The sequence below is a fragment of the Lactiplantibacillus argentoratensis genome, assembly GCF_037290055.1.
In the GTDB taxonomy this organism is placed as follows: Bacteria; Bacillota; Bacilli; order Lactobacillales; family Lactobacillaceae; genus Lactiplantibacillus; species Lactiplantibacillus plantarum.
This window is the reverse complement of the sequence record NZ_CP147647.1, coordinates 1,960,497-2,018,167: the sequence shown is the minus strand read 5'-3', so window position 1 is coordinate 2,018,167 and position 57,671 is coordinate 1,960,497. Positions and strand designations below refer to the sequence as shown.

Sequence of the window (57,671 nt, the reverse complement as noted above, 5' to 3'; positions counted from 1 at the left end):
GCTATCTGTGTAGCTGGCGGATTTATAAGGGGTGATGTGCTCCTCTCTGCCGCCGGCATTGTCTATTAGTTAAAGTCCGGGGTCGGAACCGGGCTTTTTGTGTACATAAATTTAGGAGTGGTATCAATGTCACGAATGATTCATAGCAAATACGGGTACGAGCCGCCTGAATGGGTGCAAGCCGATTCCCGGCTAGATAGGTGGTACAAGGATAAGAAGCGTCGTGCTAAACAGCATGGCGCTTTTCGTTTGGATAAAAATAAGGAGGTGCAACATGCGGGGAATGAGACGACAACGAGGTATTAATTATTTAAAGCCAATCAATTATAAAGATGTTGGATATTATGATGGAGGCCGAGTTAGTACCATTGTTACGGACAGAAACGTCAAGGCTTTACCTGAAACGTGGCTATTGGTTAAGGACATCTTACTCAAGCGTTAGACGCTGAAAATATCAATTAGACGGAGGTGTGGTGGTATGTAATGAAACGAAAGTTAACGCCAAAACAGCAAAAGTTTGCCGACGAGTATATCAAGTCTGGCAATGCTGCTGATGCGGCTCGTAAAGCGGGTTACAGCAAGCAAACAGCTCGCACAGTTGGACAGCAAAACTTGACAAAACTTGACATCAAAAAATACATCGATGAGCGAATGGCCGAGATAGCCTCAAAGCGCATTATGGACGCCAGAGAGGCCGTCGAATTGCTTACCCGGATAGCTAGAGGCGAGGAGAAAGAAACGGTTATATCGAGCACTCCGGAAGGCGTATACGAGAGCCAGAAGGAGGCAGACTTGAAGACCCGGATAAGTGCTGTCAAGGAGATACTTAAGCGATATCCAGGCGATGATAAGCTAGTCAAAGCTCAAATCCGTAAAGCTAACGCGGATGCTCGCATTGTTGAGCATAAGGCTAATGAGCTTGAAGGCGTTGGTCATGTCAATCCATTGCTTAAGGCTTTAACGAAGGGTGCAGCGCAACTGGTGCCTAAGGAGGAAGAAAACGATGCAAACACCATTGAGTAATATTAATTATGGTAAGAAGCAAGCGACGTTCATCTTTTCTCCATTTGACCACCTATTTGATGTGAATGAGGGCTCGATTCGTGCCGGTAAGACAGCGGCGGATGATGCTCGGCTTGCAATGTTCTATTTGGCAACACCGGACGAGAACCATTTAGTCAGTGCCTACAACCAAGAGTTAGCCTATAACCTGTTTATTGAAGGTGATGGCATGGGACTAGCCTATATATTCGATGGCGCTAGCCATTTAAGGCGCGATCGTGGTGGCGACCATTTAGCTTTAGACCTGCCTAGTGGGAAAAAGAAGATTTATTTCAAAGGTGGGGCCAAGTCAAACAGTGCTAACGCTATTCGTGGGATGTCATTGGGTTCAGTCGCGTATTCTGAAATCAACTTGTTAAACCGCGAGTTCCTTGACGAGACCTTTCGACGAACGGCCGCAGCTAAGTATCGCTATCATCTTGCTGACCTTAACCCGCCAGCACCACAAGACCCGATTATTAAGTTCTTTGATGAACGTGATGCGCATTGGCTACATTGGCGTATGTCTGATAACCCAGTGATGACAACCAAGCGTTTGACTGAGATGGAGGCACAGCTTAAGAAGAATTCATATCTGTATAAGCGCGACTGGTTAGGATTAAGAGTTATGCCACAAGGGATTATCTATGACCAGTTTGACCAAGACAGTATGACTAACCATACCTTAATTGGGCAGCCAGTAGAAATGTACTTTACTGGTGATGCTGGTCAAGATGATGCCACAACAATGAGTTGCAATATTGTTACCCGCGTCCGTCAACCTGATGGGCGTTTTAAGTTTGTTCTAAATCGCGTTGCTAATTATTATCACAGTGGCACGGAGACGGGACAAACAAAGGCGATGAGCACATATGCAACAGAATTGAGAAGATTCATTATGTGGTGCGTTAGCACATATCAGCTGCACTACTCGATGGTACTAGTGGATCCTGCTTCATTAGCATTGCGGCAAGAGCTAATCAAAGTTGGTATCGAGGCTGGTAAGGCAGATAACAATGGCCATGATCACGTTGGTAATTCTAAAGGAATTGAAGTCGGCATTCAGCGGCAGCAATCACTGATTGCCGATGGTCAGTTTGTCTTAGTTGATACGCCGGATAGTGGACTAGCCAATCAGAGCTATGATTCCTATCACTTCGTTAAGGAACTTGGTATGTATGTTCGTGATGAGGCGACTGGTAAGCCTGTCGATGCAAATAACCATGCAATGGATGAGTGCCGGTATGCGGCTAACTACTTTACGAAGAAATACAAGGGAGGTTACTAACCTTGTTTAATAGAATACACGATTGGATAAAGGGGGTGTTGGTCAAAATGGGATTAGCTAGTGAATTGCAGAGTGTACCTGACCATAAGAAAGTAATGGCGGATGATGATCAGTATGGATTGATTGCTAAGTGGTTTGATATTTACCAGTCAACACCTGAATGGTTGAAAATCCATAAGCGGCTTCCTGACGGCTCTTATTTAGATCGTCAGAAGATGTCATTAAACATGGGACAAGTTGCTGCTAAAAAGATGGCAAGCCTAGTATTCAATCAAAAGGCTGTCATCACCGTTAGTCCTAAGGATGCGAAGAGCCCTAATGATCCTACATCGCCTGAGGACTATCAAACGGTTGAGAATCAATTCGTACAGCAAACCTTGAAGGACAATCATTTTTATAACAACTTTGAACGTTACTTAGAATATATGTTCGCAACTGGTGGCATTGTAATTCGGCTATATACCGATCGTGGTAGAGTTAAGATTCGATTCGCTACCGCAGATGCGTTCTACCCGATTTCTTCGGATGCAAATGGTGTGAGTGAGGCTGTCATTGCCTCCAAGTTCATGAGTGACAGTCATTACTATACGTTACTGGAATGGCATGAAGAAACAGATACTGACTACGTTGTGACTAATGAAATTTACAAGAGCACAACTAACAGTACTGATGATTTGGGTGTGAAAATCAATGACTGGAGCGACCTACCAAATGCGTTCAAAAATATGTCACCCAAACCAACTAAGTATCCCAAAGAATTATACTCGCAACCTACATTTATCTATCTGAAACCCAACCTAGCCAACAACTTGCACATTGACAGTCCACTTGGTATTCCGATTTATGCGAATGCAGTGGATACGTTACGCCAACTAGATGAAGCCTATGACCTGCTATTCCAAGAATTTGTTAAAGGCAAACGACGCATCGTTGCACCAGCAAATCAATTGAGGCGTGAAGTTGACCCGGAAACCGGTAAGGAACGGTATTTTGTCGATTGGACTGAAGATGTCTACATGGCATACAACACGACAATGGGTGGCGGTGATGGCGAGTCAGCTAAACCAACTGATATTACCTTAGGGTTGCGAAATGAAGCAATCGTATCTGGAATCAATGATCTATTGCATTTCTACTCCTCACAAATTGGATTTAGTGCGGATATGTTCACATTTGACAGCAAACAGGGTGTTATCACAGCAACGGCGGTAATTAGTGAGAATAGTGATACGTATCAATCAAAAAACAGCCATGAAACGTTGATTGGAGAAGCGATTGAACATATGTGCCAGATTATTGTGGAGCTGGCTAAAAATGATCCAGGTGTACAATATTCAGGCCAAACGGATATTGATATTTCAGTTAACTTTGATGATTCGATTGCCAAAGACCGGAATGATAATCTGGACTATTACATGAAAGCTAATGGCAATCACCCCGTCATGACACAGCTAGAAGCAATCAAGCGGGCTAATGGAATTACTGATGTTGAAGCTCAACAGGTTCTTGACCAAATCAATGCAGAAACAGCGAATGCTGAAGGTGCAATTGAAGATGTTGTCGGTGGTAATGGTAAAGATGGTGAGGGTGATGCTTAAACCATGGGATTTATCAGACTATTCGGATGAAGATGCTAACAACTATGCTAGTGTTGAAGATTTGATTTGGTCTTACATTGTCAACCTAATAGGAAATGAAGCATCTAAACATGATGATACGGATAACGAATGGATAAACGAGCTACTTAACCATGCGGACGATGTACGGAAATACGCTGCTAAAATAACTGTCTCGCCTACACAGCATGTGTCTAAGCAATTGCACACAAGACTTAGTACAATTAGTCAAGATAATGTCAAACAAGCTGAAAAGTGGCTTAAAAAGGTTACTGGAAAGCAAGTGGATTCGATCAAGGATTCGCAACAGTTTAAGCAAGTTGTTGATGACCAGTTAACAGAGACGGATAATTATCTGAACCTTGCTAGACGTAATATGAGCGCTAATGCGTATCAGATGTTTAGGGGAATTGTTGGTGATGCAAAGCGGTCAATTGATAGTGGTACAACTGCCATCAAATCAATAGCTAAAGCTAGTGAGCAATGGGCAGAACAAGGTGTACCCGCACTCGTTGATAAGGCTGGTCGAAAATGGTCACCAGATGTCTATGTGCGGACAGTGGTTAACTCAAGTATTAATAGTGCTACGAATGATACAGAGTTACTTAGGTATCGTCAGTATGGCTCGTTAGTTAAAGTTAGTTCACATATTGGTTGTCGGCCAAGCCACTTGCAGTATCAAGACCATGTCTACTCATTGGATGGTGATACGGACAAGTATCCAGATTTTGAATCAACAACGGGATACGGTACGATTACTGGCATTGGGGGCATTAATTGCCGACATTATACGATTCCATATATTGAAGGCCACGGTTCAATGCCAGTGCCGCAGCAGTCAGATGATGACAATGCTGCTAGGTATCAATTAGAACAGACTCAGCGACGACTTGAACGTGAGGTACGAAAAGCTAAGCGTAAATTGATAGCAGCTAAAAAGCTTGGTGATCAAAGTGATATTACGGATGCACAAGAATTAGTGAGACGTCGTCAGTCAGTTACTCGTCAGTTTGTTAACAAGCATGGGCTAGTACGTCAATACGATCGAGAAAAACAGTAGTGCCCTTAGCATGGCGTTAAAAGGCTTATTTTTTATACCTAAATTTAGAGAGGAGCAATAAAGATGGCAGAAGATAATCCAGTTCCAACACCTGAACCAGTGCCGGTTACTGATCCAGTACCGACTCCTACGCCAATTGATACTAAACAGGTAGCCACAGAAGCGCGTACCGAATTATTAAAGTCACTTGGGTTCGATAACGAAGATGACTTGAAAGGTGTCGTCGAACAGCATAATAAAGATGTGGCGGCTAATCAGAGTGCATTGGAGGCTAAATCCGGTGAGTTAGACAAGGCTACCAGTAAGCTTGCAAAAGAAACCAGTCGTGCTGACACTGCAGAAGCTCAAGTAGCTGCTCTTAAACAAGGAGTTGATGCTGATCATTTAAGTGATGCGCTGGCACTCGCTAAGGCCGATTTGGTGAATAAAGCTAACGGAGTTAAAACAATCGATGAGGCATTAACAGGTGTTTTGGCACGAAACCCATCGTTTAAAGGTGCAGAAGTCGCACAAGGAACAGCCGTTGCTGGTCAAAATCTTAGTGGTGGTCAAGATAACATTGCGGTGCCAGATTTGTCAAAGATTAGCTACGGTGAAGCCGCAAAACTGAAACTTGAGCACCCGGATGTATACAAGCAAGCTGTTACAAAACTAACAAATAATTAGGAGGAAATAACACATGGCAGATGAAACAACTGTATTAGATAACCTGATTGATCCACAAGTTATGACTGCGATGATTAGTGCTAAATTACCTAAGGCAATCCGTTTTAGCGCTATTGCACCTGTTGACACCACACTTGAAGGTCGACCAGGTACTGATGTAACTGTACCTCGATACAAGTATATCGGAGATGCGACGGATGTCGATGAAGGTGGCGCTATTGATTATGCCAGTCTTTCAACAGATACCGACATGTTCACGATTAAGAAAGCAGGTAAAGGTGTCAAGATTACTGACGAAGCCGCTCTATCCGGATACGGAGATCCAGTGGGAGAAGGTCAGCGACAAATTACGATGGCAATCGCATCTAAGATTGACAATGATATCTTGGCTACTGCAATGAAAGCACGGCTTACGCTAAGTACTGGCGTTGATGTTACGTCATTGGATATGGTTGATGCAATTGAAGCTGCATTTAATGATGATACGAGTGAATACGCGGTAGAAGATGATTCACCGACCACCGGCGTCTTGTTTATGAACCCTAAAGATGTCAATAAACTACGTAAGGCTGCTGCTGAGAACTGGACGCGAGCAACTGATTTAGGCGACAACATCTTGATTAATGGCACATTTGGTGAGTTACTCGGATGGCAAATTGTGCGGTCACGTAAGATCAAAGAAGGCTCCGCTGTGGCAGTTAAGCCGGGTGCAATGCGTACCTACATGAAGCGGAATGTTCTCTCTGAAAAGGGTCGCGATATGGATCATAAGATCACTAAGTTTAATGCCGATGAACATTATGGTGTTGCAATCTATGATGACACTAAGTTGTTAGTCATTAATCCATTTGATGTCGAAGGCGGTACTGTTATTAACCAAAACGTAACCAGTACTAAGGATGCTACGGTTAAAAAGTCCAATAAGGGTAAAGCTGTGGCATCTGATACGCCGTCAAAATAATGTCGCCGTCTAATGTCAAAGCAATGCCTACTAATGACGGTGCGAAGATCACAGCAAAGTAGGCAATTAAATTTAGGAGGAATGTAGAATGGCTAAAGTGTTGAAGGCTTATCAAAAGGGCAATGAAACGGCAATTGCGACTGGTGATGCAACCAGTGTGGCAATTACTGGCTTAGCAGCTGGCACAGTTGTCGCTACTGGTGACTATCAGGTTGCCTATGTGGACGGTAGTCAAACGAGTGACAAGTTAGATGTTCCGGGATTTACGGTTCTTGCTGCCAAGCCCGCTGATCCACAAAATGTTAAAGCTGCAGCAACCACTGATGGTGCCAATGTAACTGCTGGTTAGAGGTGATTAGATGCCGATAGTAGATCAAGATTTTTACGCTTACACTTATTTTGGCGAGCAAGTACCAGTAAATATTAATTTTGAACGTTTGGAAATGCGAGCCGAAGAGATGGTCAATCAATACGCAAATTATTATTTCGATTCGCATAATCTTGATGATTTGCCACTTGAGGCTGACCGAATTAACGTGAAGAAGGCTGTCTGCGCTCAGATTGAATGGTTTATTGATTCTGGTGGGGTTGAAGAGCTAGCTAACGCTAAACAATCGGCTAAAGGGATTAGTCATGTAACGATAGGCAAATTTAGTTATGATAAGTCAGCGCCCACAACGCTGCCACGTGGTACGGCACAACGCTCCAATGCGGCAATCAACTACTTACGACCAACCGGCCTATTGTATCGTGGGGTGCATTAAATGGATGATATTATTGATCCAATTCCCATAGAGTTGTTAGATGATGCCATCAAAGTGACACCCTACGACGCTAATAAAGCCAAACAGGATTCATGGACTACCAGCCCAGATAGCAATGGATCTGATGACTACATGATTAGACATGTACGAGTTGAACCCACAACTTCAGTGTCAGTTCAATCTGTTGGTAATAATACTAGTACACAGGTCGTTACTGGCGCTTATACATTAATTATTGATTCGGCTAACTCGGCGCCGCTAAACAAGTTACCTAGCCTGAATGACAAGATTCAGGTACAGAGTACCCAACAATCATTAGTTGTGAAGAGTCTTGACCCCATTTATGATTTTGGCACGCATGTTCATCATTGGGAAGGGGTGCTGCAATGACTAACAAAGTAGACTTGTCACCATTGGTTACACGTTTGAATAATCTTAATGTGCTGACAAACCGACTAGCAGATGTGATTGTGCGTGATTCTGACCAATATGTGCCATTTCTAAATGGTTATTTAGCTGGCCATGTATCGAGAATTCAAACCGGTACTGGCGTTACTATTGTTTGGACAGAGCCGTATGCGGCCTATATGTACGGTGGTAAAGTAATGGTGAAGGCACCGGATACAATGGGTCAGCGGAGAGGCTATCACAAAGTAGTGACGAATCGGCCTTTGAATTATAACCACACTAAGCATGCGTTAGCGCAAAAGGGTTGGGTTGATAAAGCCTATTTGGTTAATGGTCACAATTGGGCAGCGCTCGTGGCACACGGATTGGGGGCGACGTAGTGAGTCAAGTTGACCTTGATCTGGATGTTCGGGTTGCTAATTATATTAGTGCTAACGTTAAGCTGTTTGATACGTTAACACTTGGCAATGACTATGCTCCTGGAATGTCACTGAGTTATACATTGCAACCCGCTGGACCGGCAACGCGATATTATGACGGTCGCCGCCGCCGTAGTTTTGCATTTGCAATCACTGCTAAACATCCACACGGAATTGTTTGTATTAACACTCTCAGTGCCATTATGGACATCATGGAGAATGCAACGCCGATATCAATCAAAAGTGAGAATGGAAGTTTCAAATTCATAAGCGCTAAGATGACAACCTCACCGGAGTTTCTAGCCACTGTTCAGGATGACGATGGTCAAGATGCTCAAAAGTATGGTGTCTATCAAGGCGCTTTTAGTGTACAAGTAATTATTTAATTTAGGAGGAATGCAAAATGGCTGATGCAACAACACCAACAGCTGACCCGAACGACAGAAACGTCCAGGGGTCAATTCAAGAAAACTATTTAGATGAATATTGGGTAGGAAAAACTGCGGCAGATAAGACGATCAACTGGTTATATTTAGGTGATGGGATTACGACTGTAACGCCTAAATATACTGATAAGAAGAAGTCTGCTGCCTACTACAATGGTGGTGGCCAAGAACGACAAACAGTTACTGGTGTAACGTCATCGTATGATATTTCTGGTGATCGTTCAATTGGGAACCCGGCCCAAGATGATATTGCCGACATGAAGCAAAAGACTGGTGGCTTGCGTGAACGGATGTTCCGTAAAGTCCAATGGGTACAAGAAGAAGATGGTTCATTAACACCTAATGCGATTGAATCAGGTATGGGAACATTCTCTGACATTGATGATGGTGGTGGCGCTGCGGACGATAACGGCAGCTTCAAGGTAACGATGACGTACAATGCTACTCCCACAGTAATCAAGGCAAGCAATCCTACTGATATGCAAACTGCATTGAAGGATACACCTTGTCAAAATGCGATTATTTTGGGTGTTAAGGCTAATATGCCAACTGACAACGGTAATCCGTCAAAATAACAGCGCCATCAAATGTTCAATCATTGCCTACTAGCGATGGCGCTATTGTAAAGAGTATGTAGGCAAGTGACGGAGCGATCCGTCATACATAGCATTAAAAATATTAGGAGGTACCAGCATGAGTGATGTAATTAAATTAGAGGTTCCTAGTGACAGCATGACTTTTGAAATTGGTGATAAGAGTTACACGGTGAGCTTTGCGGATAAATCATTTGCTGTTTTTACAGATCAATATAACGACATTAAGATGGCCGAAGTTAAGTTGCAACAAGACTTGCAACACCGCTCTGTTGAGTTAACTGATAAAGAAGCTCAATTGGAAAAAGATATGATTAATGAACCAATGACGGCGTTAGATCATAAGAAACAAGTCCTACAACGACGCTATTTGCGAATGTACGATGATATTCAGAACAAATATAAGATTGAAGCTAAGGAACGCTTTTATCAATTACTTGATGGCATGTTTGGTAAGGCTGCTGGCAAGGAACTATATCATACTTGCAATGATTCTATGGTGGTATTTGCTAAGGTTGTCGCTCAAATCATGATTAACGTAGAACAACATACGGATATTTCCGATTATCGCGACAAGTACTTACAGTCCATTACAGAATTGCGGAAGAATGAACAATGAGTTTTACCGAGATAAACACTAACAGTATCGTATTTCGGAAACATCGGTATCGTTTAGACCTTTCATTTCGCATGGTGTTGCTCTATTTTAAAGCGATTCGGGATGAAGGCCTAACTATACCAGAGCGTGTAGAAGTCAGCTTAAAAGCGCTGGTATTAGACGATACGAGCAAGCTACGTTTTGAGGATAAGGGCCAGTTACTATCTGAAATATTTAATACAAAAATCAATAATGACCGCGATCGGGTTCGAGCTAAGGTGCTCAAGTCTGGTAAGCGGTCTTTTGATTTTGATGAAGACGAATCGTTAATCAAGGCTGGGTTCCAACAACAATACGGTATCGATTTAGACCGAGATAGCCTCAGTTGGGAACGGTTTACCACTATGTTGGATGGTCTTAATGAAGATACGCAATTTAAAAAAGTTATCAGGTTTCGACTGACCAAGGTTAGCGATGATGTGGATGCTGATACGCAAACTTATTTGAAACAAATGAAGCTAATTTATGGTTTAAAGCAAGCTCACACCGATGGCGACGGCAAGCTGACACCAGATGAACTATCTATCGAGCTGGCTAATTTAGATATGCCACACAAAGCGTTACGGATGAAAGAGCTACGGGAGCAAGGGAAAATATAGAAAGGATGTGTGTAGATGGCTGATATTGCTGGTAGTGTCAAGATTAACGTGGACTTAATCGCTAAAGAGGCGCTTGCACAAGTCGAAGTTCTTAAGCGAACATTTAAAGACGTGGATGTTAGCCCGAAAGCAGCTGCCAATTTAAAAGTGTTGAATCAAGGGTTAGAGACAACTGCAGCCAGCTATAGTAAGCTATCAGCCGCTCAAGAACAAGCAGGGCTGCACATATCTTCTCAAGTTTCTAAGTTGAACTCTTATAAAGCACAGTTGCAAGCTAACCGACAAGAGATGACAGCAACAGCTGGTGAAATTGGTCGTCTGTCACGAGCAGAAGGTGATAATTCTGCTGAAGTAGTAGCGGCTAAAAGCAAATATGCTGCCCTTGAACGTGAACAGCAAGCTCTGGTTTTGTCAGCAGGCAAACTGCAAAAGAGTGTTGGTGCGTTAACACCTGAAATGGCTGCCGTAGCCGATAAAGCTATGGCAATGGGTACTAAGATACAAAATGCCGGTGAAAAGATTAGTTCATTGGGAAGTAAAGCCACCATCGGTTTCACGGTACCTATTGTCACAGCACTGGGTGTAGCAACTAAAGCCGCTTCCAATTATCAATATCAATTAGCTGATATCCGTAAGGAAGTTGTTGCACAAGGATACTCTGCTAGCCAAACAAGCTCAATTATGAAGAATCTATCTTCAGACACATTAAAATGGTCCAAAGAATTTGGTGTTGGTACCAAAGAAATCAATGATGGTATGTTTGAATTGGTTTCTAATGGTTACAATGTCAAACAAGCCATGGGAATGATGCCAGAGTTGTTAAAGACTATGACCGCTAATTCCGATCAGTCTGGGGAGTCTATTAAACTGACCGCTTCTATGCTTGAACAATTTGGTCAGAACTTGGGTTCAAACAGTACTGTAATAAAGAATGGTAATAGCTTGATGAATCAGATGACTGAAGCCACCCATAAGTCAGCCATGTCATTAGACGATTTGAAAGAAATTAGTGGTAATGCTGGTGCTGCAATGCACGCCATGGGCGTTAAAACATATGAATTTATGGCAATTGCAGGGCGCTTAAAGTCTGCTGGTATTGACGCTAGCTCTGTTGGTACGGGGCTGTCATCATTGATGACACGAGTTGGAACAGGGACAGGTCAAGCAGCTAAGGATTTAAAGAAATACAATATTCAAGTATTCGATAGCAAAGGCAAAATGAAAGACGTCTTTGATATTCTTGGACAAATGCAGGGTGCTTATCAGAAGATGAATGATAAGCAGCGTCAGTCGTTCATGTATAACGTTGTTGGTCAGGAAAATATGAAGGTCGGTATGACCTTGATGGACGCTAATCTTGATCGGTACAAATCGTTATCTAATGAGATCGAACACAGCAATGGAACCGTTGATAAATACAACAAAACAATGCGTAACACGAGTCAGTTCACCATGGCCCAATTTAAATCTAGTTTAAACGCTTTAGAGATTGAATTTGGGCAGAAATTCCTACCAACCCTCACGCCAATTATTCGTGAGTTAAAGAATATGCTAGACCGTTTTAGCGACTTAGATCCGGCAACGCAGAAGCTAATTCTTAATACAGGCTTAGCAGTTGCGGCTGGTGGCCCATTGATTAGCATGTTTGGAAAATTGACCTCTGGTGTAGGGCTACTAACTAGTGGATCTATGAAACTATTGGTTGGTGCTGGTAAACTATCACCGTTATTTGGCACTTTGGTTAAAGATGGCGGTGCGGCCAGTACTGTCATTGCTAGCCTTAGTGGTGGCGCAGAAACAGGTTCAGCCTCCTTATTAGGTTTAGGTGGGTCAGCATTAGGTACAGTCTCAGGATTAGGTGCGTTGGCTGCGGCTGCTGCCCCGGTTGTGTTAGGTGTAGCAGCTGTGGGGACAGCGACTTACTTTGCGATTAAAGCTGGCAAGGAGCATAGTGACCAGTTGAAGCGCCAACGTGCTTCGATGGACGAATATGGCGCCAATATCAGTCAAAACTCGCAAAAAGCAATTGGCTCATTTAATGAACTACATCAAAAAGCCAAGAATGATATGGCACTATTGGACACCGCGGTAGGTAAGCAGTCTAAACAATTATCTAGCGATGTGGTTACTAAATACAGTAAGATGGCTGATTTGGTTGAACAACAGTTTTCCAAGACTAAAAAGGCTGGGATGGACGCACTATCCGACTTATCTGGAAGCTTTGGAAGTGCCGGCAATAGCTGGGTAACGCAAGTTGAAAAGGGGGTTGATAAGCGGGCTGATGGGCAAACAAGTAAGCTTGAAAAAGCTAAAAAAACGATGGAGAGCATTTTAAAGTCAGTTGACGGTGACTTCTCTAAGTTGTCTGCTACTCAGAAGGCCAGGCTAAATGAGGCTGAAGCTTACATTGACTCGCAAGTCTCCGCGTTTGGTATGGCTTATAAGGACCAGCAAGCATTATATAAAGCCTACGTTCAACAGCATGGCACTATCACGGATGGCATGTATAAGGCGGACGTAAAGTCAGCAGATTCGGCATATTCCAAGACTTACGGCAAGGCAAGTGATAGCTACAAGAAGAGTTTGTCTGAGCTAAAATCGCTAAGAAAAAATGACCAAATTAGCAAGAGCCAATACGACCAAGCACTGGCCATGCTGGACGCTAAGCGTAACAAGCAGCAAACGCAGGCCTCGTTGGAATACATCAAAACTGAAAAGGCAGCTGGCGATGCGTATAACAACAATGGTCGTGAAAGCTTACGCACAAAGCAAACGCTTGATGATGCGTATACTAAAACGATTACCGATGAGAATGGCAAAAAGGAAAAGCTCTATTGGGACGATGTCAGCAACAGCGAAGAATCGGCAGCCAAGTGGATTGCGGACCATAAGAAGGATAATCAGAAGTACATTGATGATCAAGTCAACGCGCATGGCACGATTCAAAAGAATATGGCTAAGTTCCAGAAGTCTCAGGAAAAAGCCTATGAAGCAATGGGGATGGATGCTGACCAAGCTGTTGCTCAAGCCAAAGTTGACGCTGACGATTTACTAGCAACCACTACTAAGTCGGGTGCTGAGAATGCCAAAGCGGCCGCTAAAATTCATAGTGACTATATTAAGGCACTGAACAACGGAAGTTTGGGAAGTGCTACGGCAGTTGCTAAGCAATGGGGCCTGGATCTTTCAGACACGACTAGCAAGATTGATCTTGGAAAGTATGGTAAGAAGACAGCTGCTTCGTTTTGGAACGATATAAAATCTGGATCTAAAACAGGTTATGAAGAAGCAAAAGTCTATTTTAATACTATTTTAGCCGACTTGAAGTCACGAAATATTACATCTGCCAGTGATTTAAGCAAATCCACTATGGATGAACTAAAATCTGGCTTGTCTAGTGGCGTATTAACGCTAAAAGAGTTAAAGCCAGTTTTGGGTGATTCCTTTGTTAGCTTGTTTCCACATGACCTTTCTAAAGTAAGCAGTCAGGAAATGAAGACTCTAAAGCAAGGTCTCAAAGATGGCGTAATTACATTGTCTGACCTAAATGGACAATTCAATGGAAAAATCATGGGGCTGTTTCCTAAAGACTTATCACAGCTGGGTAAAGATGACATTTCAACATTGAAGAAAGGTTTGAAAGATGGCTCAATTACAGACTCCGATTTAAAGGGTAAGTATGGCAAACAATATGCTTCTATTTTTAAGCAAGATTTATCTAAGCTGGGTAAGAGCGATATTCAATCACTCAAATTAGGCTTGGATCTTGGAATTATTACCAAGAGTGATTTAAAGACACGTTATGGCAAAGCACTAAATAAGATGTTTAGTAGCAAGAAGTCTTTGCATGATATTGGTAAAGAAAATATGAGTGCCCTAGCCAACGGATTAGACGCAGGGATACCTGAGGCTGACAGCGTACTAAAAAAATTACAAGGCCAAGTACACAAAGGCACCACCATTGAGCTTAACGGCGAAGGTCACTACACAATGGATACGTTAAACCGAGGCTACAAAGATAAGAAGCTTTCTACTCACGACTATCTCAAAGCGCTTACTGCTATGATTGCAGGTGACACCAACGTCGATATTAGTAAGAGCGGCAAAGACACAATGAATAGTTACAACGATGGACTAACAGCTAACAAAAAGACCGCTATTCAAACTGCTACTGGCACGGCGGACTCGATTCAAGGTGAATTAACTTTAGGGCGGAAGGCAATAGGGGCTGGTAAAAGCTCTATGAAATCATTTAATGACGCCTTAGTTCAATATTCAGCTGACCCGTTGAAGGCCGCTGGAGGTATCGGAGAAGCTGTTGCTAAGAACATTGATATAGGTGGAAACAGTGCTAATGATTTATCGAAAGCTGTGGGTGGCAAACAATCGTACAAAAAAACTCACAATAGACAGCCAGTTACTGGTATCGCCAATCCTTGGGCTGGATACAAAGCCGGCACTAATGGCAAAATCACTAGTCCTGAAACTGCAATAGTTGGTGATGGTTATAAGCCAGAATTGATTGATTACGGTAATGGATCATTAGGACTGTCACCGGCTGTTCCAACTGTGACCCACTTGCCTGTCGGTGCTCAAGTCTTTTCAGGTGAGGATACTGAAAAAGCGGCACCATTCCTTAAAATGATGGGGTTACCGATGTTTGCGACTGGTTCTGGTGGTAACATCGTTGATTGGATTAAGAACCTATTTGGTGATGCTATGAAGTTCATGGAGCACCCGATTAAGAACTGGGAAAAATTAATAGATTCTAGTTTCAACATGAACCTGTTTCCAGGTGGATCACAGAATCAGTTTGGCCCAGATACTAAGGACTGGGAAAAGAAGCAAACCAATTGGCTAAAGAAACTAGCTATTGAGGGTGCTGGTAATCCGGGTGGTGCTGGAGTAACACGGTGGATTCCGTACATCAAACGAGCCGCCGCTGCTATGCACGTATCGATGCCGGAAGATGGTATTAAGAAAATTCTCAATACCATCAATCACGAGTCCGGCGGTAATCCGACAGTATTTCAACATGGCTATGTGGATGTCAATACTGGTGTTGACCCTGCTCAGGGGTTACTTCAATTTATCGGACAAACATTCCGGTATTACGCGGTTAAAGGCCATGGAAACCGTGCTAATGGTTATGACCAACTATTGGCGTTATTTAACGATTCAAACTGGTACAACGATTTGATGTGGAATCGCGGTTGGGCGCCCAGCGGTCATCGTCGTTTTGACAAAGGCGGCGAGTCCTATGAAAAGCAATTAGCGTGGGTATCTGAGCATAACCAACGTGAAATTCACATCCCAGATGATCAGTCGAATTACAGCAAGTATTTAACGGACCAAGCTGTCAAGATGTCATTTGGCCAGCAGGCTTTTGTTGCTACAAGTGCAGAACAAGCCGCTGGGTTAAAGAGTACCATTCCCGTGGACGTTCCTAAGAATGGTGGGCCCGTCGCAGTCAGTGGTGCAACGGCGAACGGAACTGCTGAGGTATTAGGTATGGTCAAGTCATTAGTGGACGCAATTACTAGCAAGACAGTTAACATCACTGCCAAACTAGATAACGGTGTCCTTTTTAACGCCCAATATCCGTTAATCAAGCTGGCTCTAGGCCAAGATGTTGTCATTGATCGAGCGAGAGGAGGTAAATAAATGGAGTTAGATATTCAAGTGATTCAACAGGATGGCAATAGCTACTGGCTATCTGATTTGGGTATTCAAGTAGAAAAGTTTTCACCACCCGCACCAACGTTCACTCGAACTTACACGCCAGTTGGTAAGTACAATGTAGCTTCATCTGAAACACACACGAGTGAACGCAAGATACCACTAGTGTTTGATGTCAAAACAATTGACTCGGTTGACCAAGAACTAATGCGGTTGAAGCTGTTTGATTTATTTCGCGGCTACGAGGATTTTTATGTTGTTAGTAGCGTCATTCCATCGATTCGTTGGCCAGTCCATGCGGATGATGGTTTTAATGTAGACCCTTATGAAGCGTCACCTATTATGACGGAGGATATCACAGTTAACCTAGTTGTTACTGGTGGATTTGGTGAGACGATTAACACCACTGCCAACATGAAGGATAACATACCATTAGGATTTGATATTCCGTTTGCATGTTTACCACCGTATCGTTTCACCAATCAAAGCGACGTCAAGGTGTTTGTTGGTGGCTCAATTCCGCTGTTGGCTGATGGCAAGACAGCCACATTAACCTTCCATGGAGATGTGGCTAGTCAGTTATCAATTACTAACAAAACTACGGGGCAGGTGTTTCAGTTAAACCAAGCATTGAATAAATCCCAAACTCTAATTTTATATGGCATGGTTCCAGTTGTGGATGGCGTGAATGTCTACAGCAAGGGGAATCATGCCTATTTAGATTACGTCAAAGGGATTAATGAATTACTGGTGGCGGGTGCAACGAATTATGATTTGGAGTTTGATACACGCTATTACGTTTAGGAGGTGTGACAGTGTTTTATTTACGTGATGTAACAGGTAACGAACTACCAGTTATCCCAATTTCAGCACAATTGACTGAAACCGTGAATCAAGTGGCGCAGTTGGAATTGACGTTCATTAACACGGGTACTAACGCGTCTGCTGTAGGCATGTTGCAGCCACGCACGCTTTTGCTAGATTCTGATAGTGGTGAAGCTTATCGTATTCAGACCATGAATGGATCTAACATCGGTGGTAGTCGCAATGTTAAAGCAACGTTTCTAGGCGCTGTGCACGATTTAAACGACCATTACGTTGAAAAGAGTATAAAGGGATCCCAGTCGCTCGATAGCTGCATGCAGCTAATTACTGAAGGCACTGGTTTTACTTATACGATTCATGATGATTTCAATCATTATGATTTTTCTGAAGATTTCGGTACTGGATTAGCGTTTGATTTATTCTTAAACACTTTGATGTCGGACTTCAATTTCGAATGGACTAGTACGGGCAAGCACATTGATATTTATAAACAAGTCGGTAAGCGTGATGCTTTCGTTTGGTTAGATGGATTGAATCTTAGCTCGTTGACCGATGAGAGTGATTACACGACGATTGCAACTCATATTAAAGGTACAGGTAAGTTAGACGACAAAGAAAAGCCATTGGCTACTGCTGAGTACACGAGTCCTAACGCAACAACGTGGGGTGTAATTGATGCAGAGCCAATTTCTGATGAGCGGTTCACGAATAGTGATTCCCTATTGGCATATTTGAAATCAAAATTACAAGATGTGCCGTTGATTCAGCGAACTGCGACATTGAATGATTTCAAGACTAACTCGGTACCTGGAATGATTAATAACAGTGAGGTTGGGAATTACGGCTATATTCGGGATCGTAATGGTGTGGATGTTGAAACTCGAATCAGTGAAACCGTGATTGATTTGGTTACTCCAGCGACGACTAGCGTGACCTTTGGCAATATGACTAAAAGCTTTACACAAATCACCGCGGGATTGCAGACTGCTCATAGTGATTCTGGTAAACAGATCGCACAACTAAAGGCCGGACTTGATGCTGTAGATGGCAATGATTTGATTACTGACACGAGTACACTAGCAAGACTTAATGCATTGGGTGGTGCTGTGAGTGGATAAAATGACGGTGCAACAGGCTATTAATATTCTTTCAATGCAGTTTCCAATTAGCTGGGAGAAGATTGCCAATAAACCAGAGTTAGTGACTAGTGATGATTTGGACCAACGACTAAGTTTAATTGGGCAGTTAACCTCACCAGATGGTACTGCATGGGTACCTAGCATTGATAATGATGGGAAGGTCATCTGGCAAAAAGTAAAAAAGGAGGAAGAAGATGGCAATACAACTAGTAACTGACCAGCTGTCAAACGTGTTAGATGATACTCTTAGAAGTCAGCTTGTTGGTAATTTTAAGGTAATTGAAGAGGCTTTGAATGATTTAGATGGTTCCCAGGCTAGGCTGAATTCGGATAAGGATAAGATTATTCAGGATCTAAAAAATATCAAAGATGACAATGAAATTAGAGATGCGAATGTTCAAGCTATCGTCAATATTCTCACTAAGTATGATGTACCGATTCAAATTGTTAACGGCAAAGTAGTAGAGATTGAGGAAGGTGAGTAAATGATTAGTACGATTACATTAGATACGTACAAGCAACAAATTGGTTCAGGTGATGCTTTCAATCTGAGTGATAGTTTCAATGGTCGAGTGGGGGATGAACAAGCCCCATTGGTTGTCCAGTTCAAAGAACGTGGATTAGCACAACAGTTTCAAGATGGGCTAGTTCCGTTTTTGACTGGCTTTGTGGGCAGCCTTGATGATAATAACCAAGTTACCGCTGAGACTGGTGAAGCAGTTAGCTATGTTGGGACAAGCGATGATATTGTTGGCCTGGGTCGAGTGAAGATGAACCTCCCCGGAACCATTTTCCCACAGGAAGGCTATTTCTACGGCTTCTTGGGGTTACAAAATGCTGACGGTAAACGGGTGACAACTTTCAATGTCTGGTTCCACGTATATAACGGGAACCCTGATATGTTTGTCAATAAGGCACCGTTCCGTACAGAGTTACAGAAGCTTCTGGATGCCGTACAGCTGCTGATTAACGACGCTGATGGCGACTTGAGCAAGTGGAAACAAAAGCTAACTGACCTCTTTACGACTTTGAGCGCGCAGGGTGCCGATACAGAGACTTTGCTGACAACGCTACAAGCACAAATCAAGCAGAGTAACCTGTTCACTCAAGGCCAGATGGACGAACTAGTGGGAACACTAAGCGATTTCAAAATGGCTGGTACTACCGTTGCAGATAAGGTCAATGGTGAATTTGAAGATCGTGGTGTTAATGTCAAGTGGTTTGGGGCTGTTGGCGACGGTGTGACTGATGATACCGCGGCTCTGCAGGATGTTTTTAATAAATACGACAAAATTTTTATGCCTGCGGGAAATTATGTAATTACTAAAACTTTAATTATAAAAAAATCCAATCTCACCATTTATGGTCAAGGCGTCACAATTTTGCTTGACGCTGATGATACGGTGGCGGTAAACATGCAGGGGGCTAATATTAAATTATATGATCTTAATTTTAGATTAGTTGAAGGCCGGTTTTCAGGGAAACAATTTTGTCTTGGTATTGCAGATGCATCAAGTAATGTCACACTAGATAATATTAATATTTCTGGCTTCACAAATTGCGTAATTGATACGTATAACTCAAAAAACTTAGTCTTTAATAATTGTGAGTTTTCCAACGCAATGACAACAGCAACTGCTGAAAACCCAGAAATAACAAACGGATATGGAATCGTGCTACAGTGCTCAAAACATGTGCAAATTATAAATTGTGATTTTAATCACATTTATCGCCATTGTGTATACATTTCCTGTAGTGCTGAGCATAATACGGATTATTGCGACGATATTACGATTGATGATTGCCACATTAACCGTGACATTGATGGATTTGTGACAAATTTTGAGCACCCAATTAAATGTATGTCTGGGCGTAATGTCATTGTTACAAATAATTACTTTAAAAATTGTGGATCTGGTTTGATGGTTGCGCTATTTGAAAAGGCTGCAGATGCTAGTCTAATGCAACCCGAAAATGTAATTTTTAGAAATAATGTTTTTGAGAATTTATTAGCTGGCCAAATTAATCATAACGGCATGGTTGAGGAATTAAACGGCTGCGCCACTGACGGACTTTTCATTACAGATAATATTATGCATAATGCCAAGCTTAATGCTTTTATCAAGCTTTCTAAGACTAATAATTTTGTTATTAATAATAATCGTTTATTTGATTCAACGGCAATAGATTTTTTGGACGTTGAAATGCATTTCGCCAAAGGATTTGTGACTGATAATACGTTAATAAATACTGAGCCGGATCAATTTATTAAGTTTTTAAATTATGCTGATGATAATGGCACCGATTATGATTTGTTTGATGAATTTGTTATTACAGGTAATCGTGGCTATTTGCGTAGATCAATCCTTTATTTAAATATTATAAATAAATACAAATCATTACACATCGCAAACAATGATTTTTATTCTGACGCAGGTGATGCAACGGCTATTATGATTAATAGTCCTACTGATATGGCTACTTATATTAATGGCAATGTGATAAAAGGATTTCGCTATGGTTTCGGATTCCCGTTAGCAAGTGAAATGACCCGTATTGTTGAGCATAGTAATACGATTGCCAATTGTAAGATGGGTACCATCGAGTCAATGGGGGCAAATGTATTTATGATCAAACCATTTCGCAATCCATATAAAAATTGGCAGAATTATGTTTATTCGCGATCAGATAACACGATGCCAGACCCTGTCAAGCTTAATTATGGTGACATCTATCTGCCATCGACTAGTAATGCAGATGGTATTGCTAGCATCGTAGTCGATAAAAACGGCAGTAAGGCGTTTGCCAAAATTTCAGCGATTTTATAGGAGGTCAGAAATGAAATTAATATATATTTTTGACGGTGAGACAAAAGAATTTCGCGGGTCTAAATCCGTTGAGGACAGTTATATTACTGCTAAAAATGAAACAGAGCTGGCACCCGAGGACGACTTAATGCCACCTTACAGTTGGAACGGTATTAAGTGGACAGGCACAGTTACAGCACCGCAGTTGACCCCAGATCAACAGCAAATTGCTATTTTACAGCAAATATTGATGGCACAAGCGGCTGATGTTGCCAAATTAAAACAAGGAGTTGATAAATTGTGATGACAATTTACGATCAATGCAAAATTTTTAAAAGCTGGGGCGCGGCTAACGATTATTTTAAAGTATTCGTTGGTGCCGGTTTGACAGCTGATCAGTACAAAGAAATCACTGGTGAGGACTACGTAGCGCCAACCACTAAATAATGGGAGATGATAATAGTGAAACTCAAAAATAAACTAGCATTATCCGGAGCGGCTACTATGGCGGCTCTTTTTTTAGGACTAAATGCCAGCGCCGCTCGCATGGATATGGTCGATGTGTCGAATAATAATGGCTACATGAGTACCGCCGAATACGTTTCGATGCGTAATGAATTTGGCGTTAAGGCCCTTACCGTCAAGATTAGTGAAGGTACAACCTTCAAAGATGGCTATGCTGCTAGCAATATCGCTAATGGTCAAGCAGCTGGCTTATACGTCAACGGCTATCACTTTGCCCATTATAAAACTAAGGCTCAAGCAATTGCCGAAGCTGACTTTGCTGGTCAGGCAGCCAAAGCGGTCAGACTACCAGTTGGCGCGGTACTAGCAACTGACGTCGAATCACAGGAAGCCAACAGCCAATCGAAAGCAACCAATGACCGCAACAATGCCGCCTTCATGAAAGAAATTCAAAAGTTTGGTTATCGACCCGACATTTACACGTCAGGGTCATGGGCTAACAATAAGATGACCATTAAGAGTAAAACCAGCTGGGTTGCTGCTTACCCGTATGTGGTTAGCAGTAAGAACTGGTATTCAAATAACCACGCATGGCAGTGGTCATCAACGGCTAAGTTCCGTATTAGCTATGGTGGCTTCGATGTTAGCCAATTAAATGACAACTACTACACCGCTGGTCAAAAATCAACGGTCAAGCCGACTAATAAGGCTGCAGTAAAGGCCAACAATCGAAAAGCAAACAAACATACTTACCAGCCGTATGCTTCGGCTAAGTGGATCAAGGAAAAGAAGATCTACACACTCAAGACGGCGGTTAAGCTGCGCACTGGCATGTCAACGTCATCAAATGCGATTGCTATTTTGCCAGCTGGAACCACGGTAAAGACCGACCAAGCTATCATTAAAAGTGGCTATCGCTGGGTACGTCAGCCGCGATTTAATGGTTATGGTTATTTAGCAACCGGCCCAGCAAGCAATACGCTGGAATATGTAAAGAGTGGTGCCTTTCATACGTACTACACAGTTAAGTCCGGCGACAGCTGGTGGACAATCGCACAACGCAACGGCCTGAGCATGACTACATTAGCTAGTCAGAACGGAAAGACGATTTACACCACTATCTATCCTGGCCAGCGATTGGTGGTGCGGTAATTGCATACACTATTAGGATTAGGTTGGGATGAATGGGGATCCATTGTTGCCATTGTCACTAGTATTTGTGTATTAGCTAATTGGATTCTCAATAAGACGGTCCGTATCCCACTTAACGATTTAGGCAAGCGGCTTAGCCGTTTTACTGATGAAAGTTTAAAAGTACGACAGCAAAACGCCGACACAATGAACGCTATTGAAAACCGGGTCATTAAGGTAGAAGGTCGGTTAGATGGTCATGACATTGAATTTAAACATCTATATGAAAAGGAAGCCAAAGAAAATGAAAAAAATTAGTTTTAAGAATGCTGACGGAAGCTTGAATGGAAAATTAATTGCTGGGATTATTTCATTATTGATCGTTTTGATTCAACAAGTCTTTGCTGTGTTTGGCGTTAAATTTACTGGTGACTGGACGAGTATTGTGGCCGTTATCAACACCGTGTTAACAATCCTTGGTATGCTGGGCGTTATTACTGACGTTCAAACAGTGACAGCACCAACAGTTAAAAGTGACGAGGAAAGTCAGGTTGAAGCGACCGCTAATGCGGTTGCTGACGAAGCGCAAACACCAACGTCCACAGTCGCTGCAGTGAATAGTTCTGCAGCTTCTGACACTGAAATGGCGTCAGAATCCGCCTCACAAGCAAGCCAAAAGTAGTATAATAATCTTGAACTGTTCTAGTCCCCCATGCTTCGGCGTGGGGATTTTTTGTTAACAAAATATATAAAAAAGAGCCAGTCAAGACTGGCCCAATGTTTAAATAAATAAAATGGGTGTTCTGTTTCTCCTAAGATAATAAAGAACACAGTTATTATACATTAAACCTAATTAATATAACAAGGACTTATTAATATTTTTCTATAGATTACTTTCGGTATTGTGATATAAACCGACAAGTGTTATTATGTCCCTTGTCCTGTTATTAGTATCACAGCTTTCAAATCCCCCCAAGATTGTCGGTTAGTGGTGCCGGAAGTGATGAGGATAATCTTCTGCTTGATGGGTGGAAGATTTTTTTTGTTGCTTGCCTGTATATTTTGTTAGTGAGAGTTTAGATTTAGCATTATTAGCTGTCAATATAGCTAATTAGATAACTACAAGACTTTACAGAATAGCAAGTAATAAGTATAATATTAATTGTCTCTAGTGTAGTTTCTAGATGATAGTTATAACTTGATTAATTCCCCTGCGCTTCGGCGTGGGGAATTTTTTTATGTATTACCCGCCTAGAAATTTTGGTGCACATTTGGTGCACGTCGTGAAACAAAACGTTGCTATGTTGGTGCCTAACCACCGTATACTACTCCGGGTGGGTACGTCAGCCACGATTTAATGGGTTATGGTTGTCTAGCAACAGGCCCAGCCAATAATTCACTGGAATACGTTAAAACGGATGCTTCTCACACGTATTACACGGTCGTTTCAGGTAACTCATGGTGGGTGATCACTCAACGCAACGGTTTAAGCGTCTACACGTTGGCAGCGCAAAACGGTAAGAGTATCTATTCAACGATTTATCCTGGTAACAAGCTACTTATCAAATAAGTGAGCTTTCTAGAAGTGACACGCAATCTGCGTTTTATATTATGATATAATAAAACACAGACTAGTTGGTGTGCTTGCCCACACTAGCCTGTGCTTCCAAGTTTATTCTGCTTTACGCTTTTTTGTTAGCTTTCCGAATAAGTAAGGCAAACTTGGTTAATCCTAATAATACGGTTACCAAATCTTTAGTAGAGATGGTAAGCGTAAGATGCAGAATGATTGAAGATATTACCATTGAAGGATTCCTCCTTCCGGCAAAATAGTGGATTGATTAAGTCCCGTAAAATTTGCCTATCTTTAATTTTACCATAATACTTTGTTAAACTCAGTATTATGAGTAATCAAGAAACGTTATTTGTTGATGAATAAATTGTTGAATTTTTTCTACTAGAAGTGTTAGAATGTTTGTAGATTGAAGATACATTATTGAAGGATTCTTTCAGTGTGGACTGATTACCCACACTAAGTTTCCAATCTGTCATTTGTTATCACTCCTTTCTGCCAGTTGCAGGAAGGTCTTTTTTATTTAACGAGTTAATTATAAAGTAATGGTTTAGAAAATCAGTCAAAACATGTAAAATCGGAAAAATGAAGCAAACAGATGCAATGTTAACACTTTGCCTTTTAGTAAAAAATGTAAAGTCATTTATAAAATCCTGCACTAGCCTTAATTGGCTGGTGTGGGACTTTTTTGTGTTTAAGATAATAAGTTGGTATATAATAGTGGAAAAAGCAAAACATCAAAAAAGGGCCAATATTAAATTAATTTGTGCTCTTCCACGATTTGTAAATTAAAAATCTCTCTTTTTCATAAATGGCTTATAAATGGCATTTATAGCGTGCTACCCTTAATGGTATAACTACCGTGCGGGTGATAAGTCGACGTCGACAGATCAAAATAAAGCGTCAGAATGCGATTATATCAGCATTCTGACGCTTTATTTTACGGTTATGGCAAAGCTGAAGCGTAAATCAGATGTTTCGATGGTTGTTATCGCAACCGCACTTTTTACCACTTATGAAGAGACACTTTGGCTCAAGTTTCCCGTATGTGCGACTGAATTAATTGTTAGTCGTTAACAGTGCCTGAAAGGCCGTTAGCGACATTCCAGGGACGACCCGTTGTCGGGTGAGGTTGTACGGACTTTGCGTGCTGGTGGCGATACCAGGAGCCGTGGATAGGGCGTACTGGTAGCCGGCCTGCTTATCCGCTCGAATGGTCTGCTGGTTAGCACGGCCAGCTGGATAACAGATGACTTGCGTATTTTGCTGTAAATTATGATCGAGCCATTTTTTGGAACTTGATAATTCCGTAAGTTGGACCTGGTAAGTTAAATTATTTAAATCCAGATGGCGAACGGTGTGACTCTGAAAATCGATATTGCCGGACGCTTGCATCCGCTTAGCATCAGCCAACGTTAAGTGATTCTTTTTATGAGTAAAGCCGGTAATGAAATTAATAGTGGCGTGTTGGTGTGTCTGTTTCAAGATTGGCCACGCTGCCGTCATGTTGTCTTTGTAACTATCGTCGAGTGTGATCCAGACGATTTTTTTTTGTGGAATCCGCCGATTCTTGAGCGCATAAACGGCCTCATTGGCGGTCAAGGTTCGGTAGCCGTGTGTCTTTAGATAGGCCATTTCAGTTTGAAACTCCTTGGCGGGAACGCGTAACTGGTTCCCACTAGAAATACTGTGGTACATCAAGATTGGCAAGTGAACGACTTTGACGGAGTGCCAACCTTGATACGGCCGTGCATGTGATTGGCGCTTAGCCGAGCTATGCACGCTTTTAACGCTGGCCTTGGATGATTGACTGCTAGCTTGCTTAGGTGTCGGTGAGGCCGCCTGACAGCCTGCTAGTAGGCCGAGAACGGCGCCAAGACATAGGATATAAATGCTACCCCGGATGTGCATGATAATCCCCCCATGATTAATAACTACTTCCTATTCTAATAGATTAGCACACCAAGCGCGATAATTACTGAAGTATTGTTAAAATAACTTTCTTAATGTTTAAGGAACCCCAAATTTGATTAGTAATCACTTAAAACGATTAAGAAACCTTAGTTAGGGTAGCCATGAGAGCTTTGCTCCGATACGATAAATAAAATAATTAATTAGGGGGGAATAGGGGTTATGAAGAAAAAAGGGATTATCGGGTTGTTGGCAGTTATTATTATGGTTAGTGTAGGCGTATCGTTCGTTGTACCGACGATGACGAAGAATCAGGGCAGTGAGTTCGCCATGGCGGTGGATAATTTGAATCCCTTCGTCAAGGTACAGACGGTCTATGGTCGGACCACTCGGGCCATCAGCCACCCGACTGGTCAGATGGGGGAAGATGTCTATACGTACCGGATGTTGACTAGCGATGCACAGGGAAAACAACGCTGGCTGACGTTTACGGCCGACCATCGACTCAAGCAAGGACACTACTTGAAGATTGAGACGAAGGGACAAAACGTGAACTCATGGGAAGCTGTTGAGACGCATCAAGTGCCCGCAGATATTCAAAAAGTATTAGCTTAAAGCAAAATACAGCGCTGTGTCATCGTTGGATGACACGGCGTTTTTTTTTGTGGTCACGAGGGCGACCTTAATAAATTCTTAAATCCTTTTGAGTGCTAAACTGCGATGAGTGCGTTACAATATTTTACGTGAGACTTGTAAAGATGGTTGACAAAAGGACCGTTTTTAGTTAGATTAATATACTGCATTATTATGTAATAATGAATGAAGGGGAGCGTGCAAATGCTTAAAATAGCAAAGGGTCGGATTTCGTATCCCGCGGTGATTGGTGCGGTCTTATTTATGATCGTACAAGTGATTGCGACCTTAAATCTACCTAGTTTGACATCTAATATTGTGAATAACGGGGTGGCTACTGGTGACATCAGTTATATCTGGAAAATCGGGTTTGAAATGATTGGATTTTCATTGTTATCGGTCGTCGCTGCGTTTGGCAACGTCTTTTTAGCGGCGCGGTCATCACAACAATTAGGGAAGAATTTGCGGTCGGATATTTATAAGAAGGTCATCAACTTTTCAAATGATGAATTTGATAAGGTCGAGACGTCTTCACTAATCACACGAACGACCAATGACGTGGTCCAGATTCAAAACGTGGCCATGATGGCGTTACGGATGATGATTATGGCACCAATCATGCTGATTGGTGCAAGCTTTTTGGCATATACCAAGAGTCATGAATTAACATGGATCTTTGTGGTTTCCATTCCGGTATTGCTGATTTTTATCGGCTTGATCATGGCGTTTGCAATTCCGCTGTTCCGGGCGATGCAAACCAAGACCGACCGCATCAACCTTGTTTTCCGTGAAGGATTGACGGGGGTACGGGTTATTCGGGCGTTCCGCCAAGACAAGTTCGAACAAGACCGTTTTGAAGATGCGAACCAAGACTATACAAAAAATGCAATCAAGGTTAACACGATCGTGGCCTTGGCTTACCCGGTCATGACGCTGATCATGAGTGGGACGAACGTGGCGATCGTTTGGTTTGGTGGTCAGTTGATCAGCAGTCAAACGATGCAAGTTGGGAACATGATTGCCTTTATGACTTACGCGATGCAAGTATTAATGAGCTTCATGATGTTGGCCATGGTGTTTGCATTTATTCCACGGGCGGCGGCTTCTGCTTCCCGGATTAAAGAAGTTTTGGACATTGAACCTAAGATTACGAATCCTGATAAGGCTGCTACGTTACCAGCAACCACTGAACATAGCCTAGAATTTGACCACGTCAACTATCGCTATCAAAGTGCGGAACAGTTGGCACTGGCGGATATTAATTTCAAGGCGCATTCTGGACAAACCGTGGCCATCATTGGTGGGACGGGTTCCGGTAAGACGACCCTTGTTAACTTGATTCCTCGCTTTTATGACATTGAAAGTGGTGCCGTCAAGTTAGATGGGCAAGATGTTCGGCAGTTGCAATTAGCTGATTTACATCAAGCCGTTTCGTTCGTTCCACAAACTGCAACTCTGTTTACAGGGACGATTCGTGAAAATATGCAATTCGGTAACGAACACGCGACCGATGATGAAATCTGGCATGCGTTAGAAATTGCTCGTTCAACTGACTTCGTTAAAGAAGAAGGCGGCCTGGATGCACACGTTGAACAAGGTGGGGGTAACTTCTCTGGTGGTCAACGGCAACGATTAGCGATTGCTCGTGCACTTGTCAAACACGCTTCCGCGTATGTGTTCGACGATTCTTTCTCTGCATTGGATTTCAAGACCGATGCGCAACTGCGGGCTGAATTACGACAAGACAAACAGATTCAACAGAGTGTCGTTGTCATTGTGGCGCAACGAATTGCCACGGTGGCGGATGCTGATCTGATCTTGGTTCTAGATAACGGTAAGTTAGTCGGCAAGGGGACCCACGCTGAACTGAAAGCGAATAATGAAGTTTATCAAGAAATTATGAAGTCACAATTACGAGAGGAGGATCAGTTGTAATGAGCGAAAAGAATACGAGTTCTACTAAGCCTGCACGTCCTGCTGGCGGTCACGGCCCCGGTGGTCATGCTGGACTAGTTGAAAAGCCTAAGAGTTTTTGGAAAACGGCGATTCGATTGATGCGCTACATGTCAGACCGGTGGGTCGGTTTGGCAGTGGTCATGATTTTTGCCATTGCTTCCGTGATTTTCCAGATTCGAACACCTAAGATTTTAGGGAAAGCAACGACCGAGCTTTATAAGGGGATTATGAAGGGGGCCGCGCAACAGAAGGCTGGTATCAGTCAATCCGGTTACCCAATCAACTTTGAAAAAATCGGTCAGATTATTATGATCGTTTTGATCATGTACTTGGCCTCAGCGCTGTTCAACTTTATTCAACAGTATATTATGACGCGGATTTCTCAACGGACCGTTTATAAATTACGGCGGTCATTCAAGGGTAAGATGCAAAAGGTGCCGATTTCATATTATGATACCCATTCGAATGGGGATATTATGAGTCGGGCTGTCAATGATATGGATAACATTGCCAACACGTTGCAGCAAAACTTGACCCAGGCGGTGACAAGTACTGTCACCTTTGTCGGGACCCTATGGATGATGCTGACCATTAGTTGGAAGCTGACCTTGATTGCGCTTGTTACCATTCCACTGAGTGTCGTAGTAGTTGGTGTGATCGCACCTAAATCACAGAAATTCTTCGGAACTCAGCAAAAAAGCTTGGGGTTGTTGAATAACCAAGTCGAAGAAAACTATGCTGGCCACGTGGTCATCAAGAGTTTCAACAAGGAACAAGATGCTATCGATGATTTTGAAGTCCAAAATAACAATTATTATCAATCAGCCTGGAAGGCCCAATTTATTTCGGGGATTATCATGCCACTGATGATGTTCTTAAATAATATTGGCTACGTCTTTGTAGCCATCATTGGTGGGATCGATGTGGCGAACGGGAACGTTTCGTTAGGGAACATTCAAGCGTTCTTGCAATACACGCAACAATTTTCACAACCGATTTCACAAATGGCGAACTTGTTGAACACGATTCAATCAACCGTCGCTTCCGCAGAACGGGTCTTTGAAGTGCTTGATGAAGAAGAAATGAAGCAGACGAAGTCCAACTTACCAGCCGAAACCGATAGCGATAACTTGATTAGTTTGCAACACGTTCAATTTGGCTATACGGATAACGATCTATTAATGAAGGATTATAATCTGGACGTTAAGCGTGGGCAACAAGTGGCCATCGTTGGACCGACTGGTGCGGGTAAGACGACCATCATTAATTTGTTGGAACGTTTTTATGATATCAAAGGTGGTTCAATTAAATTGAAAGGGACCGATACCCGGGACCTGGATCGTGAAGACTTGCGGTCACACTTTGCGATGGTGCTTCAAGATACCTGGCTCTTCACTGGGACGATTTTCGACAACTTGAAGTATGGTCGCGAGGATGCGTCTGATGAAGAAATCTACGCTGCGGCTAAAGCGGCCCATGTGGATAGCTTTGTTCGTAAATTGCCAGATGGTTATCAGACGGTTCTGAATGAAGAAGCTTCAAACATTTCACAAGGACAACGCCAATTATTGACGATTGCCCGGGCGTTTGTCGCTAACCCAGAAATTCTGATTTTGGATGAAGCAACGAGTTCAGTTGATACGCGGACTGAAGTGCATATTCAGCACGCCATGGAACGACTCCTGAAGAACCGGACCAGTTTTGTGGTTGCGCACCGGTTATCAACGATTCAAGGTGCGGACAACATTATTGTGATGAACCATGGGTCAGTGGTTGAAACTGGGACGCATGAACAGTTGATGGCTCAAAATGGGTTCTATGCGGATCTGTATAACAGTCAATTTACTGGCAATATTAGTCTCGACTAAAGGAGGGGTGTCAATTGTTCCGGAAAACAGCAATGGTTGCCGTTACTGCGGGTGCGCTAACATTATTATTAGCCGGTTGCGGTAAGACAACGTTATCAACGACTAAAACCACGTACAAGCCGAACGGGTTAGTAGCAGCCGTTAAAGGTAAGTCCAACGTTAAGAAGGTTCATTACCAGCTTGACGGTGGTCAAACGAAGACGGCGACGGTGCATAATCATACGTTTGTGATTCAAGTTCCGACCAAGACGACCCGCCAAACGGTGAAGATTAAGGCCGGTTCAGATACTACGACGGTGCACGTAAAGGGTGCTAAGAAATTAGTGGGCTATCAAAAGATGGCGACGACTTATAACCAGGCGCTGATTGCTTCTAAACTCAGCAAGTCTGATCAACAGGCGGCTAAGAAGTTGCAAACTGAGGGTGCGGCCCTTAAAAAGCAACAAGCAACGATCCAAGCCAAAGTCAAGCAAGCCCAGGCCCAGATCAAAGCTGGCGGTACGGCGGCGGCCACGGGTGCTAAGACACTCCAAGCCCAACAAACTGCTGCGGCACAGCTCAAGACCAAAGCAGCTAGTTTGCAAACGACTCAAAAGCAGGTCGAAGCAGCCATGGCCACGGCTAAGAAGCAGGTCAAATCGCAATTGTTACCGACGAAGACGCCCAGTGATGGTATCACGAACGTGTTAACAACTAAGGATTATAAGATCCGGCTAAATGTTCAGAAGGGTGACGTCTTGGGGGCAGCGATGATTGTGCCAACCAAGGCCTTTAAGAACAAGACCCGCCAAAATAACTTTGGTACGGCGTTTGCTTTAATGACGACAACGACGGGTGCCAATGCCAAGAAGGTCATGAAAGCGTTCCAGAAGGAAACCAAGGATAATAGTGGTAGTACGACAACAATCGATCCGATTAACTCGAAAGGGGTTCGCTTCACAATCGGTGTCTCCACCTCTGACTTGTATATTTTTATGACTAAGTAGTGCAGTACGGTGCACGTCTATCAGCGTAAGCGAAAAATCACCATCCCTCGAATAATCCAGGGATGGTGATTTTTTTATGGGCAGATTTTAGGCTTGATTCCCAAATTGCCCATTAAATTTACTCAAATGACAACTCCAAGAAGTATAAGTGTTTAGCCGGTAAATGAGCCGAAGAGACCCATACTTCATGGTAGTTCGGGACTTTTTTCTCCGTATAATCAAAGAAGAAATCAAGTAAGTTGCCGTTCTTAGCGACAAAGTCATCCTGAAACCGATTGACTAAAAGCTTGTTGTCGGGAAAATAGATTTCGGGGTTAGCGACCTTGATATGGTCGGGGACACCCATCCGGACGACATTCGTGTATTCCGGTTGGGTAAACTGTATTTCAGTCGGGTGATGGGTGATATAGAACATGACATTATAGATTGAATCTGAATTACTAGCCACGACAAACCAGTCCTTTGCTAAATTTACACTCATTATACCAAAAAAACATTAAAACGTTGGAAATGTTTAACGGCCCCTTGACAAACTTCTAATTAACCATTAATCTTTTAATTAAATTCAAATTAATTAATTTGAAAAATTACATATGAAGGAAGTCGAAGCATATGGCAGACGTACAATTAGACTGGAACAACTTGGGGTTTGAATATCGGAATCTTCCCTACCGTTATCGTGCGTATTGGAAAGATGGCGCTTGGTATAAAAAAGAATTAACGGGAGATGCAACTTTACATATCAGTGAAGGCTCAACGGCATTACACTATGGTCAACAAGATTTTGAAGGCTTAAAAGCTTACCGCACTAAGGACGGTAGTGTTCAATTATTCCGGCCAGATCGTAATGCAGCCCGAATGCAGACCAGTTGCGAACGGTTATTAATGCCACAAGTGCCAACGGATATGTTTGTGGATGCCGTTAAGCAAGTTGTTAAGGCTAATCAAGATTACGTGCCACCGTATGGTACTGGCGCAACCTTATATTTACGCCCATTGATGATTGGGGTTGGCGGTAACATCGGTGTCCATCCGGCCCAGGAATACATCTTCACCGTCTTTGCAATGCCGGTTGGTAGCTATTTTAAAGGCGGGATGACGCCAACCAACTTTACGACGTCTGAATATGATCGTGCGGCCCATAAGGGAACCGGGGCTTATAAAGTCGGTGGGAATTATGCGGCTAGTTTATTCCCAGGCCAAGAGGCGCATGCTAACGGTTTCTCCGACTGTGTTTATCTTGATCCGGTTGAACATCGCAAGATTGAAGAAGTTGGGTCAGCGAACTTCTTCGGGATTACGAAGGATGGCACTTTTGTGACACCGAAATCACCATCAATTTTGCCTTCTGTGACGAAGTATTCATTACTTTACTTAGCAGAACATAAATTTGGAATGAAGACCGAACAAGGTGACGTCTACATTGATGATCTAGACCGGTTTGCTGAAGCTGGGGCTTGTGGGACGGCTGCTGTGATTTCACCAATCGGTGGCTTGGAACATCAAGGCAAGTTACACGTATTTTACAGTGAAACGGAAGTTGGCCCGGTAACGAAGAAATTATATGACGAATTAACTGGGATTCAATTTGGCGACCGGGAAGCGCCTGAAGGTTGGGTTCAGAAGGTTGAATTAGACTAAGCACGGCGTTGATCGTGTGAATTAGAAGACGGCTTTAGTAAGGCTCGTGATGCGAGCAGGACTAAAGTCGTTTTTATGTGCGCACTCAAGTGCCACGTGGTATTGTGAATGGTAAGGATACGCCTTGACCAGTAGGTGTTAAGATGGAAGCAACCGTTCTTCAGCTAAGGGGACGTTACGGTTAGTTTAAGATTGCTAATTGTGATGTAAGAGCTGCTGAAAAAACGCTAAAATTAAGGGGAGTTGGGTAACATGATAAAGTGGAGTAATCAACATTGGCAGACAATTGAATGGATCAGTACGGCGATTTTGGTGGGGTGTACGTTATTGTATAATCACCAGTTTGTGCCGAATCAATGGCTCCTCGTCATTGGCGGGGTTGCCTTGATCAGCTACTGGTTGGTCACGTTACCGCGGTTGTTCAAAAGTCAGCACTGATTGGATTGTACGATCAGTCATATTCAACGGTTATAAACTGAAAGTCGGTTCATTATCAGGTATGGCTACCATTCAGTTAGTCTTGGTTCATTGACGGAACTGGTCATTTATCAACGTCGCCATGATTAGAGTGAAACCCAGTTAGCCGGGGGGTTCGTGTCGTTTTACCCGGACGCTTGGCTGATAGCGACCTTGCAGTTGATTTGACCACTGGCATCCCCAACTTGAATCATGATCCTAATAAGAGAGAATGAATAAATTAATGGCAACTTTCAACAGAACTGAAGCACTAATTAACCAAATGGTCCAAGACCGGGTGATTCCAGGGGCGAGTTATGCCTTGATCGATGGGGCTGAATGCCATATCGAACAAGTGGGAGTCGCTCAAGTTAAACCGGCGATTAAGCCGTTATGGCCGGATGCCATGTATGATCTGGCCTCGGTTACTAAGGTCGTAGGAACGACTACCGTGGCGCTACAGCTGATGCACGATGGCCAGCTTGAAATCGATCGCCCCGTGCATGACTATCTAACGACCTTACGATCGACAACGATTACGAGTCGTAATTTAATGACCCATACAAGTGGTCTGAGTGGCTATATTCCGAATCGAAACGCGTTGTCAGCGGATGCACTATTAGCCGCGATTCAGCGGTTGCCAATTAGTTCACGTAATCGCAACCATCGGGTGGTTTATACGGATTTAGGTTTGATTATCATGGGCCAAGTCATCGAACGCATTCTTGGCGCGGCCATTCAGCCGATTATCACTGCGCGTGTTTTGCAACCACTAGGGCTAGCACACACGAGTTTTCAACCTCAGCCCGCCCAAGCCGTTCCAACCACTTATTCCCTGCAAGCCGGATTGTTGCAGGGTGTCGTTCATGATCCTAAGGCCAGGGTCTTAGGTGAACACTGTGGGTCCGCCGGCCTATTTGCCAGTACGGCGGACCTTGTTCGGTTTTCAAGACTGATGCTCGGTCAAATCGATGTGCCGGAAGTGCTATCACAGACCACGATTGCGAGTTTATATCAAGACTGGACGCCTAATCAACATCTACGCCGGAGCTTTGGCTGGAACCTCTGGCACCGGCCTGATGAGACGATGCCAGTGATTTTTCATACCGGCTATACTGGTACGCTCCTGATGCTCGATCGTCAACGGCAACAGGGACTCGTGTTCTTATCCAATCGGGTACACCCGGTTGCGAATAATTCTGTATTCCTACCCGCACGGCGACGATTGATTGCGGCATGGTTGGCGGATACGGTTACAAATTAGTTAGTTCGGTTTCACAACCGCTTTCATGTATGCTAAAATTTAGATATTAAATTTAACAATGGAGTGAGTAAATCTTATGAGTGAGCCATACTTTTTGAAGCCAGTGTTCCATGAAAAAATTTGGGGCGGTACCAAATTACATGACGATTTTGATTATGATATTCCTAGTGATCATACTGGAGAATGCTGGGCAATTTCGGCCCATCCACATGGGCCAGCGACGGTCGAAAATGGGCCGTATGCTGGTATGACATTGGATCAGGTATGGGCAGAGCACCGCGATGTATTTGGTAATGCCAAGGGGGATGTCTTCCCACTATTGACCAAAATCCTGGATGCTAGTGAAGACTTATCAGTGCAAGTGCATCCGGATGACGCGTACGCAGCTGAACACGAACACGAACTCGGCAAGACTGAATGCTGGTACGTGATTGCGGCTGAGCCAGGTGCAACGATGATTTATGGTCATCATGCCAAGACTCGTGAACAGCTCGCCGAATGGATCAACAATGGTGAGTGGGATAAGTTGTTACGGCGAGTTCCCGTGAAACCCGGCGATTTTCTCTATGTACCATCTGGTACGATTCATGCCGTTGGTAAGGGGATTATGGTATTGGAAACCCAACAGAGTTCTGATACGACTTATCGGCTATATGATTGGGACCGGGTCGATAAGACTACTGGTCAGAAGCGGGAACTACATCTGCAACAATCGATTGATACAACTAACGTGCCGCATCATGACCCTGATCTTGATATCACAACCACGCAAGTTGGGGACGCCACGGTAACTAAGTACGTCCAATCGCCATTCTTTGGTGTTTGGCAATGGCGGTTAACGAACGGTCAAGCAACCTTTAATCGGGGTTCGGCACCTTATACGTTAGTCTCCGTACTGGATGGTCAAGGGAGCATTACCGTTGATGGTCAGGATTATCCATTGAGTAAGGGAATCCACTTCATCTTGCCATTTGATGTTAAACAATGGACGTTGAAGGGTGATTTACAAATTATTGCGTCAGAACCCGGGGCCAAGGCTTAATTAGTTAAACCCCTGATGGGATAAAAAAGATTGATACTGGCTTAGAGCCAATATCAATCTTTTTTTGTATGTTAGCTGATAATATCAGTTTATTAATAATTACTATCTAAAAGTATATAAATATTTATTATAGCTTAAAGGGGTTCACTAATGAGAGGGCTTCCAAAAAGTAAGTCGCGTTGTGATCCGGACTAGTGGATCGTAAACCAAAAGAATCGCTCCTGACCCGCAACTGGGTTAAGAGCGATTCTTTAGTACTGCGGATTAAGGTTTCACGACAACGTTTTTAGTGAGATCTTCATTGAGTTGGTCCAGTGCATCGAAGTTGCCCTCAGGGTACTTACGTTGTAAGGACAGTTTTAAGATTCGTTTGGCGAGGGCTTCGTTGCGGGCGAGGATTGGACCATGGAAGTAAGAACCAAAGGTATTCTTGTAGATGACACCCTCGGATTGGTCCTTCCCGTTATTGCCGTTGCCTTGGAGGACCTTACCAAGGGGCCGCTCACCTTCACCCAGGAAGGTCATCCCGTTATGGTTTTCAAAGCCATAATAGGTCTGATGGGTTTCGGCGTTCTCGATAGTGATATTACCAATAAAGCGATTGTTATCCTGACTGAGCGTGTAATGATCTAAGGCACCGATACCCGCGATCTTTTCACCATGGGCCCCAATGTAGTAATGGCCCAGCATTTGAAAGCCACCACAGATTGCTAATAATGGGCCACCGGCTTCGATATATGCGGTCAAGGCGTCTTTTTTCGTTTGCAGATCCTTGGAAACAATCGTTTGCTCGTAATCTTGACCACCGCCAAAGAGGGCGAAGTCATACTTATCGCCGTCAAACGGGTCGTCCAAGCTGACTAAGTCAACAGTGATGTCGGCATCCACTGCTTTAGCATAGTAGCGCATTGCTAAGATGTTACCGATATCACCGTACGTGTTCATTAAATCGCCGTAGAGGTGTGCGGCGTGTAGCGTATAAGTCATGGTTAAGCCATCCCCCCATCAATAATGCCTTGGCTAGCGAGCTGCTTTCGTAATTGCAACATCGCGGTGTAAGTTGCGACGACGTAGACTTGTTTGGTCGGTAGTTTTTGAATTGCGGTCGTCATGTTGGTCAGGTCAGGAACAATGGTTAACTGATCTTCCGGTACGCCAGCAACTTTTAGTCGGAACGTGATATCACGGTAACGTTCACCGCCACTAATATAGGCGGGAATATTCAATGCCGGTAGTTTTTCAAAGTCACCATCCCAGATCCAACTAGTATCAATACCATCCGCGTAGTTGGCGTTGAGCAGGGCGGCAAATGAGAATGGTCGCTCATCGGTGCTGATTGTTTGCAAGACTTGGTTAAGGCCCACCGGATTCTTGACGAGAATCAGTGTGACGTCCTTTTCGCCAACGTGAAAGGTCTCTTGTCGACCAAAGACTTGTTCATCGTTGTCGCTAAGGGCGTGCGCGATTTTAGCTGGTGTGACGTCCATGAAGCGCCCAACCGCGTAGGCCGCTAGCGCATTATAAATATTATACTGGCCACCGATATTAAGATGCATGGCCTGACCGTTGATTTCAAAGTCTGAGCTAGTCGGTGTCATGGCAGTCAGAGCGTTTAATTTGTATGCCAACTGTGGACGCTCAAAACCGCAGTGGGGACAGTAATACTTGCCCATATTGCTATAAGTTCGACTATGGTAACGTAAAATATGCTGACAACGCGGACAAAGCAGGCCATCCGTATTTGCTGGCGCTTGTTGGTCATGGTCGGGCTGGTAGTCAAATCCGTAATACAGTATCGGATTAGGCAATTGTTTGGCATTGAAGAGTGGCAAATCACCGTTGGCAATAATTGTCGCTTCAGGTGCTAAAGCAACCCCGTCTAAGATTTTTTGATATGTCGTGTAGATTTCACCATATCGATCCATCTGGTCACGGAAAATGTTCGTGAAGACAAAGGCTTTTGGTGTGATGTACTTGGTGACCATGATTACGTTAGCTTCGTCGACTTCTAGAACTGCGAGTGGCTTTTGGTGCGCTTTAGGTGCCCGTAAAAAGGTCGTGACGATACCTTGCTTCATGTTGGATCCGCTTGGATTGGTTAAAATGTCAGGGTACTGTTCACGTAAAACCTTGACCGTCAAGGCGGTCGTTAACGTTTTACCGTTGGTCCCAGTGATGACGATGACGTCGTAGTTTTTAGCGAGATGCTTTAAAATCGTTGGATCGAGCTTCAGCGCTAACTTGCCGGGGAGTGAGCTCCCACCGCCACGGAAGGTGTGTAAAAACCAATATGCGGATTTACCCGTCCAGGTGGCTAATGTACTATTAATTGACATAAGTTATCGGTACCCCTAATTCTTGATTTACCTGGGAAATGATCAGTGTGACCAACTACCGGGTATTAAAATCATAATTACCGGACAAAATGTCCTACTCTCAAGTATTTTATACTGAACGTCCCTAAAAGAAAAGTGATACTCCCGCCATTTAACCGCATATTATCAATTCGTTAATTAGTTTTAATGACAGAATGCTGAAATTCACGGCCAAATCCGCTATAATTGACTAGAAATGTGTAAAAAAGGGGAATGAGTCGCTTGGCACAGTTATTTTTTCGATATGGCGCGATGAACAGTGGTAAAACCATTGAAATTTTGAAAGTTGCACATAACTATGAGGAACAAGATAAGTCGGTCATTATCTTAACGAGTGGCTTAGATAATCGTGATGGTGTGGGCTATGTTGCAAGTCGCATTGGCCTTAAACGTGAAGCAACGCCGGTATTTGATGATACCAATATTTTTGAGATCGTTAAACAAACGAATCCGGATGCTGCGTGCGTTTTAATCGACGAAGCCCAATTTTTGAAAAAGCATCACGTCCTAGAATTGGCTGACATTGTTGATGAGCTAAAGATTCCAGTCATGACGTTTGGTTTAAAGAATGATTTTCGTAACGAATTGTTCGAAGGTAGCAAGTACCTACTGCTATATGCGGACAAGATCGAAGAAATGAAGACAATCTGCTGGTTCTGTCGTAAAAAAGCAATTATGAATTTACGGTTCCACGATGGTCAGCCCGTTTATGAAGGCGAACAAGTTCAAATCGGGGGTAATGAGGCGTACTACCCAGTTTGTCGTCATCATTATTTTTACCCGCCGAAATTAACAAAGTGAGGATTAACTGAGAATGGATAAGTTTTTTGATAAGTTACAAGCCGTTGCCGATCGGTATGAAGAACTCGGTGAATTGTTAAGTGATCCGGAAGTCATTTCGGATTCTCAACGTTTCATGAAGTTATCTAAGGAAATGGGTAATATTCGTGAAACGGTTGAAAAGTATAATCACTACAAAGAAGTGACGAGTCAGATCGAAGAAAATGACGAATTGCTTCATGAAAAGCTCGATGACGAGATGAACGCGATGGTCAAAGATGATTTAAAGAACCTCAACGCGGAAAAGGATCAACTGGAACATGAAATCACGTTATTGATGTTGCCTAAAGACCCGAATGACGACAAGAACATCATCATGGAAATTCACGGTGCTGCTGGTGGTGACGAAGCCAGTCTATTTGCTGCGGACCTGTTCAACATGTACTCGAAGTACGCCGAACGTCAGGGCTGGCAAGTAGAAGTGGCCGACCGGAATGAAACTGAAGTCGGTGGCTTTAAAGAAATCGTTCTGATTATTTCTGGTGACAAGGTCTACTCTAAACTGAAGTATGAGAGTGGCGCACACCGGGTACAACGGGTACCAGTGACTGAATCAGCTGGGCGGGTCCATACCTCAACTGCAACAGTCGGCGTTATGCCGGAAGCACAGGATGTGGACATTGATATTGATCAAAAAGATATTCGGACCGATGTCTTTCGTTCATCTGGTGCCGGTGGTCAACATATCAACAAAACGTCTTCAGCGGTGCGGATGACCCATTTACCAACCGGTATCGTGGTCTCAATGCAAGACCAACGTTCGCAACAACAAAACCGGGCCAAGGCGATGGAAATCTTGCGCGCCCGGGTTTACGACTACTATCAATCACGGGAACAAAACGAATATGATGCTGAACGTAAATCAGCCGTTGGGACGGGGGACCGTTCTGAACGTATTCGGACCTACAACTTCCCACAAAATCGGGTGACGGATCATCGGATTGGGTTAACGCTCAACAAACTTGACCGAGTGATGAACGGCGAGCTAGACGAAGTTATTGATGCCCTCGTTTTAGCTGATGAAGCTGAAAAGATGGAGCGCTTAACTAATGAATAAGCCCACTCAACCCACTTATTTTGAAGCCCAGCAGTGGGCTTCTTTTTGTCTAAAAACGGCCCAGTTGCCGACCGATAGTGCTCGCTTCCTGTTATTGGGCTTGAGCCGGCTCGACCAGACGCAATTACTCATTCATTATCGCGAGCCACTACCCAGTGACGTTTGGCGCGCTTATCAACAGGGAATCGACCGGGTCGTTGCTGGTGAGCCGGTGCAGTACGTGCTTGGCGCCGCACCGTTTTATGGCCTGACCTTACAAGTTAATCCAGCAGTGCTTATTCCTAGAGTCGAAACAGAAGAATTGGTAGACTGGATTTTGACGGATGTCCCAGCGACAGCGCCAGTGCGACTCTTAGACGTTGGTACTGGCTCAGGCGCCATTGCATTGGCAATCAAACACGAACGGCCGGCATGGGAGATTACGGCCAGCGACATTTCAACCGCTGCGTTGCAAGTTGCCAAAGCCAATGCGGACCGCCTTCATTTAGACGTTGCGTTCGTTCACAGTGATCTACTGACGAGTGTTTCAACGCAGCCGTTTGATATTATTGTCAGCAATCCGCCATACATCGCCACCAGCGAAAAAGACGTCATGGACGCCAGCGTCCTCGCCCACGAGCCCCAAACGGCCTTATTTGCTGCCCACGAGGGGCTGGCGCTTTACGAGCAGTTAGCGATGACGGTGGCCGATCATCTGACCTCAACTGGTCGCTTATACTTGGAATTCGGCTACCATCAGGGGTCGGCTTTGCAGCAGCTTTTCGCGCAGTCGATGCCAGACGCGACCGTGACGCTGCGACAAGACATGGCGGGTCACGATCGGATGCTACGAGTTGCAATGGCTCCGACTCGGTAATCGTTGGACTGATTTTTTAAGGGGAATACTGAGATAAGTGCCGATGGCTAGTCCCGGTTCATTCGCGATACGCTCTCTCGACCTTCGGGGTTGGGTGAACGGCGTTAGTGATATGAGTTGACGCACAAGTGGGTGATCTCAAATGTGAGGTTTATTCTAAGTTGGCTACTTTAGACTTGGAGGCAACGTGTGTGCTACTCAAATTCATGATTGGCTGATCAGGCTGTCATGTAAATAATAAAGAAGATTATATAAAAGTAATAATGAATTAATAGTAAAGTAGAGGTTTGAATATTATGGAAACGAAAGTATATACGCCGGCGGAGATTCCAGCCGCGGCGGCGTTGTTGACTGCTGGGCAGTTAGTCGCATTTCCAACGGAGACGGTCTATGGACTGGGTGCCGACGCGACAAATGTGGCTGCCGTTAAGCAAGTGTACCAAGCAAAGGGACGTCCTAGTGACAACCCGTTGATCGTTCACGTTGCCGATGTGGAAACCGTTGAGCGGTTTGCTCAACCATTATCGGAAGCAGCCAAGAAGCTGATCAAGGCATTTTGGCCAGGGCCATTGACGATGATTTTTAAGTTGAAACCGAACGCATTAGCGCCAGAAGTCACTGGTGGGTTGCAGACGGCAGCTTTCCGTAACCCTGATAATGAGGCAACCTTGGCTTTGATTCGTGCAGCGGGAACACCAATCGTTGGACCGTCCGCCAATACGTCTGGAAAGCCTAGTCCGACAACGGCCCAGCACGTGTTACATGATCTTCACGGCAGAATTGCTGGTATTTTGGATGATGGGCCGACTAAAGTCGGAGTGGAGTCGACGGTCCTGGACCTATCGACGGATCAACCTGCGATTCTACGGCCCGGAGCAGTGACACCTGAAGCAATCGAGCGGGTCATTGGTATGCCTGTTCAAACTGAATTGCACCATGTTGGGGCCAAGGAAGTTCCTAAGGCGCCGGGGATGAAATATAAGCACTATGCGCCGAACGCACAGGTTTATATCGTTGATCGTTCGGAAGATTGGCCACAAGCGTTAACATGGGCAGCCCAGCAAGATGTACCTATGGGCGTTATGGCAACGGATGATATTTTAACTAACAATCAGATTCCAGCTAATTGCGAACAATTTTCGCTTGGAAACGATATTCAATCGGCAAGCCGAGAGCTGTTCGCTGGTTTACGACACTTCGATACCGAGACAGAAATCAAAGATATTCTGTGCCAGGCCTTTGAAAATAAAGGGCTTGGGCTTGCTTACATGAACCGATTAAATAAATCTGCCGGTCAGACTCATTTTAGTGTATAATGATTGCAAGTCGGGAAAACCCGAAAGTTGTCACTTGCGAAATGGAGGAGATTTATTCATGAATTACCAGGAACAAGATCCAGAAGTATGGGCTGCGATTAGTAAGGAACAGGCACGGCAACAACACAATATTGAGTTGATTGCTTCTGAGAACATCGTTTCAAAGGGCGTCCGGGCGGCACAGGGGAGTGTGCTGACTAATAAATACTCTGAAGGTTATCCGGGCCACCGTTTTTACGGTGGTAACGAATACGTTGACCAAGTGGAAACCTTAGCCATTGAACGGGCTAAGAAATTATTTGGTGCGGAATATGCTAATGTGCAACCACACTCTGGTTCCCAAGCTAATGCGGCTGCATATATGGCCCTGATCCAACCTGGTGACCGGGTGATGGGGATGTCACTAGATGCTGGGGGACACTTAACACATGGCTCTAGTGTCAACTTCTCTGGTAAACTTTATGATTTTCAAGGTTATGGGCTCGATCCTGAAACCGAGGAATTAAACTACGATGCCATTCTTGCGCAAGCACAAGATTTTCAACCAAAGTTAATCGTTGCAGGGGCTTCTGCTTATAGCCGATTGATCGATTTTAAAAAGTTTCGTGAGATTGCGGACCAAGTTGGGGCGCTATTGATGGTTGATATGGCGCATATCGCCGGTTTAGTGGCGGCCGGGCTACATCCAAACCCAGTGCCATATGCTGACGTGGTTACGACCACGACGCACAAAACGCTACGGGGACCTCGTGGCGGTATGATTTTAGCAAAAGAAAAGTATGGTAAGAAGATCAACTCCGCCGTTTTCCCTGGCAATCAGGGTGGGCCGTTGGATCACGTCATTGCTGGTAAAGCGATTGCTTTGGGCGAAGACTTGCAGCCTGAGTTCAAAGTTTATGCCCAACATATCATTGATAATGCCAAGGCGATGGCGAAGGTCTTCAATGACTCTGACCTGGTTCGGGTTATTTCTGGTGGCACGGACAATCATTTGATGACGATCGATGTCACTAAGTCTGGTTTGAACGGTCGCCAAGTACAAGATCTGTTAGATACGGTTTATATTACGGTCAACAAAGAAGCGATTCCTAACGAGACATTGGGGGCATTCAAGACCTCAGGCATTCGGTTGGGAACACCTGCGATTACGACCCGTGGTTTCGATGAAGCCGATGCAACGAAGGTCGCTGAGTTGATCTTGCAAGCGTTACAAGCGCCGACAGATCAGGCAAACCTCGATGACGTCAAACAACAAGCGATGGCGTTAACAGCTCAACACCCGATTGATGTTGATTAAGTAATTTATATCAGGTCTGGTTTTTTCTCTCTAAATTAGCTACAATAGAAAGAAATCACTAAGGAGTGTGCGTAGCAACATGGGTAAGTTTGAGGTTTTGGATCATCCGCTCATTCAACATAAATTGACGATCATTCGGGAAAAGAACTGTGGTACTAAGGTCTTCCGGGAAATGGTTAACGAAATTTCAACGTTGATGGCGTACGAAGTATCACGCGATATGCCGTTGAAGGACATTGAAATTGAAACACCGATTGCCAAATCAACGCAAAAAACGTTGGCAGGTAAGAAAGTCGCCATTGTACCAATCTTACGGGCTGGCTTAGGCATGGTTGACGGTTTCTTAAACATGATTCCGGCAGCTAAAGTTGGGCACGTTGGGATGTACCGGGATGAAAAGACCTTGAAGCCGGTCGAATATTTCGTTAAATTACCAAGTGACATTTCACAACGGCAATTATTTGTTGTTGATCCAATGTTAGCCACTGGTGGTTCAGCCATCATGGCAATGGATATGTTAAAAAAGCGCGGCGCAAGTAATATTAAGTTTATGTGTTTAGTTGCGGCTCCTGAAGGTGTTAAGGCACTACGGGACGCACATCCAGACATCGATATTTACACGGCAGCACTTGATGACCATTTAAATGAAGATGGCTACATCGTCCCTGGTTTGGGCGATGCGGGCGACCGGTTATTTGGTACGAAGTAAGTTGCATTGATAAAAGGTAGGACTACCAGGCATGCCTGGTAGTCCTACCTTTTTACTTTCCAAAATTATGAACAACTTTAGCCATCAGCCACCCCTGTAAGCCCATCTGTCACGAATCTTGATTAAAACGTGCCAAGTTTAGATTCCTGTTCGTCAGCCGGTGCGCGTCCTATTCCGACCTCCGGGGCTGGGTGACAATTGCTGGAACGTAAGCCGACGTCGATTTGAGCCCGTGCACAACCCGCCCGGTCTCAAATACGAGTCTTATTCTAAGCCGGAAGAAATTCACTTCCGACTAAGAATAATTTGGCTACTGAGCATTGTCACCCAGCCCCTCCAGTCGGTATGCCGCTCGAATGGCAGATGAACGGCCACTTAACTTGGTACAATTTGTCGCTGACTATTTTGATACGGGAACTTTAGACAAAGGGTTAGGATGCATAAGGCACTTTGTCAGGAGTTTCAATCTTATTATTCTAATTCAGACCTGTTGAGCTATCTCAATATCACTTTCAGTCTGACAGTTGATTGACAAAATTACCGTTTATGAAGAACGATGACAAATTCATCAAAGGTTGGGTACATCTCCGTCTGCCATTCGAATACCGTCCCGACTGGAAGGCGTTTCTGACAATGCCCAGTGGTGAAATTTCACTTAGCAAGCGTCTTGTGCTTGGTTAGTGAAAGGCCAGTATTTAAGACGTGGGCTTCGGCTTAAATCTGTGCCCACCACGTTCCGGCAATTGGCAGAAATGCCTGGAAGTCGGCGTAGGACGAACGAATCAAGCAATTTTACGCTAACTCGAACTGTTTCTAGTGGGCCTCAGCTGGCTGGTTCTGAACTTACACAACCAGCACGTTTTAATCAAGATTGATGTGAAATGATAAGTTGCACAACGCGTATATTATAGGTAGTTATTGACATTAACTGTTGGGGTATACTGGACAATCGGGAGTTTTTAGGTGGCGGTTAGGTTGTGTGGTCCGAATATTCGGTGTTATTGGGTAAAAAAGTAACATTATTTCAGGAATGTTGTCACAAATATGATGATGTTTGGGGCTGACATCGTGTTCTTTTCGGGTGTCAATGGTTTGGGTCAAACATTGGTTGACAATTATTTCGGAGACGAGTAGACTAATTGCAATTAAACAGTTCCTTTAAATTAGCTCAGAGAGGCTGAAAAGGATGAACGGACGTGCGCTTTTAAGGAAGCCGTGCGTAATTTCGGACAGCCTAGCCGCTTTGAGTGGTGGGCTGTCTTTTCTTTTGCAATTATTCATAAAAGGGGTGCGTTATGACAAAGAAAGCGGCGTTTCATAATGATGAAGTCGTGCTAGATATTCATGACCGACCAAAGCTTGGTAGTTGGTTAGGCTTGTCCGTGCAACATCTGTTCTCGATGTTTGGTTCTACGGTATTGGTGCCCATCCTGGTGGGATTAAATCCAGGGATTGCGTTGTTCAGTTCGGGTGTCGGGACGCTAATGTATATTTTAATTACGCGGGGGAAGATTCCGGCGTATATGGGCTCGAGTTTTTCATTCATCGTGGTGATGCAGTCTCTGATGAAGACCGCGGGATATCCTGCAATCGCCCAAGGGACGGTCGCAGTGGGTTGTGTGTACCTGCTAGTTAGTTTATTGGTCACGTTAATTGGTTCAGACTGGATCGATAAGGCGCTGCCACCAATTGTTGTGGGGCCAATCGTGATGGTGATTGGGTTGTCGCTCGCAGGAACGGCGGCGAAGGACGCGACGATGAATGGGAGCAGTTATGATATCAAATACTTTGGTGTCGCGATGGCAACGATGCTGCTCACTGTTATTTTTAACATGTACTTGCGTGGCTTTATGAGTTTAGTACCCATCTTACTAGGAATCGTCTGTGGCTATATCATTGCCGTGTTAGCAGGAATCGTTGACTTTTCTGGTGTGGAGAAGGCGCAGTGGTTTGCGATGCCGGCCTTTCAGCTACCCTTTATTAGTTATCATCCGGGTATTTATTGGGGCGCGATTCTGAGTATGGCACCGATCGCCTTTGTGACGATGTCGGAACATATGGGCCATATTATGGTACTCAATAAGTTGACCAAGCGGAATTTCTTCAAGGATCCTGGGTTGAACCATACACTGGCTGGTGACGGGACGGCCTCGATTATTGCCGGCTTTGTCGGTGGCCCACCCGTGACTTCCTATGGTGAAAACATTGGGGTGCTGGCAATTACGCGAGTTCACAGTATTTATGTGCTCGGCGGTGCCGCCTTCTTTGCCATTGTCTTTAGCTTTGTAGGTAAATTATCTGCGTTGATCGAGAGTATTCCATCACCCGTGATTGGTGGGGTCAGTTTTCTACTGTTTGGGGTAATCGCTTCAAGTGGGATGCGAATCCTGATTGATAATAAAGTTGATTTTAATCAGAAGCGGAATTTAATGATTGCATCAGCGATTTTGGTTATTGGAATTGGCAATGCTTATTTGCAACTAGGGAGCTTTCAGTTCAGTGGTCTGGCGGTTGCCACGGTGCTTGGAATTGTGATGAACCTGGTGCTACCGAAGACGGCGGTAAATGAGAAGTAAGTTGTCTTGGCGCGCGTCAAGAATGAAAATAAAGTCGAAATGATGAAAATCCAACGATTTGAAAGCTTAATGAAAGCTTGATATCGTTGGATTTTTATTGATTGACGAAATGTTGAAATTATTTTGAATTTTTTCGACGGTGGTGGTATTATTACCTTTGTATTTTGATTAGGGGTGACCCTGATCTACCATTTCAGGTTACGATAAAATTGACGTTGACTAGCTCAAAGGTTAAGGTTATCGTAGCACCGAAATTAAAGGAAAGAGGTGATATTCAGTGGGTGATCCAGTTCCTACAGTCAAATTCCTTGGACTGACGTTTAATATCGCGAATGACATCTCAGTAGTTGTGACTTGTCTTATTGTGTTCTTGTTTGTCTTTTTACTTTCGCGACATATCGCTATGAAGCCCAAGGGTGGACAAAATGTGCTGGAGTGGCTCATCGAGTTCACGAATGGCATTGTCAAAGGGTCGATCAAGGGGAACGAAGCGTCTAACTTTAGTTTGTACGCATTTACACTGTTTCTCTTTATCTTCATCGCTAACCAACTTGGATTGTTCATTCACGTTCAGGTCGGGCAGTACACGTATCTGAAGAGTCCAACCGCCGATCCGATTGTGACTTTGACGTTATCGTTTATGACCGTCGCACTTGCACATGCTGCAGGTGTTCGGAAAAAAGGTATGGGTGGTTATTTGAAAGAATACACACAACCTTTCGCCGTATTCTCGGTTATCAACGTCTTTGAACAATTTACCGATTTCCTAACTTTAGGTCTTCGGCTGTTCGGGAACATCTTTGCTGGTGAAATGTTACTAACGAAGGTTGCTGATTTGGCAAAGAGCAACGGTTGGTTGAGCTATGTTTACTCATTTCCAATTGAACTCTTATGGCAAGGTTTCTCAGTGTTTATCGGGAGCATTCAAGCGTTCGTGTTCGTAACCTTGACTTCAGTTTATATTTCTCAGAAGGTTAACGACGAGGAATAATTTCTAGTTTTTTAATTTTAAGGAGGATACACAGATTATGGGAGCAATTGCTGCAGGTATTGCTATGTTTGGTGCCGCTTTAGGTGCTGGTATTGGTAACGGTTTGGTTATTTCTAAGATGCTTGAAGGGATGGCCCGTCAACCAGAATTATCTGGTCAATTACGGACTAACATGTTCATCGGTGTTGGGTTGATCGAATCAATGCCTATCATTTCCTTCGTTGTTGCTTTGATGGTTATGAACAAGTAATCATTGGTCAACGAGTTCATTTTAATGAAAATGAAAGAAGGAGGTGTCATTAGATGCTCTCGCATTTAATTATCGGTGCATCCGGTCTCTACCTTGGTGATATGTTGTTTATCGGGATTAGCTTTATTGTTTTGATGGCATTGATCTCTGTTGTTGCTTGGAAGCCCATCACAAAAATGATGGCTGATCGAGCTGACAAGATTGCGAACGACATTGATTCAGCACAAAAGTCACGGCAAGAAGCGAGTGACTTAGCTGATCAACGGCGTGATGCGCTATCACACTCTCGCGCTGAAGCGAGTGAAATTGTCGCTGACGCGAAAAAGAGTGGCGAAAAGCAACGGTCAAGTATCGTTGCCGATGCGCAAAACGAAGCAACGCAGTATAAACAAAATGCGCGTAAGGATATTGAACAGGAGCGTCAAGATGCCTTGAAGAACGTCCAATCAGACGTCGCTGACATTTCGGTTGCGATTGCTACGAAGATTATTAAGAAGCAATTGGATCCGGAAGGCCAACAGGCATTAATTAATTCGTATATTGAAGGGTTGGGAAAGCATGAGTCTTGATAATCTTACAATTGCAAGTCGTTATTCAAAGGCACTCTTTGAACTTGCAGTTGAAAAAGATCAGACCGAAGCATTCCTGGCCGAGTTAAAGCAATTACGGCAAGTCTTTGTCGACAACCCGCAATTGGCAGAGGTCCTCTCAGGATCATTGCTTCCGGTTGATCAAAAACAGACAACGTTGTCAACTTTGACTGACCACGCTTCAGAATACATTAAAAACTTTATTCAAATGTTGTATGATTACGGCCGCATGTCGAACTTAGTTGGCATTGTTGACGCGTTTGAAGCACGTTTCGATGAGAGTCGCAAAATAGTGCATGCCGAAGTAACGTCTGCGGTCAAGTTGTCAGATGAGCAAGCTGATGCAATCGCAAAGGCATTCGCCAAACGCGTTGGTGCCAATCAGGTTGTTTTGTCACGTAAAGTCGATGAAGCAATCATTGGCGGTGTAATTGTGAAGTCAAATAATCAAACGTTTGATGGTAGCGTTGCGTTACAACTAACGAATTTAAGACGAGCACTCATCAACAATTAGTTTACGAAGAGGTGAAACTTTTATGAGCATTAAATCTGAAGAAATCAGTGCTCTAATCAAACAACAATTAGAAAGTTATCAAACTGAGCTCTCAGTTGCTGAAACCGGTACTGTCACCTACGTTGGTGATGGGATCGCCCGTGCTCACGGACTCGACAACGCCTTACAAGGTGAATTACTCGAATTCAGTAACGGAGTTTACGGGATGGTACAAAACCTCGAAAGCAACGATGTTGGTATCGTTGTTTTAGGGGATTTTGATGGTATTCGTGAAGGCGATACTGTTAAGCGGACTGGCCGCATCATGGAAGTTCCAGTCGGTGACGCCATGATTGGCCGGGTCGTTAACCCGTTAGGCCAACCAGTTGACGGTTTAGGTGAGATTAAGACCACGAATACGCGGCCAATCGAACATAAAGCTCCTGGGATTATGCAACGGCAATCAGTTAGCGAACCACTTCAAACTGGGATCAAGGCCATTGATGCCTTAGTTCCAATTGGTCGGGGCCAACGTGAATTGATTATCGGTGACCGTAAGACTGGGAAGACGTCCGTTGCCATTGATGCCATTTTGAACCAAAAGGACCAAGACATGATTTGTGTCTACGTTGCTATTGGTCAAAAGGACTCAACTGTACGGGCCCAAGTTGAAACGTTGAAGAAGTTAGGTGCGATGGATTACACGATCGTTGTAACTGCCGGGCCTGCTGAACCAGCGCCATTACTGTACTTAGCGCCTTATGCTGGGGCAGCGATGGGTGAAGAATTTATGATGAACGGCAAGCACGTTTTGATCGTCTATGATGACCTTTCAAAACAAGCAACGGCTTACCGTGAACTTTCCTTGATCCTCCGTCGTCCTCCAGGTCGTGAAGCTTATCCTGGGGATGTCTTCTACTTGCACTCACGGTTACTCGAACGGGCAGCTAAGTTGAGTGATGAATTGGGTGGCGGTTCAATGACGGCCTTACCAATTATCGAAACGCAAGCTGGGGATATTTCGGCTTATATTCCAACTAACGTTATTTCCATCACCGATGGGCAAATCTTCTTGGATAGTGATTCATTCTATTCAGGTGTGCGGCCAGCGATCGATGCCGGGGCCTCTGTTTCCCGGGTTGGTGGGGATGCGCAAATTAAAGCGATGAAGTCCGTTGCCGGGACCTTGCGTCTGGACTTGGCTTCTTATCGTGAATTGGAATCCTTCTCACAATTCGGTTCTGACTTGGATGCTGCAACCCAAGCGAAATTAAATCGTGGGCAACGGATCGTTGAAGTCTTAAAACAACCTGTTCATTCACCATTGAAGGTCGAAGAACAAGTAATGATTTTATATGCTTTGACCAACGGTTATTTGGATAAAGTGGCAGTTGATGATATTGCCCGTTACCAAAGTGAATTGTTTGAATTTATTCATGCGAGTCATCAGGACCTCTTTGATACGATTTTGGCAACTAAGAAGTTACCAGAAGCTGATAAGATGAATAGTGCCTTAGATGCCTTTGCAGAACAATTCCAGCCAACCGCTGCCGCTGCGAAGTAGTTATGGCTGAAAAGGATGGTGAGTAGTGCATGGCAGAATCATTAATGGATGTCAAGCGCCGAATTGACTCAACAAAGAAGACTCATCAAATTACGTCGGCAATGCAAATGGTCTCAACTTCAAAATTGAACCAGATTCAAAAGCATACCAGCACGTATCAGGTGTACGCTTCTAAAGTTGAAAGCATCGTTTCACATCTTGCCAAAGCTCATCTGATGTCAGCAAGTGCCGGTGTTGCTAACAGTAATTCGAATACGATTTCAGTTAGTGAATTGCTCGCGCAACGCCCCGTTAAAAAGACTGGTTTATTGGTGATTACTTCTGACCGTGGCCTCGTTGGTAGTTACAACAGTAACGTGTTGAAACAGACTAACGATTTCATGCGGACGCACAAGATTGATGCCGATAACGCAGTCGTTTTGGCGGTTGGTGGCACTGGTGCGGATTTCTATAAAAAGAACGGGTTAAACGTGGCTTATGAGTACCGCGGCGTCTCTGATGTCCCAACTTTTAAAGAAGTTCGTGAAATCGTTAAGACAGTCACATCAATGTACCACAACGAAGTCTTTGATGAACTCTACGTCTTCTACAACCACTTTATTAATCGGCTCTCTTCTGGTTTTCGGGCCGTTAAGATGTTACCGATCTCCGAAGAGACCTTTGAACAAAGTGAGTCAGATAATCGTAAAGCCAAGGATAGCCGGGTAGATGTCGGTCCCGAGTATGAAATGGAACCGTCAGAAGAAGCCATTTTGTCGGCCGTGTTGCCACAATATGCTGAAAGCTTGGTTTATGGTGCAATCTTGGATGCCAAGACTGCTGAACATGCTTCGTCGTCAACCGCGATGAAGGCTGCATCAGATAACGCTGGCGATTTAATCGATAAATTAAATCTGAAATATAACCGCGCACGTCAAGCTGCTATTACCACTGAAATCACTGAAATCACTGGTGGTTTGGTTGCGCAAGAATAACGAAGTGGGAGGAATTAACGACTAATGAGTACAGGTAAAGTTGTACAAGTTATTGGACCCGTTGTTGACGTTGAATTCTCTCTAAACGATAAGTTACCCGATATTAATAACGCCTTGATCATTCAGAAGGACAACGATGACACTTTAACGGTGGAAGTATCGTTGGAATTAGGTGATGGGGTTGTTCGGACCGTCGCGATGGATGGTACGGATGGCTTGCGCCGGGGAATGACAGTCGAAGACACTGGTTCTTCAATTACTGTTCCCGTTGGTAAAGAGACGTTAGGCCGGGTCTTCAACGTTTTAGGGGAAACCATTGATGGTGGTCCAGAATTCGGTCCAGACGCAGAACGTAACCCGATTCATCGGGATGCGCCTAAATATGATGAATTAACAACCAGTACGGAAGTATTGGAAACTGGGATTAAAGTTATCGATCTCTTAGCACCTTATGTTCGTGGGGGTAAGATTGGGTTGTTCGGTGGTGCCGGTGTTGGTAAAACTGTTTTAATCCAGGAATTAATTCATAACATTGCCCAAGAACATAACGGGATTTCCGTGTTTACCGGTGTTGGTGAACGGACGCGTGAAGGGAATGACCTTTACTTTGAAATGAAGGCTTCCGGCGTTTTGAAGAATACCGCCATGGTTTATGGTCAAATGAACGAACCACCTGGTGCCCGGATGCGGGTGGCCTTGACCGGTTTAACGATTGCGGAATACTTCCGTGATGTTCAAGGCCAAGACGTGTTGTTGTTCATCGATAACATCTTCCGGTTCACGCAAGCTGGTTCTGAAGTTTCCGCCTTACTTGGTCGGATTCCTTCAGCCGTTGGTTACCAACCAACCTTAGCCACTGAAATGGGTCAATTACAAGAACGGATCACTTCTACCAAGAAGGGGTCAGTTACTTCGATTCAAGCCGTTTATGTGCCTGCCGATGATTATACCGACCCGGCACCTGCAACGACTTTCGCCCATTTGGATGCGACGACCAACTTGGAACGTTCTTTGACGGAACAAGGGATCTACCCAGCCGTTGACCCATTAGCTTCTTCTTCAATCGCTCTGGACCCATCAATCGTGGGCGAAGAACATTATCAAGTTGCAACGGAAGTTCAACGGGTCTTGCAACGTTACCGTGAATTGCAAGATATCATCTCGATTTTAGGGATGGACGAATTATCTGACGAAGAAAAGACGACCGTTGCACGTGCACGGCGGATTCAATTCTTCTTGTCACAAAACTTCTTCGTTGCCGAAAACTTTACGGGCCAACCTGGTTCGTATGTGCCAATCAATGATACCATCAAGGGCTTCAAAGAAATTCTTGAAGGTAAATATGATGACCTACCAGAAGACGCATTCCGTCAAGTTGGTAAGATCGACGACGTGGTCGAAAAAGCGAAATCGATGGTAACTGATTAGGAGGGGTTTACATGGCTGACAATGCAAAATCATTAACCGTTAGCATCGTAACTCCAGACGGTCAGGTCTATGAGAATAAGACGCCAATGTTGATCGTGCGAACGATTGACGGCGAACTCGGAATTTTGCCGAACCACATTCCGGTGATTGCGTCACTTGCAATCGATGAGGTTCGGATCAAGCAACTTGAGAGTGATCAGGAAGATGACGAAATTGCCGTTAACGGCGGTTTTGTTGAGTTCAGCGATAATACAGCAACGATTGTTGCCGATAGTGCTGAACGTCAGAATGACATTGATGTTGCCCGAGCTGAAAATGCACGGAAACGCGCTGAAACCCGGATTCAAGATGCCCAACAAAAGCATGATGATGCTGAGTTGGCGCGGGCCCAAGTCGCTCTGCGGCGTGCCATGAACCGGTTGAACGTTGCCCGGCATTAACAACTTAAAATTCTGAAAAGCATCTGCAATTATTTGCGGGTGCTTTTTTTTGCCCTCAAGCCAATATCAAGGCGCAAGTTTACGGCAAACTTAACCATTTTAATGAGCCACCCTTACCCGCAATGTTATCCACAGTGACGGGCGGATAGAGGCGGTCGCGGTCCGACTTTTTCTAATCGGTTGAGCGTATTAGGGGCGTTGCACTAAGTTGAATGTTAGAATGCATCTTATAGTGGTATTACAACAAAGAAAACGATTACGATTAAACGGTGTTGCTGGTTAAGCGAGCCACGCTTTGTCAACAAATTGGGCGACGAACTTCTAATTAGTTAACTAATCATAAGTATTTAATATTTGTGTTGAAATTGTAACGAAAATGTAAAATGTAATATTTATCCCCTGGTGTTCTATGGTATGATGATTAGGAACCGATTTGAACCTGCGCGCTGTTGTTGGCGAGTTTGATGGTTGAGCTGGTGTTTGGATTGCATACCGTGTATGACCGACTTGATCGGTATCGCGGTGAACAGTGGAATTTGGGCAGGTGCGCGGCATCTGATTCAATCACGTCCTTTTAATTAAGTGTGCTTTTTACGCAATCCGAAATCTCACGTAACTTGTTTATTGATTATCGTTTAGTGATGGAGGGTTTATCCATGGAGGAAATTGTAGTTCATGGCGGTCAACGTTTGACAGGAAATGTCCATATTGAGGGCGCTAAAAATGCCGTGTTACCGATTTTAGCTGCAAGCTTGTTGGCTAGTTCGGGACAGACACATTTATCAAATGTACCAGTGTTATCAGACGTCTTCACAATGAATAACGTCTTAAAGTTTTTGAATGCTAAAATTGATTTTGATGAAATTAATAAAACCATCGATATTGACGCTAGTCGTCAATTATCATCGGAAGCACCGTTTCAATACGTGTCCAAGATGCGTGCGTCAATTGTGGTCATGGGACCATTATTAGCGCGGTTAGGTCATGCAAAGGTCGCCATGCCAGGTGGCTGTGCGATTGGCTCACGGCCCATTGACCTACACTTGAAAGGCTTGAACGCCCTTGGTGCTGAAATCGAACGCCACGACGGGTACGTTGAAGCGACTGCGAACCAGTTACACGGAGCGGCTATTTACTTAGATTTTCCAAGTGTTGGGGCAACGCAGAATATCATGATGGCGGCAACACTTGCAGATGGCATCACGACGATGGAAAACGTTGCGCGTGAACCTGAAATCGTTGATTTAGCGAACTATTTGAATCAAATGGGTGCTAAGGTCACTGGGGCCGGTACTGAAACGATCCGCATTGAAGGCGTCAAAGCGATGCACGGTTGTGACCATAGCATCGTTCAGGATCGGATCGAAGCCGGGACGTTCATGGTCGCCGCTGCGGTGACCCAGGGGAACGTCTTGGTCGAAGATGCCATTGCCGAACATAATAAGCCATTGATTTCGAAGATGCGTGAGATGGGCGTCACGGTAACAGAAGAACCGGCTGGTATTCGGGTCATTGGTCCAGAAACCTTGAAGCCAACTTCCGTTAAAACGATGCCTCATCCGGGTTTCCCAACGGATATGCAACCACAAATGACAATTTTGCAGTTGTGTGCGCAAGGCACCAGTTTATTAACTGAAACGGTTTTTGAGAATCGCTTCATGCATCTTGATGAGTTACGGCGAATGAACGCCGACTTCAAAGTTGAAGGTCGCTCCGTCATTATGTATGGTCCCACTGACTTTAACGGGGCCCAGGTCACTGCGACCGATCTTCGGGCTGCTGCCGCGTTAGTAATCGCGGGACTGGTCAGTCGGGGCTACACCGAAGTGACTAATTTGAAGTACCTTGATCGCGGCTACTTTAACTTCCATGGTAAGCTGGCTAAATTAGGTGCTGAGATCAAACGCGTGGACGTTCCAGATGGTACCGTTTATGCGTTGAACCCTGATTTTGCGAACGAAGCTGCCGAATAAATCGAAATAATTGCTTACAAAACCTTCAAAGTGCGATAAACTCGTTTTTGAAGGCTTTTTTGTGGCGAAGCGGGATAACCCGGCGCCAACATTCAGGAGGACAGCTTATGTTTATTAATATTATCGACAAACACATTTCATTGAAACCAACTGAAGTGGCTGACGCGGAGCCGCTTTTCGACTTAGTTGATCATAATCGCGATCATTTGAAGTCATGGATGCCGTGGGTTGATGCGACGGCGACCGTGCAAGACGAGCGTCATTTTATCGAATCAATGTTGACCAAGCAGGCACATGGACAGGTGTTTATCACCACCATCATTGTCGATGGCGAAGTCGCTGGGATGCTCGACTTGCATAATATTAGTGTCATTAATCACAACGGTGAGATTGGCTACTGGCTCGGCCAAAAGTATACTGGTCGGGGGGGCATGACTAAGGCGCTCGAACGATTGGAAGAAATTGCCTTTACGGAACTTGACCTGCACAAGGTCATCTTGGGTGCAGACGTTGCGAATAAAGCTAGCCGGGCAGTTGCAGAGCGGCGCCAATATCATTTGGACGCGACCCTGCCAGAAAATATTCTGTTGAATGGTCAGTATCGTGACGAAGCCATCTATTCGTTGACAGTCGATGAATGGTCGAAACGGCAAGATGATTAGCTCGCACCGATTGGTTGCTAGTGGCAAGTAGACGGGCGACTAGTACAGCCGTCAGTTCTCATCAACTGTAGAGTATGGTATAATGATTAGTCGTATAATTGTATGTTTGAGAGGAGCAAAAACATGGCTTTAGATATTGGTATTGACTTAGGTACTGCCAATGTTTTAATTTACGTATCGGGTAAGGGCATCGTCCTTAACGAACCATCCGTGGTCGCTATCGATACGAACACGAATCAAGTGTTGGCAGTCGGGTCCGAAGCCTACCAAATGGTTGGAAAGACGCCTAGTAACATTCGGGCAATTCGACCATTAAAAGACGGAGTAATTTCGGATTTTGATGTCACCGAAGAAATGCTATCCTATTTTATTAAAAAATTAAATGTCCGTGGGATTATGTCACGGCCAAGTATTATGATCTGTACCCCAACGAACACCACTGAGATTGAACGTAAAGCAATCTTACAAGCTGCCGAAAAATCTGGCGGTAATAAGGTTTACCTGGAAGTTGAACCCAAGGTGGCGGCCATTGGTGCGGGGATGGATATTTTCCAACCACGTGGGAACATGGTCATTGACATCGGTGGTGGGACCAGTGATATTGCTGTGCTCTCATTGGGCGATATTGTCGCAAGCAGTTCATTACGAATGGCCGGCGACCGGATGAACCAAGACATTGTGAACTACGTCAAAGATCAACATCACTTGTTGATCGGTGAACGCAGTGCGGAACAAGTCAAGATTCAAATCGCACAAGTCTTCAAGCAGGACAGCGACGATGATAAGGTGACCCAAGTTCGCGGTCGGGATACCGTGACGGGGATGCCACGCTCAATCGACATTGACTCCAATCAAGTTGAAGAAGCTATTCACGAAACGTTGATGCAAATCGTCAGCACGGCCCATCACGTGATGGAAACCTTACCACCAGAAATTGCGGCCGATATTATCGACCGTGGGATTACGTTAACCGGTGGGGGCGCGTTGTTGAGTGGGCTTGATCAATTGATCAGCGAAAACTTAAAGGTGCCCGTAATGGTTGCCGAACACCCATTGAATAATGTTGCTCAGGGTGCTGGTATTTTGCTTGAACATATGCAGAAAACTGCTAAGAACAAGAAATAAATTAAGATGCGACGGTTATTAATGAAAGGCATCCGCTTTTATCAGCGGGCCTTTTCTGCGTTTAGTCCGGCTCATTGTCGCTACTATCCAACCTGTTCTAATTACACGTTGGAAGCGATCGACCGGTTTGGTGCAGTTAAGGGTATTCTAATGGGAATTGCACGTATCTTACGCTGTCAGCCGTTAGTTAAGGGTGGCTTTGATCCGGTGCCCGCCCATTTTTCATTGCGTCGTAATCCGCAATATAAGGAGGAAGACCA

General features: G+C 44.2%; 58 protein-coding genes and 1 tRNA gene (2 of these 59 cut by a window edge). 55 read left to right on the top strand and 4 right to left on the bottom strand.

The features are described 5' to 3' along the window. The 28 genes from V7R88_RS09570 to V7R88_RS09435 form a co-directional block, all read left to right on the top strand. A tRNA-Trp gene (locus tag V7R88_RS09570) sits at positions 1–10 on the top strand (it extends 62 nt beyond the left edge of the window). A 116-nt stretch (positions 11–126) separates the two neighbouring features. Beyond that, positions 127–306 carry a hypothetical protein gene (locus V7R88_RS09565; RefSeq protein ID WP_338816191.1) on the top strand — a complete coding sequence of 60 codons (180 nt, stop codon included), beginning with the start codon at positions 127–129 and terminating at the stop codon, positions 304–306. Between the two features lie 177 nt (positions 307–483). Further along, entirely contained in the window at positions 484–1,023 is a 540-nt protein-coding gene (locus V7R88_RS09560) for a terminase small subunit (protein ID WP_338816190.1), read from the top strand. After that, positions 1,004–2,329, top strand: coding sequence for a PBSX family phage terminase large subunit (locus tag V7R88_RS09555; RefSeq protein WP_338816189.1), 1,326 nt, complete (start codon positions 1,004–1,006; stop codon positions 2,327–2,329). The genes V7R88_RS09560 and V7R88_RS09555 overlap by 20 nt, the downstream gene beginning before the upstream one ends. A gap of 47 nt (positions 2,330–2,376) precedes the next feature. Further along, positions 2,377–3,927 carry a phage portal protein gene (locus tag V7R88_RS09550; RefSeq protein WP_338816188.1) on the top strand — a complete coding sequence of 517 codons (1,551 nt, stop codon included), beginning with the start codon at positions 2,377–2,379 and terminating at the stop codon, positions 3,925–3,927. Further along, positions 3,920–5,005 carry a phage minor capsid protein gene (locus V7R88_RS09545; protein ID WP_338816187.1) on the top strand — a complete coding sequence of 362 codons (1,086 nt, stop codon included), beginning with the start codon at positions 3,920–3,922 and terminating at the stop codon, positions 5,003–5,005. The genes V7R88_RS09550 and V7R88_RS09545 overlap by 8 nt, the downstream gene beginning before the upstream one ends. Positions 5,006–5,068: 63 nt before the next feature. Further along, entirely contained in the window at positions 5,069–5,671 is a 603-nt protein-coding gene (locus V7R88_RS09540; protein ID WP_338816186.1) for a hypothetical protein, read from the top strand. A gap of 13 nt (positions 5,672–5,684) precedes the next feature. Beyond that, entirely contained in the window at positions 5,685–6,632 is a 948-nt protein-coding gene (locus tag V7R88_RS09535; protein WP_015380617.1) for a N4-gp56 family major capsid protein, read from the top strand. Positions 6,633–6,720: 88 nt separating this feature from the next. After that, positions 6,721–6,981, top strand: a complete 261-nt coding sequence (locus tag V7R88_RS09530; protein WP_015380616.1) for a hypothetical protein — start codon at positions 6,721–6,723, stop codon at positions 6,979–6,981. Positions 6,982–6,991: 10 nt separating this feature from the next. After that, positions 6,992–7,396: a hypothetical protein gene (locus V7R88_RS09525; protein ID WP_338816185.1), complete on the top strand. Its 405-nt coding sequence runs from the start codon at positions 6,992–6,994 to the stop codon at positions 7,394–7,396. Further along, positions 7,397–7,786 carry a putative minor capsid protein gene (locus V7R88_RS09520; protein ID WP_106904684.1) on the top strand — a complete coding sequence of 130 codons (390 nt, stop codon included), beginning with the start codon at positions 7,397–7,399 and terminating at the stop codon, positions 7,784–7,786. Then, positions 7,783–8,184, top strand: a complete 402-nt coding sequence (locus V7R88_RS09515) for a minor capsid protein (RefSeq protein ID WP_046947889.1) — start codon at positions 7,783–7,785, stop codon at positions 8,182–8,184. Before V7R88_RS09520 ends, V7R88_RS09515 begins: the two co-directional genes overlap by 4 nt. Then, complete coding sequence (locus tag V7R88_RS09510; protein ID WP_015380612.1) at positions 8,184–8,609, top strand: hypothetical protein; 426 nt, start codon at positions 8,184–8,186, stop codon at positions 8,607–8,609. Before V7R88_RS09515 ends, V7R88_RS09510 begins: the two co-directional genes overlap by 1 nt. 17 nt (positions 8,610–8,626) lie before the next feature. Then, entirely contained in the window at positions 8,627–9,244 is a 618-nt protein-coding gene (locus V7R88_RS09505) for a phage tail tube protein (RefSeq protein ID WP_063486493.1), read from the top strand. A gap of 118 nt (positions 9,245–9,362) precedes the next feature. Next, entirely contained in the window at positions 9,363–9,881 is a 519-nt protein-coding gene (locus tag V7R88_RS09500) for a hypothetical protein (RefSeq protein ID WP_338816183.1), read from the top strand. A 71-nt stretch (positions 9,882–9,952) separates the two neighbouring features. After that, positions 9,953–10,519 (top strand): Gp15 family bacteriophage protein, encoded by a 567-nt coding sequence (locus V7R88_RS09495; protein ID WP_338816182.1) that lies wholly within the window; start codon positions 9,953–9,955, stop codon positions 10,517–10,519. A gap of 15 nt (positions 10,520–10,534) precedes the next feature. After that, positions 10,535–16,183, top strand: coding sequence for a phage tail tape measure protein (locus tag V7R88_RS09490; RefSeq protein WP_338816181.1), 5,649 nt, complete (start codon positions 10,535–10,537; stop codon positions 16,181–16,183). Beyond that, entirely contained in the window at positions 16,184–17,002 is an 819-nt protein-coding gene (locus V7R88_RS09485) for a phage tail domain-containing protein (protein WP_338816180.1), read from the top strand. It abuts the gene before it with no gap. An 11-nt stretch (positions 17,003–17,013) separates the two neighbouring features. Continuing rightward, a complete protein-coding gene (locus tag V7R88_RS09480) occupies positions 17,014–18,141 on the top strand; it encodes a phage tail protein (RefSeq protein ID WP_338816179.1) in 1,128 nt (375 codons plus the stop codon). Between the two features lies 1 nt (position 18,142). Further along, complete coding sequence (locus tag V7R88_RS09475) at positions 18,143–18,379, top strand: hypothetical protein (RefSeq protein WP_338816604.1); 237 nt, start codon at positions 18,143–18,145, stop codon at positions 18,377–18,379. Beyond that, entirely contained in the window at positions 18,357–18,647 is a 291-nt protein-coding gene (locus V7R88_RS09470; protein WP_338816178.1) for a hypothetical protein, read from the top strand. Before V7R88_RS09475 ends, V7R88_RS09470 begins: the two co-directional genes overlap by 23 nt. Then, positions 18,648–20,990: a glycosyl hydrolase family 28-related protein gene (locus V7R88_RS09465; RefSeq protein WP_338816176.1), complete on the top strand. Its 2,343-nt coding sequence runs from the start codon at positions 18,648–18,650 to the stop codon at positions 20,988–20,990. 10 nt (positions 20,991–21,000) lie between these two features. Next, the gene (locus tag V7R88_RS09460; protein WP_289229267.1) at positions 21,001–21,273 is read left to right on the top strand and encodes a hypothetical protein; all 273 of its coding nucleotides are present in this window, start codon (positions 21,001–21,003) and stop codon (positions 21,271–21,273) included. Next, complete coding sequence (locus tag V7R88_RS09455) at positions 21,273–21,416, top strand: XkdX family protein (RefSeq protein ID WP_289229468.1); 144 nt, start codon at positions 21,273–21,275, stop codon at positions 21,414–21,416. The genes V7R88_RS09460 and V7R88_RS09455 overlap by 1 nt, the downstream gene beginning before the upstream one ends. Positions 21,417–21,422: 6 nt before the next feature. Then, a complete protein-coding gene (locus V7R88_RS09450) occupies positions 21,423–22,586 on the top strand; it encodes a GH25 family lysozyme (RefSeq protein WP_338816174.1) in 1,164 nt (387 codons plus the stop codon). Then, the gene (locus V7R88_RS09445; protein WP_338816173.1) at positions 22,587–22,883 is read left to right on the top strand and encodes a hypothetical protein; all 297 of its coding nucleotides are present in this window, start codon (positions 22,587–22,589) and stop codon (positions 22,881–22,883) included. After that, positions 22,870–23,247: a phage holin gene (locus V7R88_RS09440; RefSeq protein WP_338816172.1), complete on the top strand. Its 378-nt coding sequence runs from the start codon at positions 22,870–22,872 to the stop codon at positions 23,245–23,247. Before V7R88_RS09445 ends, V7R88_RS09440 begins: the two co-directional genes overlap by 14 nt. A 675-nt stretch (positions 23,248–23,922) precedes the next feature. Further along, complete coding sequence (locus tag V7R88_RS09435) at positions 23,923–24,135, top strand: LysM peptidoglycan-binding domain-containing protein (protein WP_021356213.1); 213 nt, start codon at positions 23,923–23,925, stop codon at positions 24,133–24,135. A gap of 1,062 nt (positions 24,136–25,197) precedes the next feature. On the opposite strand, the gene V7R88_RS09430 is transcribed toward V7R88_RS09435, so the two are convergent. Beyond that, complete coding sequence (locus V7R88_RS09430) at positions 25,198–26,049, bottom strand: polysaccharide deacetylase family protein (RefSeq protein WP_054399730.1); 852 nt, start codon at positions 26,047–26,049, stop codon at positions 25,198–25,200. Positions 26,050–26,271: 222 nt separating this feature from the next. Between V7R88_RS09430 and V7R88_RS09425 the strand changes: the two genes are divergently transcribed. From V7R88_RS09425 to V7R88_RS09410, 4 genes are all read left to right on the top strand, one after another. Then, the gene (locus tag V7R88_RS09425) at positions 26,272–26,664 is read left to right on the top strand and encodes a YxeA family protein (protein WP_054399732.1); all 393 of its coding nucleotides are present in this window, start codon (positions 26,272–26,274) and stop codon (positions 26,662–26,664) included. 222 nt (positions 26,665–26,886) lie between these two features. After that, positions 26,887–28,617 (top strand): ABC transporter ATP-binding protein, encoded by a 1,731-nt coding sequence (locus V7R88_RS09420; protein ID WP_054396275.1) that lies wholly within the window; start codon positions 26,887–26,889, stop codon positions 28,615–28,617. Further along, entirely contained in the window at positions 28,617–30,506 is a 1,890-nt protein-coding gene (locus V7R88_RS09415; protein WP_057717339.1) for an ABC transporter ATP-binding protein, read from the top strand. Before V7R88_RS09420 ends, V7R88_RS09415 begins: the two co-directional genes overlap by 1 nt. A 14-nt stretch (positions 30,507–30,520) precedes the next feature. Next, the gene (locus V7R88_RS09410) at positions 30,521–31,492 is read left to right on the top strand and encodes a hypothetical protein (protein ID WP_054396270.1); all 972 of its coding nucleotides are present in this window, start codon (positions 30,521–30,523) and stop codon (positions 31,490–31,492) included. A gap of 118 nt (positions 31,493–31,610) precedes the next feature. Here the strand turns inward: V7R88_RS09410 and V7R88_RS09405 are convergent, their stop codons facing one another. After that, positions 31,611–31,973 (bottom strand): hypothetical protein, encoded by a 363-nt coding sequence (locus tag V7R88_RS09405; RefSeq protein ID WP_003641424.1) that lies wholly within the window; start codon positions 31,971–31,973, stop codon positions 31,611–31,613. A gap of 131 nt (positions 31,974–32,104) precedes the next feature. Here V7R88_RS09405 and V7R88_RS09400 point away from each other — a divergent pair, with 131 nt between their 5' ends. The 4 genes from V7R88_RS09400 (at position 32,105) to manA (ending at position 35,895) form a co-directional block, all read left to right on the top strand. Beyond that, the gene (locus tag V7R88_RS09400) at positions 32,105–33,133 is read left to right on the top strand and encodes a branched-chain amino acid aminotransferase (protein WP_003641425.1); all 1,029 of its coding nucleotides are present in this window, start codon (positions 32,105–32,107) and stop codon (positions 33,131–33,133) included. Positions 33,134–33,385: 252 nt separating this feature from the next. Further along, positions 33,386–33,571, top strand: coding sequence for a hypothetical protein (locus V7R88_RS09395; protein ID WP_054396269.1), 186 nt, complete (start codon positions 33,386–33,388; stop codon positions 33,569–33,571). 262 nt (positions 33,572–33,833) lie between these two features. Continuing rightward, positions 33,834–34,853, top strand: coding sequence for a serine hydrolase domain-containing protein (locus V7R88_RS09390; protein WP_054396266.1), 1,020 nt, complete (start codon positions 33,834–33,836; stop codon positions 34,851–34,853). Positions 34,854–34,929: 76 nt separating this feature from the next. Then, positions 34,930–35,895 (top strand): mannose-6-phosphate isomerase, class I, encoded by a 966-nt coding sequence (gene manA, locus V7R88_RS09385; RefSeq protein ID WP_054396265.1) that lies wholly within the window; start codon positions 34,930–34,932, stop codon positions 35,893–35,895. 264 nt (positions 35,896–36,159) lie between these two features. On the opposite strand, the gene V7R88_RS09380 is transcribed toward manA, so the two are convergent. Continuing rightward, entirely contained in the window at positions 36,160–36,882 is a 723-nt protein-coding gene (locus tag V7R88_RS09380) for a type 1 glutamine amidotransferase (RefSeq protein WP_054396264.1), read from the bottom strand. A gap of 2 nt (positions 36,883–36,884) precedes the next feature. Then, a complete protein-coding gene (locus tag V7R88_RS09375) occupies positions 36,885–38,231 on the bottom strand; it encodes a Mur ligase family protein (RefSeq protein ID WP_057717338.1) in 1,347 nt (448 codons plus the stop codon). 261 nt (positions 38,232–38,492) lie between these two features. Between V7R88_RS09375 and V7R88_RS09370 the strand changes: the two genes are divergently transcribed. From V7R88_RS09370 to yidD, 19 genes are all read left to right on the top strand, one after another. Then, a complete protein-coding gene (locus V7R88_RS09370) occupies positions 38,493–39,071 on the top strand; it encodes a thymidine kinase (protein ID WP_003644660.1) in 579 nt (192 codons plus the stop codon). A 13-nt stretch (positions 39,072–39,084) separates the two neighbouring features. Then, the gene (gene prfA, locus V7R88_RS09365) at positions 39,085–40,167 is read left to right on the top strand and encodes a peptide chain release factor 1 (RefSeq protein ID WP_054398655.1); all 1,083 of its coding nucleotides are present in this window, start codon (positions 39,085–39,087) and stop codon (positions 40,165–40,167) included. Further along, on the top strand, positions 40,160–41,023 hold the full coding sequence (prmC, locus tag V7R88_RS09360) for a peptide chain release factor N(5)-glutamine methyltransferase (RefSeq protein WP_057717337.1): 864 nt from the start codon (positions 40,160–40,162) through the stop codon (positions 41,021–41,023). The genes prfA and prmC overlap by 8 nt, the downstream gene beginning before the upstream one ends. 296 nt (positions 41,024–41,319) lie before the next feature. Then, positions 41,320–42,339 carry an L-threonylcarbamoyladenylate synthase gene (locus tag V7R88_RS09355; protein WP_054398651.1) on the top strand — a complete coding sequence of 340 codons (1,020 nt, stop codon included), beginning with the start codon at positions 41,320–41,322 and terminating at the stop codon, positions 42,337–42,339. Between the two features lie 58 nt (positions 42,340–42,397). After that, entirely contained in the window at positions 42,398–43,636 is a 1,239-nt protein-coding gene (gene glyA / locus V7R88_RS09350; RefSeq protein ID WP_054398649.1) for a serine hydroxymethyltransferase, read from the top strand. Positions 43,637–43,715: 79 nt separating this feature from the next. Further along, positions 43,716–44,345, top strand: a complete 630-nt coding sequence (gene upp, locus V7R88_RS09345; protein WP_054398647.1) for a uracil phosphoribosyltransferase — start codon at positions 43,716–43,718, stop codon at positions 44,343–44,345. Between the two features lie 1,295 nt (positions 44,346–45,640). Further along, positions 45,641–46,921, top strand: a complete 1,281-nt coding sequence (locus V7R88_RS09340) for a uracil-xanthine permease family protein (RefSeq protein WP_054398645.1) — start codon at positions 45,641–45,643, stop codon at positions 46,919–46,921. Positions 46,922–47,198: 277 nt separating this feature from the next. After that, on the top strand, positions 47,199–47,912 hold the full coding sequence (gene atpB / locus V7R88_RS09335; RefSeq protein WP_054398643.1) for a F0F1 ATP synthase subunit A: 714 nt from the start codon (positions 47,199–47,201) through the stop codon (positions 47,910–47,912). A gap of 37 nt (positions 47,913–47,949) precedes the next feature. Then, entirely contained in the window at positions 47,950–48,162 is a 213-nt protein-coding gene (gene atpE, locus V7R88_RS09330; RefSeq protein WP_003639224.1) for a F0F1 ATP synthase subunit C, read from the top strand. A 53-nt stretch (positions 48,163–48,215) separates the two neighbouring features. Beyond that, entirely contained in the window at positions 48,216–48,731 is a 516-nt protein-coding gene (atpF, locus tag V7R88_RS09325) for a F0F1 ATP synthase subunit B (RefSeq protein ID WP_003641439.1), read from the top strand. Then, entirely contained in the window at positions 48,721–49,266 is a 546-nt protein-coding gene (gene atpH / locus V7R88_RS09320; protein ID WP_003641440.1) for an ATP synthase F1 subunit delta, read from the top strand. Before atpF ends, atpH begins: the two co-directional genes overlap by 11 nt. Before the next feature lie 22 nt (positions 49,267–49,288). Continuing rightward, the gene (atpA, locus tag V7R88_RS09315; protein ID WP_054398641.1) at positions 49,289–50,809 is read left to right on the top strand and encodes a F0F1 ATP synthase subunit alpha; all 1,521 of its coding nucleotides are present in this window, start codon (positions 49,289–49,291) and stop codon (positions 50,807–50,809) included. Positions 50,810–50,838: 29 nt separating this feature from the next. Beyond that, positions 50,839–51,783, top strand: a complete 945-nt coding sequence (locus tag V7R88_RS09310; RefSeq protein ID WP_053566798.1) for a F0F1 ATP synthase subunit gamma — start codon at positions 50,839–50,841, stop codon at positions 51,781–51,783. A 24-nt stretch (positions 51,784–51,807) separates the two neighbouring features. Further along, the gene (atpD, locus tag V7R88_RS09305; protein ID WP_003641443.1) at positions 51,808–53,211 is read left to right on the top strand and encodes a F0F1 ATP synthase subunit beta; all 1,404 of its coding nucleotides are present in this window, start codon (positions 51,808–51,810) and stop codon (positions 53,209–53,211) included. 11 nt (positions 53,212–53,222) lie between these two features. Continuing rightward, a complete protein-coding gene (locus tag V7R88_RS09300; RefSeq protein ID WP_054398639.1) occupies positions 53,223–53,651 on the top strand; it encodes a F0F1 ATP synthase subunit epsilon in 429 nt (142 codons plus the stop codon). 656 nt (positions 53,652–54,307) lie between these two features. Further along, a complete protein-coding gene (gene murA / locus V7R88_RS09295) occupies positions 54,308–55,624 on the top strand; it encodes a UDP-N-acetylglucosamine 1-carboxyvinyltransferase (protein ID WP_054398638.1) in 1,317 nt (438 codons plus the stop codon). Positions 55,625–55,731: 107 nt separating this feature from the next. Next, entirely contained in the window at positions 55,732–56,286 is a 555-nt protein-coding gene (locus tag V7R88_RS09290; protein WP_226319626.1) for a GNAT family N-acetyltransferase, read from the top strand. Positions 56,287–56,409: 123 nt separating this feature from the next. Then, positions 56,410–57,411, top strand: coding sequence for a rod shape-determining protein (locus V7R88_RS09285; RefSeq protein ID WP_226319625.1), 1,002 nt, complete (start codon positions 56,410–56,412; stop codon positions 57,409–57,411). A 6-nt stretch (positions 57,412–57,417) separates the two neighbouring features. Beyond that, positions 57,418–57,671 carry the 5' portion of a membrane protein insertion efficiency factor YidD gene (gene yidD / locus V7R88_RS09280; RefSeq protein ID WP_054398633.1) on the top strand. 19 nt of this gene lie beyond the right edge of the window, so the window shows 254 of its 273 coding nt (coding positions 1–254); the start codon lies at positions 57,418–57,420; the stop codon falls past the right edge of the window.

Coding starts and splice junctions, on each gene's coding strand:
- V7R88_RS09285 (WP_226319625.1), top strand. CDS start 56,410: ATGGCTTTAGATATTGGTATTGACTTAGGTACTGCCAATGTTTTAATT.
- V7R88_RS09555 (WP_338816189.1), top strand. CDS start 1,004: ATGCAAACACCATTGAGTAATATTAATTATGGTAAGAAGCAAGCGACG.
- V7R88_RS09380 (WP_054396264.1), bottom strand. CDS start 36,882: ATGACTTATACGCTACACGCCGCACACCTCTACGGCGATTTAATGAAC.
- V7R88_RS09500 (WP_338816183.1), top strand. CDS start 9,363: ATGAGTGATGTAATTAAATTAGAGGTTCCTAGTGACAGCATGACTTTT.
- V7R88_RS09405 (WP_003641424.1), bottom strand. CDS start 31,973: ATGAGTGTAAATTTAGCAAAGGACTGGTTTGTCGTGGCTAGTAATTCA.
- prmC (WP_057717337.1), top strand. CDS start 40,160: ATGAATAAGCCCACTCAACCCACTTATTTTGAAGCCCAGCAGTGGGCT.
- V7R88_RS09530 (WP_015380616.1), top strand. CDS start 6,721: ATGGCTAAAGTGTTGAAGGCTTATCAAAAGGGCAATGAAACGGCAATT.
- V7R88_RS09485 (WP_338816180.1), top strand. CDS start 16,184: ATGGAGTTAGATATTCAAGTGATTCAACAGGATGGCAATAGCTACTGG.
- V7R88_RS09460 (WP_289229267.1), top strand. CDS start 21,001: ATGAAATTAATATATATTTTTGACGGTGAGACAAAAGAATTTCGCGGG.
- atpH (WP_003641440.1), top strand. CDS start 48,721: ATGAGTCTTGATAATCTTACAATTGCAAGTCGTTATTCAAAGGCACTC.
- V7R88_RS09495 (WP_338816182.1), top strand. CDS start 9,953: ATGGTGTTGCTCTATTTTAAAGCGATTCGGGATGAAGGCCTAACTATA.
- V7R88_RS09505 (WP_063486493.1), top strand. CDS start 8,627: ATGGCTGATGCAACAACACCAACAGCTGACCCGAACGACAGAAACGTC.
- V7R88_RS09535 (WP_015380617.1), top strand. CDS start 5,685: ATGGCAGATGAAACAACTGTATTAGATAACCTGATTGATCCACAAGTT.
- V7R88_RS09525 (WP_338816185.1), top strand. CDS start 6,992: ATGCCGATAGTAGATCAAGATTTTTACGCTTACACTTATTTTGGCGAG.
- V7R88_RS09435 (WP_021356213.1), top strand. CDS start 23,923: ATGGGTTATGGTTGTCTAGCAACAGGCCCAGCCAATAATTCACTGGAA.
- V7R88_RS09490 (WP_338816181.1), top strand. CDS start 10,535: ATGGCTGATATTGCTGGTAGTGTCAAGATTAACGTGGACTTAATCGCT.
- V7R88_RS09420 (WP_054396275.1), top strand. CDS start 26,887: ATGCTTAAAATAGCAAAGGGTCGGATTTCGTATCCCGCGGTGATTGGT.
- V7R88_RS09430 (WP_054399730.1), bottom strand. CDS start 26,049: ATGCACATCCGGGGTAGCATTTATATCCTATGTCTTGGCGCCGTTCTC.
- V7R88_RS09310 (WP_053566798.1), top strand. CDS start 50,839: ATGGCAGAATCATTAATGGATGTCAAGCGCCGAATTGACTCAACAAAG.
- V7R88_RS09565 (WP_338816191.1), top strand. CDS start 127: ATGTCACGAATGATTCATAGCAAATACGGGTACGAGCCGCCTGAATGG.
- V7R88_RS09455 (WP_289229468.1), top strand. CDS start 21,273: ATGACAATTTACGATCAATGCAAAATTTTTAAAAGCTGGGGCGCGGCT.
- V7R88_RS09390 (WP_054396266.1), top strand. CDS start 33,834: ATGGCAACTTTCAACAGAACTGAAGCACTAATTAACCAAATGGTCCAA.
- V7R88_RS09340 (WP_054398645.1), top strand. CDS start 45,641: ATGACAAAGAAAGCGGCGTTTCATAATGATGAAGTCGTGCTAGATATT.
- prfA (WP_054398655.1), top strand. CDS start 39,085: ATGGATAAGTTTTTTGATAAGTTACAAGCCGTTGCCGATCGGTATGAA.
- V7R88_RS09395 (WP_054396269.1), top strand. CDS start 33,386: ATGATAAAGTGGAGTAATCAACATTGGCAGACAATTGAATGGATCAGT.
- V7R88_RS09520 (WP_106904684.1), top strand. CDS start 7,397: ATGGATGATATTATTGATCCAATTCCCATAGAGTTGTTAGATGATGCC.
- V7R88_RS09415 (WP_057717339.1), top strand. CDS start 28,617: ATGAGCGAAAAGAATACGAGTTCTACTAAGCCTGCACGTCCTGCTGGC.
- upp (WP_054398647.1), top strand. CDS start 43,716: ATGGGTAAGTTTGAGGTTTTGGATCATCCGCTCATTCAACATAAATTG.
- V7R88_RS09550 (WP_338816188.1), top strand. CDS start 2,377: ATGGGATTAGCTAGTGAATTGCAGAGTGTACCTGACCATAAGAAAGTA.
- V7R88_RS09470 (WP_338816178.1), top strand. CDS start 18,357: ATGGCAATACAACTAGTAACTGACCAGCTGTCAAACGTGTTAGATGAT.
- atpD (WP_003641443.1), top strand. CDS start 51,808: ATGAGTACAGGTAAAGTTGTACAAGTTATTGGACCCGTTGTTGACGTT.
- glyA (WP_054398649.1), top strand. CDS start 42,398: ATGAATTACCAGGAACAAGATCCAGAAGTATGGGCTGCGATTAGTAAG.
- V7R88_RS09475 (WP_338816604.1), top strand. CDS start 18,143: ATGACGGTGCAACAGGCTATTAATATTCTTTCAATGCAGTTTCCAATT.
- V7R88_RS09400 (WP_003641425.1), top strand. CDS start 32,105: ATGGCAGACGTACAATTAGACTGGAACAACTTGGGGTTTGAATATCGG.
- manA (WP_054396265.1), top strand. CDS start 34,930: ATGAGTGAGCCATACTTTTTGAAGCCAGTGTTCCATGAAAAAATTTGG.
- atpF (WP_003641439.1), top strand. CDS start 48,216: ATGCTCTCGCATTTAATTATCGGTGCATCCGGTCTCTACCTTGGTGAT.
- V7R88_RS09425 (WP_054399732.1), top strand. CDS start 26,272: ATGAAGAAAAAAGGGATTATCGGGTTGTTGGCAGTTATTATTATGGTT.
- V7R88_RS09560 (WP_338816190.1), top strand. CDS start 484: ATGAAACGAAAGTTAACGCCAAAACAGCAAAAGTTTGCCGACGAGTAT.
- atpE (WP_003639224.1), top strand. CDS start 47,950: ATGGGAGCAATTGCTGCAGGTATTGCTATGTTTGGTGCCGCTTTAGGT.
- V7R88_RS09545 (WP_338816187.1), top strand. CDS start 3,920: ATGCTTAAACCATGGGATTTATCAGACTATTCGGATGAAGATGCTAAC.
- V7R88_RS09440 (WP_338816172.1), top strand. CDS start 22,870: ATGAAAAAAATTAGTTTTAAGAATGCTGACGGAAGCTTGAATGGAAAA.
- V7R88_RS09290 (WP_226319626.1), top strand. CDS start 55,732: ATGTTTATTAATATTATCGACAAACACATTTCATTGAAACCAACTGAA.
- murA (WP_054398638.1), top strand. CDS start 54,308: ATGGAGGAAATTGTAGTTCATGGCGGTCAACGTTTGACAGGAAATGTC.
- V7R88_RS09375 (WP_057717338.1), bottom strand. CDS start 38,231: ATGTCAATTAATAGTACATTAGCCACCTGGACGGGTAAATCCGCATAT.
- atpA (WP_054398641.1), top strand. CDS start 49,289: ATGAGCATTAAATCTGAAGAAATCAGTGCTCTAATCAAACAACAATTA.
- V7R88_RS09300 (WP_054398639.1), top strand. CDS start 53,223: ATGGCTGACAATGCAAAATCATTAACCGTTAGCATCGTAACTCCAGAC.
- V7R88_RS09465 (WP_338816176.1), top strand. CDS start 18,648: ATGATTAGTACGATTACATTAGATACGTACAAGCAACAAATTGGTTCA.
- V7R88_RS09355 (WP_054398651.1), top strand. CDS start 41,320: ATGGAAACGAAAGTATATACGCCGGCGGAGATTCCAGCCGCGGCGGCG.
- V7R88_RS09540 (WP_338816186.1), top strand. CDS start 5,069: ATGGCAGAAGATAATCCAGTTCCAACACCTGAACCAGTGCCGGTTACT.
- V7R88_RS09515 (WP_046947889.1), top strand. CDS start 7,783: ATGACTAACAAAGTAGACTTGTCACCATTGGTTACACGTTTGAATAAT.
- V7R88_RS09450 (WP_338816174.1), top strand. CDS start 21,423: ATGATAATAGTGAAACTCAAAAATAAACTAGCATTATCCGGAGCGGCT.